The organism is Nocardia sp. NPDC051463, assembly GCF_040681975.1.
Lineage (GTDB): Bacteria > Actinomycetota > Actinomycetes > Mycobacteriales > Mycobacteriaceae > Nocardia.
This window is the reverse complement of record NZ_JBFBAB010000004.1, coordinates 1-57,671: the sequence shown is the minus strand read 5'-3', so window position 1 is coordinate 57,671 and position 57,671 is coordinate 1. Positions and strand designations below refer to the sequence as shown.

The window sequence follows — 57,671 nt, the reverse complement described above, 5'->3', positions numbered from 1 at the left end:
CGCTTGCTCCCGGCGAGCAGCATCCGTACCGCAAGGTGATCTGGTTCAGCATTTTCGCGCCGGCCAACCCGGCTCCGGCGAATCCGACCGAGGCGACCACCGCCGACTTCCACGGGACCCGTGCGCTGTTGGCCGAGCTCACCGGTGTCGACGCCGATACCAGGGCAGTGGTGGCGTCGGTGACCGATGCGGTGCTCGATGCCACCGACGGTGACCTGCACCCGGCCACCGAAGTACGCACCGAACAGCACGAATCCGGACACCCTGTGCACCGGGTGGATCTGTTCGCCGAGACCGGCGCCGCTCAGATGAGCGTGCGGCTGGTGGCCCCGGTGGACGTGTCCGCGCCTCCGACAATGCAGGTGTCCGCTCGGCTCGATGCTCGTCACCCGGAGCGTGTCGCCGCGTTGGAGCAGGCGGTCCGGCGTCTGACCCAGGATTGGGAGACATCACCGCAGGCGGCCGAGGTCGCGATGGATGCCGTCGACGGGTACCTCCTGACCGCCGCCACCGAGGTTTCCGGGCACGCGCACGTATCGGTATCAGGCGAGCCGGGCAACCGGACCATGACCATCTGGGTGCGAACTCCTCTGAGTTTCGTTGGTCTGACGGTGATCGAGGACGGAACGGTCACCGGCGCGCACCCGGTATCGGTGCCGACCGAGCTGGATCAGGCCGACCTGGATCACGTCGAGTTGGATCAGGCCGACTCCGCCCACGTCGAGCCCGATCACATCGATCCGGATCACGTCGAGACCGAAATGCCGGTCCAGACGATCCAATTCGGAACGGGCTTCGCGGAGCTCCTTGGTGCACCCGTACCCGACGTGGCGCGTCAGGGCGCGCCGGCAAGGCCTGCCAAGGTCTGCGGTCGCGAGCTGCAGCTGAAGTTCCAGCAGCTGTTGGGCGACAATGGATCTCGGATCAACCCGGCGCCGCTGACCGGTCAGCTGGCAATGGACGGAATGACCGACCGGACCTACGCAGGCGGCCTGGCCGCAGGCTGGCGGGAGCAGCTGTTCGGCCGGGCCACCCGAGGATTGGCAGCGGCGCTGGCCGCGGTGCGCGACGGTGGCCAAGGCGCGATCGCGGGCGTGATCGATCACGGCGCCATCGGCGCGCACGCCTTCGGCATCATGCGAGTCACCAACGCGCTGGCCGCGGCCAACCCGCAGCTACGCGAAGGCGAGGTCGTGGTATTCGACAGCGCCGACCCCGAAGCCGTCCGCAACGGCGGCTGGCTCGTCGGCGACGAGGCGATCGCCGCCTGGATGCAACGGGTGGCCGCCGGTGGCAACGCTGAGATCAAGGGCATCGAATTCGACGAAAACCTCGACGCGGAAGTCGATTTCGACGAGCGCCCGAGTATCGGTTTGGCCGGCGAGATCGGCGCACCGCCGGAAGCGTTGCAGGCAGCCGACGGCGACGGGTCTGCGACGCACGGCACGGATGCGTGGCAGGGCCGGGTCGCCGCGAATGGGACCCCGGTGTTCCGGCGAGGGGTGGACCAGCTTCCAGATTCTCCGGCCGAGCGGGCTGCGTTGCTGGTGGCTGTGACCAGAAGAGTGCCCAAGGTGCTTCGCCCGACAATGCCGGATTCCATCGAGGAGTTCATCAACGCGGTCGAGTCGCTCAACCCGCGCTACCAGGAGTACTGCGATCTGGCGTTCTTCCAGGGTGATCCGCCGAAGAACTCGAGTACGCTGCGAACCCGTATCCGGCAGATTCTGCTCAGACACTTCAGACCCGCCGAGGAGTACCAGGCATCAACTCGGAAGTCCGCGTTCAGTAGGACCGGAGTCTTCTCGATGGCCGATGAGGGGCTGTCCGCGAACCCGGTGTTCCGGCTCGGCGTGGACCAGCTTTCGGACCTGCGGCCGATCGAGCGCATCGCGCTGTTGGGAGCAGTCGGGTCGCGCGTCCCCGATGCGGTCCGCGATGCGATGGGGGACGATCTCCAAACACTGATCCGTGCTGTTGCGCAGCTGCCGCCCCGCCAGCGGATGTATTGCGATCTGCTGTATTTCCAGGGGCTGTCGGACAAGGATGCAGTAGCGCGGGCCTTGGGCATCAAGCCCGCCTCGGTGGATGCGCTGGGCAACCAGGCGGTGCGCGGCATCCGCGACAGCGTCGCAAACCACCGGGCCCGAGCGGGCGCGCAGGCTCCGGAAGCGCTGTGGGTCGCCCCGAGGGCCGCGGATAACGATGTTGCGGGGCATTCCTCGACCCATCGGGCTCAGTTCGTGGCACGGACGGAACGCGGTGCACGTGGTCCGGACGGTGCGGCCGCACGTGCGTGGGATTGGCTCGCCGGGCAGCTGTCCGGTTGGTCGGCGAAGCGCATTGATGACGCGGGTCTGGTCCTTGCCGAGGTGGTCGGGCACGCGCTGCGAGGAGGCGGCCTGGTCCTGCTGACGGTGGAAACATCGGGGCCGCCGCACGACCGAGTCGCGCGGGTGACGGTCGAGGGTGCCGACGGTTGGACGCTGCCCGATGGTGCGTTCGACGACCACCCTGTGGTGGCATCCGGTGTCGGCTCGACGGTAAACGGCTCGACTAGCGTCGCCTGGTTCGAGGTCCGGGAGTTGCGCGCGCTCCCGCCGCAGCTCGGCAACGCGATCGCGCCACCGCCACAGGTGCGGTGGCAACCGCCGAGTGGGGCCCCGGCCGTCGCCGATCTGGCGGAATACGAACGTCCCTCTGCCGCAGCAGATCATCTCGTGGGCACCGGGCCGAAGATCTGTGGTCCGCTGGTGCAGGGGGTAATTCACGCGGTCATCGACGGTCCCGCTGCCGACCGCATGCGTCCGGCGTCGGTGGATGACGAAACGACACGTGCCCAAGGCATGTCGGATCTGGCGTTTGTTGTTGGTCTGGATGCGGATTTCCGTAGCGAGCCGCTCGGTGCGGGTGCCGCGGGTCTGGCCAGGGCGGTGGCGCTGGTTCGTGGCGGCAAGCACGCGATCGCGGGTGTGATGAACCTTGGTCGGTTCGGTGATCACGCGTTCGCGGTGGTGCGGGTGACGCAGCAGTTGCTCGATGAGAACCCGGAGTTGCGGGGTCGGGTCGAGGTCGGCGATGTCGTGGTCCACGACAATGGCTTCCCCGGTGCGGTCGAGCGGTGGATCATCGGTGACACCGAGATCGACGCCTGGGTGCAGGCCGCGGGTGTGGGTGTCGGTGATGTAAATGTGATCGTGTTCGACGGCGCCCGCGATCCGGAGATTCCGTTGCTCGGCCGTCAGCCTGTCGGATTGGGGCAGCGCCGCATGATCGGGGCCCGCCAGGACGGCGAACTCCCCGACACCGCGGAGCAACGCAGCCCACAAGCGTGGGAGCTGGCACAACATTTGGGCAGCCGACTCGGTGTCGATGCCCGGATACTCACCCAGGATCGGCTGCGGCACGCGATGGAGGTCGTCAGTACGCAGTTGCGGCAGTTCGATCACCGAGAATGGAGCTATCTCGTCGCAGCGGGACGGCCGAACAGGCTGACATGGTGGATCGCTCGACACATCGAACACGAATATCGGATCAGCACTGAGTCTGCGGCGGGAGAAGACCACAGTTCCGAGGCTGCGGCGTTGCGGCGGGATCTGGTGGCGATACTCGGGCTCGCCGAACTGCGGCCCGAATCCGTCGAAGGGCGCGACGGTGCCTTCCACGTCGAGTTGGAGACCTTCGCGCGGCGGACGAACCGCGAGAGCGAATTCCAGCCGTTGCTGAAGCTGTCACTACAGTTCCTGGCCTTGGACCTGACGCAATTCCAGCCGCCGGTCGGTGAAGACTCGACCGGTGTCGCCGCCGCGGAGACGGTGACCTACGGTCAGGGTCGCACGAGCGGGGTCGCCCAGCGCGACATCGCGATGGTGGCCGGCGTGGATCGCAGCGCGGTCGCCAAGGTGCTGCGGCACGAGGCGGTCGAACTCGACCTGCGCAGCAGGTTGCGAGTCTGGCTGGTCGCCCAACAGCTCGGATACACCTCGGCAGCGGAGGTGGCCGACGGCCTGCGTCGCCTGGAACAGGAAGCGGGCGGCGACCTCGACGCCACCAGCGCCGTGCCACGGGCGGATGACCCGACCTACGCCGGGTTGACCCAGCACGCCCAACATGCCATCGGCCTGGCCGAAATATCCGAGGGCACTCTAGGTTTCGACGGCGCCGAGAATGCGCTGCGATACGCCGAGGGCATCTGGGGAGAGTTGTTCCGATCGCTCACCGCCGAGCAGAACAGTCAGCTCATGTCGGCCTGGACCGTGGGCAACATCGATGCCTTCAACGGGTTCTCCGTCCCCAACGCGGTGCTGTCCACCGCGGCGGACCAACGGCCCCCAGGCCATCTCGCGTTGCCGCTGATCAAGACGGTCGACGCCCTCGTCGCGGCACAGCCGCTCCAGCAAGACTTGATCCTGGTGCTGGAACTGCGTGCGGGCAATGACCTCGACGCGGTGCAGCCGTGGATGATGCGTGATGCGCACCTGTGGGAGGTCGGCTACACCACCGGCGAGATCTTGGAAGCCGCCGGGGACCGGTTGCGGGACACGAACCTACTGTTCCTGCGGGTGCCCGCAGACACCAAGGCGCTGTGGCATCCCGGACGCAAACAGTTTGTGCTGCAACGCAACCTCGACATCACCCTGACCCGGGTGCGCTACGACGGCGAGCGGTTCTTCGGCTATGGGGTCGCTGCTCCGCTGCCGGTCGAACCCGTCGTGGACGACCTGCCGGACTTCGGGACTGTGTCGCAATACGATGTGTTCCAGCCCAAGCCCCCGACCCAGCCACTGACTCGCCACCTGATGGATGCCGGCGACAAAGACTGTGCCACCCATGTGCAGCTGGCAGCCGAGATCCGGTTGAGCGCCCACGGAACCAAGATCCGGCCGGTGCTCGTGGAATCGGGCATGGACGGTCTGAGCGATGAGGAACACGCGACCGCGCTGCGCGCGGGTTGGCGCGAAAACCCCTACGGATACGGTGCCGATGGTTTGGCATTAGCGGTGCACGTGGTGCGCATCGGCCATATGAGCATGGTCGCAGGACTGCTCGAAGTCGTGCAGCCGGTCCTCGACGCTGGGATGTTGGGCTCCAGTAAGGTCGGTCATCACGCCATCGGGATCATGAGGGTCACCGAGGCTTTGGCGGCTACCTACCCGGTGTTGAACAACCGCGTGGGCGAGCTGGCGGTCTTGGACACTGCCGACTCACAGGCGGTGGACAACTGGATCGTCGGCGACGCGGCGGTGGACGCGTGGGTGCAGCGCAACGCCGCCGGTGTGGGCCGTGTGGATGGCATCGAATTCGATCGCAATGAAGAACCGGATGTGGAATGGAGTCGGCGTACCTCTCGGCTGTTCCCGAGAGGCGAAGAGCACTGGATCGCTGGGCGACCGGACCTGATCGACCGGCCTGCGGGTAGCGGCGGCCGGCACGCGGGCCCCATGGAGGTGAACGCGGCCGCAGCGCAGGCGCCATCTTCCGCGGCGGCACCGCCACTGACTGCCGAACAGGTGCGGATGCAGCAGGCGCTGGACGTGCTCGACGGCCTCGACCGATCGACCCGGACCGAGGTTGCCCGGCTGCTCGACGATGCGCTGAATATCCCCGGCGCCTGGCTCGGGTCGGTGGAGGTTCTCGGCGGGGTCCACCGGATCACCATCCATGACCGGGCTGGGACATTGCTGACCGTCCAGGTCGGTATCGGACCCAGGCCCACCGCAACTGCCGGCATGCATTTGCCGCACGTGCGTGGTCTCGATGACACGACCCGCGCCGTGATCACCGGATTGCTCACCGATGCCGCGGTGCGCCGGGTGACCGGTGTGGAGTCGACCGAATCCAGCCCGTCGCTGGTGCGGTTGCGCCGCCAGAGCGCACTGGTTTCGGCGCAACTGCGCGCCGATCCGCTGTCGGCGGAACTGTTGGCACCGGAGTCCGCTGCTCGTGCCACGTTGCTGGCGGAGCGAGCCCGAGCCCGAGCAGCCTTGCTCGACGCCGGTTTCCGGCCGGAAGACGTAGCCACCGCGCAGCAAATGCAACAGGCGGCCGCCACGGTGCGCGCCGAGCGCGGGGTGCTGGTGGCAGCGCTCGAACAGCCCTACGAGCTGATGATCCGCGTCGAGGAAATCGAGCGAAACGACAAGCTGGTGCGGCAGCTCACCGCGCTGGAAGACGAGTTGCTCGACTCCTATCGGCGACTGCGAGAGGGGACCCGCACGGTCGCGCAGTTCCGGCGGGTGGCGGCCAAGGCGGCTCGGGTCGAGGAGATCGCCGCGGCGGTCACGGCGGTCGAGGGCCGGGACCCGGTGCCGGAACCGGTCCGTGATCGCCCGGTCGAGGCGACCCTGTCCGACCACGGCCTTGTCCCCGAGCACATTCCGGCCGGCGGGGATATCGAAGCCCGGCTGCGCGGCGAGCTGACGCAGGCGCGCCTGACCTTGGAAACACTGCTGGGCCAGGACCCGATGCCGCTGAGCGATGCGTGGTTGGAGCAGCAGTGGGCGCCGACCCCGCACGAGCATCCGCTGCTCGCCGAGGTTCTGCTGGAAGCCTCGAAACCTAAAGACCCACGGCTGCACGCGATCTGGAATCAGGAGCAGGAACTCGCACGATACAAGATCTGGGACGACGCCAACCGAGCCGACCTGGCAACCAGATTCCAGGAACTGCGCAGGCTGGTTGCCCTCTTCGACGAGGTCCACGGCCGGCAGGAGCGGCTGCACGGGCTGCGCACCGAACTGAGTGCCGCACTGGACGTCGATCCCCGCCCGTCCGATGTGGAACTGCTGCAGACGGCTTCGGATGCGGTGGCCGGTGTGGAGGAGGCCACCCGGGATGCGATTGTCCGAGTATTGGACGCCGCGCTCAATATCGACGGTGCCCGGCTCGATGACGTGGCGGTGGTCGGCGATGCGCACCGTATTCAGGTCACCGCTCAGGGCGAACCACTGTTGACCGTCCAGGTCGGAATCGGCAGGCACCCGACGGTGACCGTGAAAGCGCAGCTGCGACAGGACGATCCGGCACGGGCCGACATGGCACTGCGCCTGGCGACCGAACTGGTGGACGGCGGGCCATCTTCCGAGCGAGTTGCCCGGGCGTTGTGGAAGTCGCTGGCAGGTCTCGACGGTGAGTGCACCGTGGACGTTTCCGGGCCGTACGGTGTCCGGCAACTCGACGTCGCCACCGACGACGGAAACCGAGTTCGGAATTGGTATTTCGACGAGAACGATCGGGCCACCGAGGTCCCGGCACCGGTCACTTTCCCGCGCCCGACTGCCCACGAGATCAACCGGTGCGGAACCAAGAGCCTGCAGCGGCTGAGGGACACCACGGGCAACCCGAACGTCATAGTGTTGCAGGCCGGGCTTTCCGGCATGACCATCAGCAGCTATGCCGAAGCGGCGAACACCGCTCGCCCGCAACACTTCCCGTTCTTTGTCGACCGTCCCACCCGGATCGTGGAACAGGCCTTCCGGCTCATGATTTCGCGAATGGCCCCGCAAGACCGCAACGGAGTAGCGGTACACGTGTTCCACGCCTCGAAGCTGACCGACCGGCTCGGGATCAGCGCACACGTGTTCCAGCTGGTCTGGGAATGCGACGCCGTCGGCGAAAACGGCCACATCCGGATCGAGGATGTCGGTAACGACACCACCGGGCAGTACCCCGATACGGACGCGGCGAAGCTCGATCGAGTCTGGGCGATGGCCTTCGATCGCGGCGGCAATGTCCTCGACCTGCCCGGGGAAACCCAGGGGCCCGACGTGGGGGATCGGCGGGTCGGACAGTCCGCGACCTCGGATCGCGGTCCGGAGCATCGGTCCGGAGAGGTGCGGCATGCTGAGCTGGTCAACCAGCTGACGCAGCGGCTGGGATTGAAATGGGGGCAGCTCGCGCAGGTAACACTGCGTCGGGCGGTGCAGATCATCGAGACGCAGCTGCAGCTGCTGACGCCTGGGCTCTGGCAGAACATGGTGCACAACCGGTCTGTCGATGAGGTCGCGGCGCAGGTTGCGGCCTGGCTGGGCGACCACATTCGGACGGACGCGAAGATCCAGCTGCACACGGTGACGATGAACTTGGCTGGCGAGCGGTCCATTGACGCGCGCGAGAAATTGCAGTTGTCATTGCGTGCGCTGATGGCGGCCGACGCCGACCGTCTGGACAACCGGCTGCGGCAGATTCTGGCTGTGCCGAAGCTGAGTACTGTGCTGGTGGCAGGAGCCCCTGAGCAGCCGGTGACCGCGCTGAGGAGGATGGCCGAGGACTTGGGTTCTCCCGAGTTGGCCGAGCTCGTCGAGCTCGTCGACCAGTATCTCTCGCTGAGTTGGCGCGAATTCGCTACTCCCACGGGTGATTCCGTTGTAGCGACCGATTCCGCCGAACGGACACCGCGGAAAATGTCGGGTGCCGAGGTAAGGGCTATCGCGCGTCGAGCTCAGGTGGGCGTCGCCACGGTCTACCGTTATCTGCGGGGCTTGCCGCCGGCGGATCTGGTCAAACTCACGCGGATCCGTGAGGCGATGCTGCACTTCGGTCATGCACCGCTTCCGGATGTCACCGGGGTTCGCGAGTCGCCGGTACCGGCACCGCCGAAGATCGGTGGCAGTGATGGTGTGCATCGTCCTGCTGGTTTGCCCGAGTCGGCTGTGCCCGCCGCGAGCCGCACCGAAATAGATGGTGAGACAACCGCTTTCGAACTTCCGGATGTGTTCCGGGAGGGTCCGTTCAACTGTGCGCCGGCGATGGTCGGGTTCATCAACGACTTCCAGGATCAGATCGGCGTGCGGCGCGGGCCGGGGCTGGTCGATTCGCCGGAGGCCGACGCACAGGGGGTGTACGAGGACGCGATCGCGCGCGGGGTCGGCCTCGAGTGGGAAAAGAACGGCTTCGGGCTCGGGATCGCCGGGCTGCTCGAGGTTCACCGGCTGGTAGCGGCCGGGAAGGGCCCGAATAACCGTCGGGCTGTGGCCGGTGTCATGGAATTCGGTGATGCGGGTGGACATGCGTTCGGTATGAAGATGCGCGCCGACGGCCAGATCGAGATCTTCGAGAAGGTCGCTGGGGAAGTGCACCGCTGGGTCGGCGAGGCGGAAGTTCGGCAGTGGCTGGCCGAGCGGTCCCAACTGGGAGTCGGACGGGTGCTCGGGATCGTCGTCGACAAGAACTCCGGCACGAAGGAGCGGTTCGTCGAAGGCGCTGACCGCACCAGGATGAGGGCTCGTTCTATCCCGAAGGGACGTATCCGCGGCCTGCCGGTCGGGGTGCGCAGTGCACCCGCCGCGCCGATGGTCGGTCTGGCCGAGAATCTGACCCGAACGCAGCACGCCTCGGCAATAGTGTTGGACCGGGCGGGTTTCCGGGTCGAACAGGGCCGGGATCTTCGCCTGGACGGCCGGGAGTTCGCGCACGCCGCGCCGCCGGTCTTTGGAGTTCGGGCGCTGCACTCGTGGCTCGAGCACACTGTGACGGGCAAGCAGGCCGACCGGATCGTGCTGGACCTGGTCGAGGCGGGCGTCGATGTCCAGGAGCTCGCGCAGGAGTTGAGCCGCAGGCCGATCGCTGGGCTGCGCGAGCTGATCGTGATCGATCGATACGGCACGGTCGTGCAGCTGGACCCGACGGACGCGACCGAGGGCGACGAGCCGGCCGAGGCAGATGCCGCGCCGCGGAATCCATACGAGCGCACCGGCAGTAACAACGACGGCAGCGTCGAGTCGGGCGGGCGTGGCAGTGGCGACCGGGGTGGAGATGGGTACGGTCCGCCGTCGGCGCCGTCGGAGAATGGCGATGAACCGGCCGATGGGATGTTGCCTGCTGCGCTGGTCGCATTGCGCCGCGCGGCGGAATTGCGGCTGGAGCAGGTACATGCGCAACTGTTGAATCGGCACAATTTCCGCACCGAGGACCTGGCTCACGGGGCGCTTGTTCGGGTCAGGGTGGAGCAAGAACTCGCCACCCTGACGAGGGCATTGGAGGAACTGTGGGGGTTGCCGCGTGGGACGGTGACTGATGAGGTCACTGTGCGACGGGTGCTCGGCCAGCTGCGGGAGCGGGGCGCCTCGCCCCAGCTGGTGAAGCAGATCGAGCAAATGTTCACCGATCTATATGAGCAGTTGAGGTTGCTCGAGGAGGCCGATCGCCTCTATGGCCGGATCCTGCGGATCGACACGCTGGACGCGCAGCTGCTCGAGACGCCCAGGGAAGGGGAAGGTGCCGAGAACTTCCGGTCGCTGGTAGCGGATGCCACTGCGCTGGGCAGGCTTGCGGATGACCGGCACGCGGCGCAAGACCAGCCGCTGTGGTCGCAGCAGGTGCTCGGCATTCCCGAATATGGTTGGGGTCCTGGGGAACTACGCCCGAGCGTGAAGACCGAGCAGGTCTTGCGCGACCGGTTCGTGACGGTGGGTATGCAGTTGGCCGATGCGCTACCCGGAGTGGATCTGGATGCGCCAACCGTGGAACAGGTCCCACAGCTGCCCGCCAACGATCCTGTCCGAGTGCTGGAACTGGCACTGGAATTCGAGCAGCTGCGCAATGCGATCGCCGTGATCAGTGAGGTCGATGCCAAGGCCGAGCGGCTGCGTGACCTCGATCGCCGGCTGGATGGCGATATGGGGAGATCGGTCTATTCCCGACCTCTGCCAGAAGCTCAGCCGGGCACCACGATTGGGCTCGGTGCGGAACTGCTTGCGCTGCGACTGCGGACAACGGACCGGCGCGATAGCCTGCGCGAAATACTGACTCGGCGTGGCGCACGATTCGGGGTCACCCCGGACGACTTCGGCCGTGAACAGTCACAGCAGCTCAACGGTCGGCGAGCCGCGATGGCGAAGCGGCTGGCAGGATTGCTCAGCGATGTCACGGAGGGGGATCTGACTCCCTCTCGGGTCCTGGAAATCGCGCGGAACCTGGAGCCGGGACTGGGCGGCTCTCCGGCGATCGACCTCGTGCTGGAATTGGTAGAACTCGATGAGGTACTGCGCGTCGCCTCTGATCTCATCGCTGCGGGTGGACATGTCGAACTCCAGACCGGCGTCCTCGGAGACTTGGAAACTGCTCTGGTAGAAGCACACTCGCGACAACGAGCAGCCGCGAATCAGCTCGCCGACATGCAGCGCTCGCACCAGGACAGCGAGGCAGCCGGGCAGTTGGCGGCCGCGGCCGCGCGGTTGGACCGGTCGCACGAGCGGCTGCACCGATTGCGAGCCCAGCGCGACAATGTCGTCCAGATCGCGCGGGGGCTGCGCGAGACGCGGGCACAGCGGGACGCGGCGCAGAAGAAGCTCATCGGATTGGTGAGCCAGCGCGATGTCAACGTGAACCAACTGCTGGATCTGACCACCGAGTTGCAGGGACTCCTACACAAGCAGGTTGAGCTGGAACGGCAGCTCAGCATTGCGTTGATGCAGACAATCCGGTTGCTGATGCCGCCGACAGACCCGACGTCACTTTTTGCTGGGCGCGGCATCACACCGGGTGGATTCTCGGGTTCCGCAATCGCCCGTGGGGTGGGTGGTGGGCTCGGTGCCGGTCTCGTCGGCGGCTGGACGGGTCTGTCTTCGGGTATCGGGGGCGGCTTCGTCGGCGCTGCAGGCATGACCGGGGGTCTGAAGGGGCTGGGCGAAGGCTTCATATGGACGTCGCTGACTCGCGACGGCACCGGCGAGTTCGCGACTTCGGGTACCGACTGGCGTAACCGGCTGAAGCGTGACGTGGACCGGGCACAGCACCTGGATGCGATGACCGCTGTGGTACGCAGGGTGTTCGCGACGCAGCCCGAGAACGTATCCGACATCGTCGAAGCCTTTGTGGCGCAACCGGAGCAGGCGCTCGCGGATTGCCCAGTCGACATGCCGGACGCCGATTTCGAGGCACTCGGCGAGGCGGCTCGGTATTTCGTCGAGGTCAGCCGAGTCGACGCGCGTGGCGCGCAGCGCATGCGGGACCGGGCGGATCGGGAAGCGGCTCGGATCAAGCGCGACCGCCTCGCCCGAGAAGCCGGGCAGCCGGTCGAGGACACCGGTACCCACCCGGTGGAGCCGCCGAAGAAGGACGGCCTCTGCGCGCCATTGGCCGGGCAGGCGGCCAACGACTATTACCACGATGTGCGCGCTGGTCAGCGTGCTGTCGCCATGCCTGCGGTCGCCATCGACGAGGACGGCACCCCGGGTGCCGCGCTGTCCTGGCTGGCCGGCGGGCATGCCGACCCCATCCTCGATGGTGTCGACGGCCAGACCGGCAGTGGTGAGCAGCTCGACCACGGGGTGGCCGGCCATCGGGCCATCGCAGCCAAGCTGCTCGGAGTCGATCCCGAACAGTCCCACACCGACAAGCGGCGCGAAAGTAACCACCGCCGCGGCATGTTGGTGATCGACACCTACCTCGGCGACGGTGCGTCCGAACCCCACGCTCACGCCTACTTCGTGGTCAACCACCACGGAGAACTGCTGAAGTTCGACCGCAGCGGCAATCTGGTCGGCGAGTTCCTCCCTGCCCACGCGGCGGGTCTGGTGGCCTACACGCACGGCATCGAGCTCGACGCCGAGGGCAATCCGGTCCGCCCGCTGGAGGAGACCCTGGACTCGTCGTACGACCAGTCCCCTGAAACGTACCCCGGCAAGCCGCGCCGCCGGCGCATCGGCAACATCACGGGCCGTGACTCCGGCGCCGGCTCGAGCGACGAGCCGAGCGCGGTGTCGAAACCGAATTCCGCGCTAGCCGGAATTCCCGGGATCGACGTCGCGAGCGACGGGCTCTACCGCGCCGCCGGGTTCCTGATCGAGCCGCACGGTGATGGTCTTCGCCTGCACGGCCCGAATTCGGCTTTCTACAGTGATGCCGAGATTATGTCGCTGGCGGTCGAACGCGGCGAGAAGAACCTGATGGTGCACATACGGTGCATAATGCCCGGCCAGCGGGATCACGGACCTCAGGACCTCACCAGCACCACCGATGGGAGTAGCGGTGGGATGCGGGCCGTGGACGAGACGCGGGTCATGCGGGAGCTGGATGAACGCGAACGGGCGCAGGTCCCGGTGGAGCAGCAGTTGCTCGATTGCGGCTTCGAGCCGATCGCGGATGGTGTCCTGCGCCTGAGCCACGGTGATGTGGTACTCACCGCAATGGTGCGGCCCGATGGCGGTGTCGACTTCTTGACCCCGAAACAGCGGTTCGGGATGGACGCGCTGCTTGCGCAGTCCCGGATTATCGCCGTCGATCCGGTGCCCCCCGGCCGGTCGAGGTACCGGCCCGGCCCTCCGTTGGCGTTGCGTCTGACCAACGGTTGGCTGGAGTACACGTTCGTCAGCGATAACAATGTGCTGGAACAATCCCGAGTTACCCGTACGGTCACTCCTGCGGAGGCGGGCGTGACGCCTGTGCTGTCGCATCGGGAGGACACCGGTTTCGTGGTGGCCGGCGACAACACCACCGAGCTGATCCGGCGGCTCGACACCATCAATGGCCACCCGATCGCCGACCTCCAACGCTGGATGCAACCATTCGACCTCGAACACGCCTGGGATGATGGCGGTCCAGTCGATTTCGTCGGTTCGTCCGAGGGTTTCCTCGGCCCGGACGACAGCTTGCTCGACGTGTTGGCTCGCGACAACGACCTCGTCCGCAGCCTCGGACTGAGCCATACCGATCTCGGCCAGGCTGTCCAATTGACCAGGAAACTGGCAAGCGAATACCACGTGTCCGAATACCTCGGCGAGGGGAATCACTCCTACACAATCGCGACGACCGGCACTCTGGGATTCCAGGGTTCGCCGTTCCGAGACGACAGTGCCGGCTCGAACGATTACCTGGTCACCAACACGGCGACCGGCGTCTCGACTCAGATCTCCGACCTCGGTACGCACATGATCGAGCGGTACGGCTTCTACCAGGGCCCTGGAACCAACTACCGGTCGTCACCTGAACGGATCATCGCGACCTATGGGCATCTGCTCGACCGGGTGGGCGGACTGGAACGCCTGCGCGAGGTCGTGGCCGAAGTCGATGCCCGCCACGAGCATGCGGACCTGATCGCCGCGGTGCAGACGCTCGCCGACCTGGTCGGGTCGGAATGGGTCCGCAGCCCCGACCGGCCCGGCTTCGGCAACTCACCCAACGACCTGCCCGACAGCCTCGGCGGGCGTTTGCTGCGCTACCCGGGCCACAGCTACCTGGTCCGGGAGCTGGTGCACCGGGGGCCGGGTTCCTGTGTGCTCGTGGTGGATACGGACAGCACTGGTCTGCGCCGGTATGTGCTGACGAACCTCGCCGGCACGATCATGATGATCGACCGCAGTACCGCGGTGATGCGCGAATTCGTCCCCGGCAGCGACAGATACCGGACTATCGACGCGGCCTTCTTCGGTCCGAACAGGCGACCGGTCCACTCGATCGACGGCGACTGGGATCCGGTCCCGCGGTTCGACACCAACCTGTCGCAGGAGCGTCGCGAGGAAGCCTTCCGGCTCTACGCCGCCACGTTTGCCGAACTGCGAGGGGACGGGCGCCCCGACGGCGAGCTCGGCCGGTTGCGCGACCTGGCCGGGCAACGCCTGGCGACGATGCTCGATCACCACGTCACCACGGTCGAATTCGGCGAGCTGGCAAAGAAACTCGGCCTGCAGGCGCAGACCCTGACCGTGCAGCAACTGACACAGTTGCGGCAGACGCCCGAACCGCCGCGCGAGGCGCCGAGCGGAATCGTGCGGGGTAACGAGGAAGACCTGCCCGCGCAGCCGGTGGCCGAGTTGGCCAGGCTCGCCGCCGAACTGGACCGGTTGGACGGGCAGGTGCGCGAGCTGGACCGGCAGATCGCCGCCGGTGTAGCGGATTTGCCGCGATATACCTTCGCTCCCGAAGCCCGTGACCGGTTCCGCGCGCCGGCCGCGGTGACGGTGGCCGCGGTGGTGACCGGCAACCCGGATATCCGCTTGCTCGGCTGGGATACCAGCGAACACGGCACCTCGACCTATGCGACCGCCGCTGGGCTCGGCGCATATCCGCGCACGTTCGTCGGCGGGTACGAGCAGATGCAGCGGGTGCTGTGGGCGCTCGGCGACGGCGCGTCCATCGTGGTGTGCGATGACAACCACCGCAATGCTGGTGCGCAGGCCTACACCATGGTCAATGTGCGCGACCGGATCGTGGTTGTCGACTGGGCCGGCGCGGAAATCCATGACTTCCCACCCACGGCAGGCGCGGATGTCGCGCGGGCCGAAGGCTTCGTGTGCACCGCCGAGGGCCCGTTGCACCCGATGGCCGCCGAGGTCCGCGCACAGCTGACCGAGCTGTCCGCTCGCCGCGCCGAGGCGCTGCGAGCGGAGGACCCCGACGCAGCGGACGAGGCGCACACCGCGGCATACGACCTGATCTACGGTCCCGGTCACCCCGAAGCACCGCAGTATTCGGACGGAAGCTACAGCCGGTCGATCCGGTGGCGTTTCGAGGACCTCGACACAACGGTGCTGCTCGAGGTGCTCGCCCCATTGCGGGACCGACTGCGCAATGTCGACGACCAGGGCTGGCCCGACATTCACTTCGATATCGAAGGCATGGTCTGGTCGGAAGTCGACGACTTGCGCGAACGACTGAAGGCTTTCGGCCCGGCATTGCAGCGGGTCGGCTGGGGTGGATGGCACGAGTCCGTGCTCAAAAAGCTCGCGGGCCACACAGGGGCGATGGTCCGCGTCGACCTCGACGCGCCACGCACTCTGCGGTGGACGACGCAGGGCTGGGCTGTGGTCGCCGATGTCCCGACCGTCGCATCCGACGGTGTCGTGGAAAGTAATGTCCGCGAACGAATCGCGAAGCTGGTGCGCGAGCGCGACCTTTTGCTCAGGCGGCATGGGATGACGCTGCACGGTCAGCCGACCCCGCAGGGGATCTTGCCCACGCCGCTGCAGGAGATGGTCGCGAGCCAACGGGCGTACATCGACGAGCAGCTCGAACGGTTTGCCATCAAGGTCGGGGTTGCGGAGTCACAGCTGGACCGAGCCACATTGGACGGCGACAGCCGAGTGGACGCTTACAGTCGAGACCGGCTTTCGTTGCGGCGACAGCAGGCCGAACTGGCCCGGCTCGCGGAAGTCGTTGCACTGCTGCACGATCTGCAAGGCGATCAGCCACTGCCGTCGCTCGGCCCGGACGCGTTGCGATCGGAGACCCTGCCGCCGCCGTTTGTCGACGACCGGCCACCGACGGTCCTGGACTTCGGCCTGATCGGTCTGCGGATCCGGCGACTGCGCACACTGTGCGACGAACTGATCGACCGGTTGGGGCTGCAAACTCAATCGTTGTCACCGGATTCGGCGAAACTGGCCGGTGCGCGGCGCGCGGCCGATGCCGACTGGGTGGCGTTGGCCGACGCGCTCGCCGTGGACCCGTCGGTGCTCGCCGACCTGCCGCTGGACATCTTCGGCGACCCGGCGGACCTGGCGCTGGATGATCCGTTGCGGCCGGTAGCCGAGCGGCTCCGGGAAGCGGCCGACCAGCGGGCAGACATCATGCGCAGGGCCGCCGATGTCGTCCGGCTCACCGAGGCGATTGTCGAGCTCGACGAAGCGCAGCGGCTGCTCGACGACGAGGTGTCACAGCGCTACCACCGCGACCCGCAATCGCCGTACGGCACCTGGATCGGGCCGCACATCAACCTCGTCCCGGCCACCGACGGCCATCCCGCACAGCTGTTCGTTGTCGCTATGCCCGGTCGCCACGAACAGGCGCTGCAAGTGCTGGCCGACCAAAGGCCCGAATTCGCCAATGTTGTGGCAGCGGCCTCGCCGTACGAGGTCATCGCTATCACGGTCCGGCCCGGGCACGAGGGGAGGATCGAGGCCAAGTGGCAGGGGCGCATGGAGCCTCGGGAGCCGGACAACGCGGAACTCGGTGCCCGGCTGTTGGAGGCGTATGTCAGGTACCGCAAACGAGGACTGCTGGTCGGGCCGATCGGTTTCGACACCTGGTTGCGGCCGCTCGGCGGCTTGGCTACCTTCGCGGAGCTGACGACACGGATCGCCGCGGACTCCGATATCGACCCGCTCGGACCGCGCGAGATCATCCGCATGCTGACCACCGAAGACACCACCGCCCGGCGGCGCAGGCCGCACCCGGGCCGTCCGACGTGCACCACCACGACGACGATCACCGTCGGGGTGGTCGAGGTCCAGGTTCGGATGGCTCCCGACGGTCGGGGCGGGTTCGTGATCGCCGAGTCCGATCGCACGGAAAACGACCCGGGCACCGTAATTTCGGAGGAGTTCGCGGGCGTGAGCGCGTCCAGCGAGCGGAAGCTGGTGAAGGCGATCAAGCAGGCGCTCGCGGGCGGCGAGCTGAAACTGGTCGTCGAAACCGTCGACGCGCGAGGAGCGGTCGCGCAGCAAGAATCCGACGACGACTGGCAGCAGCGTTTCGAGCGGGAGCTCGCCGAGTCCGCAGCGCTGTTGCCCGCCGACTTCCCACCCGCACATGTCGAGGAGGTTCGCCGCCGAATCCAGGCCATGGCACCGGAATTCGCCGAACGCGGCCACGCCGACTGGCACACCATCCTCTTGGCGGGCCTCGACGCTCCCGCACAACCGACCGTCGCGCCCCCGGCCGCGCCTGTGCAGCTCCCGGCCACGACGACCCCACGCGCGTCCTCGCCGTCGGAAGGTGACGGCGTCGCGCAGTGGGCGAACGTCGACGGGCACAAGCGGCAGGGCAACGCCGAACCCGGCCCGTTCAACTGCGGTCCACTGGTGCAATGGTTCGTACGCGACGCCGCTGCGGGCAATGCGGGCGTGGCGATGCACCCGAAGAATGTGAACGACCAGGCCGTCGCCATGTCCGGTATGGACAGGGTCGAGTTCGTCGCGGACATGAACATCGGCTGGGCCGCACAGCATTTCGGTATCGGCACCGCCGGTCTGGCCGCCATGGTCGAGCACGTCCGTCAACTCGGCGGCGTGCTGGTCGGCGGCGTCGACTCGGCAGGCCTCGGCCTCGGCCACGCCTTCGCCGTCGCGAGGGTCGATGAAGACTTCGCCAGGAAGATGAACGCCCTGCCCCCAGCGGTGCGCGGCGAGCCCGAGCTCGTGGTCGGCGAGGTCGTCGTCTTCGACAACGCCGCGGCCGGCCTGCTGCGCGGCGAAGCGGTCGACAAGTGGATGGTGTCCGAATGGGTCGGCTTCGCGGAAGTCCACGTGGCGGGCCTGGACGCCGATGGCGCTGTGGCACTGGTGGATACCGATGAACTGGCCGCCGAGGTCCAGGAGAAACGCGGTCCGGCGAGGAAGCTCGGTGTCGGCCCGGTAGCGCCGTCGGACACGGCCGCTCCCGGTGACGGCCGGGTGGTCGGGACTGCACAGGACGCAGACCCGACCGCGGATTATCGACGTCCGAGATTACCCGGCGCGTCGAATACGGCTGAGTTCAACGCCTCGCGTGACACCGGCGAACGCCGTGCACCACAACCCGGCGCGGCGCCTGTCACACGCGAGGCCGAGGTGGCCGCTGAGCTGTATCGGCGTTTCGGCGGCGAAGTCAGGGGCCAGTTGCCGTCCCAGGCCGGACGTGAGGTCGTGGACTCCGTTGTGCGCGATACTTTCGAGCGAGCGGCGCGGCAATTTCTGACAGGTCGCAAGCTCACGTTGCAGCGTATTTTCGCCATCGCGGCGGAACGGTTCGCCTTCGATCAGTTCCGACGCGAGTACCCGCACTTCCAACGCCGGATGGCCGACTTCCTGAGGTACTCGCCGCAGGCCGAGCGACTGGCGGACGTGGACGCGGAGCGGATGTGGAACGCGCTGGGCAACCTCCGCTCCCACGGTGCACGCACGGTGATGCTCGGCCGGTTCCGCGATGGGGAAACCCTCACGGCCCTAGCCGAGAAAACCGGCTTCAACGGGTCCGTGGTGTCCGCTCTGATCCGTTCTACCACTACGAACCTGGCGGACAGGCTCGGCGTCGCCGAATCAGAGGCGTTACGCCCCAGTGCCGATCAGCAGTCGCGTCCCGCGGGCTCACCGGTCGCCGCGATCGCCAATGAGCAGGCTCTGGAGGCGTCGCGTCCTGCGGGCCGCCCGTGGATCGTGGCGATCGCCAATGCGATGGGGCTGTCCGAGAGCACGGTGTACCGGGTCCTCAAGAAGCAGAGGGAGCCCTCCGCTGAGATCAAGCGCGTTGTGCTGCAGTGCTATACGGACCTGGGCGGCATCCTCGCCGACCTCGATGCCCCGAGCCCGCAGGCATCGCGCTCGGCGCGGCGCCCATCGATCGCCTCGATCGCACGTAAGACGGGGATGGTCGAGAACACAGTGTCCAGGGTTCTCAACAAACAGCTGGGGTCTGCGGAGACCAAGCGCGTTGTGCTGCAAGCCTATGTGGATCTGGGTGGCGACCCCGCCGACCTTGCCGGACACGCCGATGTCGCCGATGCGGAGCCCACAGGCGATGGCAAGCGCGCCACGCTCCAAGACGTGGCCAGGGCGGCCGGAGTTGTCCCGAGCACGGTCAGCCGGGTGATCAACGGCCTGCCGGTGTCCGAAGAAACGCAGGCGAAGGTGACCGCCGCGATCACCGAAACCGGCTACCAACCCCGCAAGCGTGGCCCGGTGCGTCCGGGTGTGCGGATGCGAGTCGGGCTGGCCGAAGTAGCGGACGCCGCCGGAACCGGTCTGGCGCAGGCACACCGAGCCCACCACGGCCTTCGCGTGGCCGCGCAGACCGCGCAGCGGTTGAAAACAGAAGCCGAGCGGCTCGGGTTCGACGTCGGCAACCCGCGCAGCCGGGTCACCATCGCCCAGGTCGCGGAGCGTGCGGGAACGAGTTCGGCCACGGTCGAACGGGTACTCGCGAATCATGCCGTTGACCTGTGGACGCGGGAACAGGTCCTGGAGGCAATCCGTGACCTCGGCTACCAGGTGTCCGGCGGATACGGCCGTGGCCGGGCGACCGCTGCCGACGGCAGCGTGGTGTCCTGGGAATGGGATCAGATCGGCGCGCATCTGCGGCCGGGTGAACGGATCTGCGGTGCTCTGGTGCAGGAGGAGGTCAAGGTTTTCCTCGGCCCTCAGGGCGCGGCGATCAGGCCCGTCAAGGTCGGCCAGACCCTCGCGGCAAGGGGGATGACCGGTGCCGCCTTCGCGGGAGGGCTCGGCGCGAACTGGGAGGCGTCGCCGTTCGGCCACGGCCTCGACGGCTTGAAGGCCGTGGTGGAACACGTCTGGCTGCACGGCGGCGCGATCGCAGGCGCGATGGACTTCGACGGCAAGGGCGCCCACGCGTTCGCGGTATTCAAGGTGACCGAGCAATACGCCGCCCGCAACAAGCACCTGAACCTGAAAGTCGGCGAGGTCGTGGTGTTCGACAACGCCGTGGGCGGCATCGTGCGCGGCGCCGACGTCGACACCTGGATCGCGCAGGCCGTGGCCGCCGGGGCGACCGAGATCAACGGGATCATCTTCGAAGAAGACGGTACGCCGAAAGATCCGCTCGGCCCCGACCGCAAGCCGATACCGGACCGTGGCCCGAAGGGGCGGATCGGCGCGCGACCGGACGGACCGGATCCGCAGCGGCCCGGACGGGATTCGGAAGCGGCCCGCTCACCGGAACATCTTGCGGCACAAAATATTTCGTCTCACGACTATGTGCTCGACTCCAGTTCCTCCACGTTCGCGCGGCTGCCCGACGGGTGGAATGGGGAATCAGCGCGGTTGTTCCATCCCGACCCGCGGCTGGCGGAAGCGCTGCGGCGCAAGGCTGCCCGGATCCAGGCGTCGAGCGAACGTGGCGAGGCGGCGCTGCAAGCGCTGCGTAACCGGTTCCTGCAGCAGGGGGTAGATCCGTCGGATTCGACGGCCGTGGAGCTGACGGCGTGGTATCTCTCGGCGCTGCGACCCGCGATCGTGGAGTTCTTCGAGCGGGTGGAAGCGGTCCTATCGATCGAGGCCCCGACAGTGGAGCCCCTGGGCACCGATGGTTTGGCGGATGCGCTTGGTGTGGTGGAAGCGCTGTCGCATGTGCTGGATCGTCTGCGCGGCCTTGGTGAGCAGTCGCCCGCCCGGCAAGAGGCGGAGCAGATCGCGACGCAGTTCCATGCCGACCTGAGGAGTCTGTCCGAGCAGACCGCCGAGGTGCTCGACGCCGAGGGCAGTGTGCGAGAACTGCTGCAGCAGAGCACGAGCGAGGCAGTATGGGTCGTGCGGCGGGCCGAGAGCCAGGGCAGGGGATACTGGCTACAGCCAGGGGTGTGGTCCATTCCCGGTAGTCCGCAGCGGTTGCTCGTGGTCGGTGAGCATCCGACATCCGTGGTTTCGGTCGGCGAGCTCACGCGGTGGCGCCGGGACGGGTATGCCGTCACCCTGCTGCAAGTCGGCGTCGGCGAATTGGACGGCGCGATCTGGGTACGTGAAGTCCGCCAGTCGTCATATGTCAACAATTACGCGGGCGACTCCAACTACGGAATTTGGGGGCGGATCGATCAGGATGGAGTGCTGAGTTCCGAAGTGCGGGTCGGCCCCGGCACATTGTCGGGTCAGGAGATGTTCGCCGACCTCATGCGAGCGCTCGGCGACCGGGTCGAGGCCATCGAGTCTTCCTGGACCTCCGGCGATGAATTCCGCGACCAGCTGGACAGTTTCAATGCCGGTATCCAGAACTGGCTGACTCCGCAGGAGGCAGCGCGCCAGACGTTCACCGCGAAGATAGCCGAACGGCTCGGGTTCACCGAGATTGTCTTCGGAGACCAGGAGCTGGCTCGGTTCGGTATCGAGGACAGTGGGCTGGTAGGACGTCCCGGCGAGTACATCGGTGTGAAGGTGCGATTCGTCCGACCGGAACGGGCGGTCGTTGATGCCGCCGAGGATGCTGAGGTGGAGTTGGTTTCGGCCCTGCCCGAGCACGGCGATGTCGAGCTCGCACCGGGTGAGTTGCTGGTGTCCGATCCGGACGGGACAGCGCTGGTCTTGACGAACGGGGGGGTGCTGGCAGCCGTTCCGGATGCGGTGTTCGACCGTATTGTCTTCCGGTACTTCGGATTCCAGCCGGACGTTGGATTGACAGTCGAGAACGGAGTGGCGCACGAGCTGTTCCGGGTCCTCGCGCCGGGTGGCATGGTTTGGATCGAAACCGATCTGCAACCGCGTCGCGGGGATGCGATGGTCGGGATCATTACGCGGAATATGCGTACGGCCGGTTTCGTCATCGGCCAAGCCGTTGCGGGGGACGGGCACTATACGATTACCGCGAGCCGCCCGGACGGAGGATCGGAACTTACCGGGGGCGAGGATCTACTGCGGGCCGGTAACGACGGCGTCGCCGACACCGGCGACGTCGACAACGTCACGATCGCGCACCCGTACGGCGAGGGCACGCCGTGGATTGCCAACGCCTTCGACGGCATGTTGGCTCCCGACCATCCTGTCCTGCACCGTCCGAAGTCTCAGACATTCCAGCTCCGGGTGGTCCGCGACTGGCAATTCGACGACGGGGAGCGCGGCACGGCGTTCCTCCGGCCGGATGGCACGCCCCACACCACCGAAGGGGCGGGAGGTGACCCGATCATCCTCGGGCGGAACCCCCAGGACTACTACAGCGGCGACGATAGTCACCAGGACGCGTACGCCGGCTATCTGGAGAAAGGAAACGGGCCCGGAGTCGCGGGTGTCGGGACGGCGTGGTTCGTCGAGGGCCGACTCACCGAGGTCAACTCGTTGGGCGGGCCGCCGTTGGCCAACGCGTGCGCGGACCCGAAGAACGCCGCGAACCTGCTGTTCGACCTGGTTGAGGCCGGCGTCGATTTCGATACCGCCGCATTCGATCCCGACGACTTCGCGCCGCCCGGTTTGCTGTGGCAGAACCGGTTCGCGGCGCGGTCGTTCGACGACGTGCTCGAGGGCCGCGGCCGTGACGTCGCTTGGTTGCTCGTGGGATTCGGTCACGGTTTCTCGGTGGACCTCGTCGGAATGGAAAGCTCGGGCGACGGCATCGAGGTGACGTTGAAGCTCGACCCGGTTCGCGGCAAACCTGGTCGGGTCACGGTGGTGCTGAGGCGGGTCGATGGCGTCGCGACGGTGGAGCTTCGCGATGTCGATCTGGGTGCGGAGCCGGATCGGGTAGCCGCTGTACTGCGTGAGTTGCAGGACCGACTGACCTCGTGGATGAGGGAATCGGGTGCCGTCTGGTTCGAGGTCGGCGATGTTTCGCCGACCTCGAACCAGACAGCACCCGATTTCACAGCCGCGAACACATCCACGACGGACGGATCATCGCGGCGCGCTCAGCATGTGGTGCGGACCACGGGAGCTGACGCCGCTCCGCGCGCCAAGGCAGAGGCGTTGTCCTGGTTGGCAGACCAGCTTTCCGGCTGGCCTGCGTGGCAGGTCGATCACGCCGCGGGGGCGTTCGGCGAAATGGTGGACAACGCCCTGCGGCGCAGCCCCGACAAGGTGCAGATTGTGGTGGAGACGACCGGTGATCTGGTGCGTGTCACCGTGTTCGATCAGTTCAACGTCTTCGATGCAGAAGTCGATCTTCCTCAGCTGCCGGGCCAGGTCGAAGGGGCCGATGGTCCGTGGATGCGGTCGGGTGTCGATCTGCTGCGAAACCACGACGAGGGCTGGCGGAAAGCGGTGTGGTTCGAACTTCATCGGTCGGATTGGGCCGAGTCGGATCGAGCAGGGCAATCGCGTCGGGAAGCCCCGGAGCCGCCGTCGCGTGGCCCCTCGGGGCTGGTCGGCGCCCGGCCGGACCGGATGGCTGCCGACTCACGCGCAGCCGACTCACGTCCGACCCCGAACACGCTGCGGCAGCGCGCATCCGCTGACAAGACAGCGCCGACCGATGTGGTTGCGGGACAGGCGAATTCCGTCGGTGACGGGGTGGTGGAGTACCCAGCGGCGCCGACCCGGTCGCGCCCCACTCCGAGCACGCCGCGCGCGCTCCAGGAAGGTGTCTCCGCTGAGGGGGTCTCGGATCCGAATGCGGCCGGTCCGAATTCGGCTGGTGGCGCTGACGCTTCGGTCGGTGTGAACGACTGTGTGCCAGTGGCATTCCAAGAGCTGGAGGCGGTGCACGACACCGGGTTGGTGGATTGGTCCGCGTTGGGTGAGGTGGGGCCGGAAGGGGCGTCCGGTAGCCGGATTGCTCGTGCGTTGAAGCATCGGCCGGAAGGTTTCGCCGATCGGGCCGCGGTTGTTCGTGAGCTGGTCGGGCGTGGTGAGAGCGCCGCTGCGGTGCTGTTGGAGGTGTATGACCGCACCGGTATGGGGCACGCGGTGTTCCTGGTCCACAAGGGTGACGGTCGGGTCGTGGTCCGTGCGGGTGGCGTGGAGACGGACTTCCACGAGTGGAGCAAGGATCGACCTGAACCGACCGGAGTCTGGGCAGCGGTCGTCGATGAGGACGGCCGGGTTGTCGAGGGTCTGGGCAAGCGGGAGTTGCCGCTGTTGCCGTTGGATAGGGCATTCGGGCGGAACCCTGATGGTGGGCACCCGCTTTCGGCTGAGCCGAGCGCCGAGGAGGAAGGCGCCCCGGATTCGCGGGTGACGCTCGATCAGCTGCTCGAGCGGTTCCAGGCGGTGGTGGCGCGGCGGATGGTCGTGGTGCGGAATCCGAAAGTCGCCGTTAACCTGATCGACGAGGTGTTCCGCCGTGCGAACGGTCGGATCGGTGAGCTCGCGGAGGTCGAGGATGTCGGCCGGTGGATCAACTCGCTCGCCGACGACGTGCTGTCGGACCAGGCAAAGTTCGTGCGGTTTGTCCGATTCCGCCGGGCCGTTGAGGCGGCGGCGAAGGGCGCACAGCGGAAGGCGTTGGTCGCCGCGAGCGATCACAACTTCCAAGCCGCCGTAGCCGCACTCGCCAGCGGCCGGCGTCGGGTGGTCACCCTGCTGTTCATGCGCGGCATGTCGAACGAGTCTGCAGCCAAGGTCATGGGTGTCGACGCGGATGTGGTGGCGGGTATGGTGCCCGAGATCCTGCACCGGTTGGTCGTTGAACTCGGTGCGGCGGACACGGCCGACCTGGCCGATCCGGATAAGTATCCCGCCGGAGGGGCAGCGCTGGCGGAGCTGCTCGCGGGTGGCGGTGTGGCACGTACCAAGTCAGAGGGGCGGTTCGCGCCCGCGATCGCGGTGCTTCGGGCGGCGCGCGATGAGCATCCCGATGTGTTGGGTCGTCTGGTCGAACAGTTCAGTTCTCAGCGCAGGAATATTTTTGTTCGGTGGTTCATGGGCGAACCGGTGACGAAAATCGTCAAGGCGTACAACATCGACCGATCCTTTTTCGACAGGACTGTGAACTCGGCGATTTTCACCCTTGCTGAACTGCTTCCCGCTGCGATGGAGGCGGCTCGTCTCGCTGAGGCGGCAGCCGAGCAGGGTCGCTTGGCAACACAGGCGGGAACAGAGGAGGACGTGCGTCGCGCGCAGGCGGCGGCGGAGCAGGCGCGTCGCGTGCGGATGGCGGCGGAGCAGGCGCGGCATCAGATGCGTGAGAGCCAGCTGACTCGGTGTATCGGTGAGCTCGCCGCAGCCGATCGGGAACTCGCGGAGATGTTGTTCGTGCGGTCGTTGTCGGTAGCCGAGGTCGCGGCAGAGTTGGGACGCGCCGAAGATGACCTGGCTGGTGATCAGGGGCGCCTCGCCGCGGAGTTGGAGCGGCTGCGGACTGCGGACGACTATGCGACATTGTTGCTCGTCGCCGCGGTTCACGATCGTCGCCCGGAGCTGTTGCAGCCGCATCTGGAGATATTGAACGCGATGCAGCGGGAGCTTTTCGAGCGGTTTTTCGTGCAGCGCGCGCCCATGGCCGTGATTGCGCATGAGCAGGGCACCGCTGCCGGCACTGCCGGGCATCGGCTCCGCCGGATCGCCCGCCTGTTGGCCGAACAGCTGCCGACCGAGCTGCGGGAGCAGTACGCGCGGGCCGGGGTATTGCGGTACGTGACCACGGCGGACGTGGCTCGAGAGGCCGGGGTTGGCGAGGATGCCGCGAAGCGGGTTTTGGGTAACCGGGGCGGCGTCGGTACGGATACCGCACGGCAGATCCAGGCGGTGGCCGACCGGTTGGGCTGGCGACCAGGGCGTTCGGGGGTGATGCTCGGCGATGGTGCGGTCATTGAAGGAACCCCGTTGCTACGAATTCCGGCCGTGGGCGACAGCGGGGCCCCCGACTACAGCCGCCGTGGAACGGGACTGCAGGCGGCGCACTCGGACGATGTAGCGCGGGGCATCCCGAATCCACGTGCGACGGAACATGCTGGTGTGCGGCATGGTTCGCCGGACGAACTCGCCGACGGTCAGGTGCCATCGGAGGAAAGGGATTCTGGTGAAGCCGCGTTGTGGGCGGCGGTTCGATCGGGCGATGGCAGTGCGTACGAAACGCTGTATCGACAGTATGTCGGCTACGCGCGGCGGATTGCGCGGCAGACGACGCGTAGTCCTGCGGATGCGGAGGACGTTGTCGCCCAGGCCTTTACCGGGTTGCTCGCGACTTTGCGCCGTGGCAATGGCCCGACCGAAAATTTCCGTCAGTATCTGGGCGCTACGGTGCGCAATGCCGCAGCAACGTTCTACAGACGCGAAGCTCCTGCGCTAGTCGACGACCTCGAGGCGCTGGATCGGATGCAGCTCGGCGGTCCGCAGGCGGTCGACTCCGGCGCGGACCTCGAATGGCAGGACTCCGACCTCGGGCGCGCGTTCCAGGCGCTGCCGGATCGGTTGCGTGCGGCGCTGCGGTGGGTGGATATCGAAGGGGCTTCCCCAGCGGAGGTGGCCACACACTTCGGTATGGAGGTGGGCGCCGTAGAGGAGATGCTCGACGAGGCTCGCGACCTGTTGCGTGCCATTTTGTTACGGCCACAGGCCGAGGTGCTATCGAGGGCACTCACAGCGGAGGGTGCGGATCTTGCCGCCGTATTGACCGTCGGCGGCGAGCACATGGCGCGGACGAGCGCACTTGCAGCGCTGATACCCGAGATTCGAGCGGCCAAGAGCGCGCGACCGGACGAGCTGGCGAGTCTCATCGAACGCCTCCAGCCCAGGCGACGCGAGGCTTTCATCCGGTGGTTCATGGGGCAGTCGATATCCGAAATCGCGGCTGCGGCACAACGCAGCGAATCCTGGATAACACGGCTGGTGCGAGATGCGGTCTCCACAGTGGTCAGAGGATTATCCGGGATCACTCCAGACGCCGTGACCCGCTTGGAGCCGACACCTCGAAGGGCTCTGGGTTGGTTCATCGGTGGGCTTGCCTCGGCCGATCAGGGGCTGGCGGAGATGTTGTTCGTGCGGTCGTTGCCGGCGGCTGATGTCGCGATGCTGCTGGGACGCGCCGAAGATGACGTGGCTGGTGATCAGTGGCGCCTCGCCGCGGAGTTGGAGCGGCTGCGGACTGCGGACGACTATGCGACATTGTTGCTCGTCGCCGCGGTTCACGATCGTCGCCCGGAGCTGTTGCAGCCGCATCTGGAGATATTGAACGCGATGCAGCGGGAGCTTTTCGAGCGGTTCTTCGCGCAGGGTACGCCAATCGCCGTGATTGCGAAGAAGAAGGGCAACGCTGCCGCCACTACAGGGCGTCGGCTCCGCCGGATCGCCCGCCTGTTGGCCGAACAGCTGCCGACCGAGCTGCGGGAGCAGTACGCGCGGGCCGGGGTATTGCGGTACGTGACCACGGCGGACGTGGCTCGAGAGGCCGGGGTTGGCGAGGATACCGCGAAGCGGGCTTTGGGTAACCGGGGCGGCGTCGGTACGGATACCGCACGGCAGATCCAGGCGGTGGCCGACCGGTTGGGCTGGCGACCAGGGCGTTCGGGACTGGTGCTCGGTGACGGTGTGGTCCTCGAGGGAACCCCGTTGCTACGAATTCCTGCGGTGGGCGACGGTGGGGCCCCCGACTACAGCCGTCGCGGAAAGGGACTGCAGGCGGTGCGGGCGGCGCACTCGGACGACATAGCCCGGTGCATCCCGAATCTGCGTGCGACGGAACAGGAAATGGCCACGCTCCTGTTCCAGCAGAATCTGACAGTTCCCGAGGTAGCGCCCAGACTGGGACGTAGCGAGGATACGATCCACGCATACCAGCACCGGATCGCTCTCAACTTGGCGAGCCTATTGTCCGGTGGGGTGTTGCTGACCGAACGTGCGGCAATGGCGTTGATCAAGAAACTGCACACACTTCACCCGGAAGTATTCGCGCCGCTGCTGCCCGGTCTTACTGAAACCCAACAGCGATACTTCGACCTGTTCTTCGTCCAGGACATGGACGTGCCCGAGATCGCGACGATGCTCGGGCACGCTCAACCGGCTGTGCACACGACGCTGTATCAGGCTGCGCACGCAGTGGTAGCGATGCTCGACCCCGATCTTGTCGAGCGGCACGCGGATACGAAGGTGCGCGAGTGGGTGCGCGCTGCCCAGGAGGGGGACACGGCGGCCTTCGAATCGCTTCAGCAGCGGTACGAGCAGCGAGTCTTTTCGAATGTGCTACTGGCAGTGGGGGATCGAGGGCTCGCCGAGTGGATCACCGCTGCCGCAATGCAGCGCGCCGGTTCCCGAATTCGCCAGCTGGACGAGGACCAGGATGTCGGGGCGTGGTTCGTCGCGGGCGCACTCGACCTGCTTGCCGACCGACGGGACGTCCTCACCCGATGGTTCGCGCACCAGCAGGTTTCGGAGGTGGCAACAGGCGAGTCGGAGGGCGCCGGGGACCGGCAGCGCAGTGCTGTCCTCGCCAACGCTGCCACAGTGCAGGACGGTGGCTGGGAGCTGCTGGTTGCCGAGGCGGTGCAGGCACGGGAACCTGAGCTATTGGCGCCGCTGCGTGCTTTGCTGGCGCCCGGGCAACAGAATTGTTTCGATCTGTACCTCGTGCAGGGCCTGACCGTGGCGCAGGCGATGGAAGCGACGGGTCGGAGCAAGGCGACGATCGCGTCGCGACTGCGTCGGACGGCCGAGCTGCTGGTCGAGAATCTTCCGCTCGACGTCCTCCTGGACTACACGACAACAGGCATGCTGCACCGGGCCACATTGGAGGACGTGGCGAGTGAGGCGGATGTCGCGAGGGAAACCGCCCTTCGAGTGCTGAACGAGACGAGTAACGCGGGACCGGACACCATCGAGCGGGTGCGGGCCGCGGCGGATCGGCTCGGCTGGACGCACGGACGGCGGGCCGTGGTGTCCGACGGCCACGAAGGATGGTCGCCCGTACCGGTGACTCGGGTCGCGGGTACCGGCGGATACCAGCACGGCCGCGGCACACCGTTGCAGCGGATCCACGCCGCGGACCCCGACGTCCTGATGGACGCGATCGCGCAACTCCCCGCGCAGTTCCGGTATATGGCTGTCCTGCTGTATGTGCGGAACAAGGCGCCGCATCAGGTCGCGCGGGAACTCGGTTGTCCCACAGCCGAAGTAGAGAACCACCAGGAACGGATCGCGCCTCGGTTGTCGACGCTGCTCTCCGCCGGAGTGCTATTGACGGACTCGATCGCCCTGCTGCTGGTCGAGGCGGTCTCGTCGGACCATCCGGACGCGGTGACGGTGCACCGTGGGCAACTCGCGCCCGCGGAATGGGAGTGCCTGAGCCAGTATCTGGCGGGCGAGTCGATCAGCCGGATCGCGCAGGCCCGGGAGCGCAGTAGCGACACGGTCAAGGCGCAGCTCTATCACAGTGCCCATGTGTTGACCGGTCTGCTCGAGCCGGATCTGGTGCGGAGCTATACCGATCGCGGCACGCTGCGCAGGGTCACCTTGGAGGATGTCGCCAGTGTGTCCGGGGTGAGTAGGACCACTGTGCAACGGGTGTTCAGCGGTCGAGGCAATCCGCCTCCGGACACAGTGCAGCGGGTGCGGGCAGCCGCCGAGCGGCTCGGGTGGACGGCCGAACGTCGTGGCATCGTGGTCGAGACGCCGACCGGAGTGGAACCAGTTGCGGCGCGGTCTCATACGCGCGCTAGCGGTTCGCCGACGTCTGGTGATGCGGTCGCCGAGTACCAGCGGCCGGATGCTGTGGGGCACAGTCGGGATGGCGATGCCGCTGGGAATATGGTTGCACCCCAGGCAGTTCCGATGGTCGAGCAGGTTCTGCCGCCGAAGCAGGTGGGCGTCGTGGCGCGGACGGCTGAGCTGCCCTCGGTTCCGGTCGGGGAAGGTGTCACGGCCTACGCCGTGCCGGACGATTCGACCGGCACGCGGGAGGCCGCGCATGTCGCCAACCAATGCGGGCGGCTGCTGCTGGCGCGGCTGGGCTGGGTGGCCCTGGACAAGGTGCCCACCGCCGAGGAGCTCGGCGCACAAGGCATATCAGTGAAGAACATTGTCCGCATCGCGGGCGGAAACACGGCGCTGGTCCGGCGGTTCGCGGTGGATCCGACTCGTCCACATCGGGGTGTTGTGGACGCGTTGCTGGCGCTGCCGGAGGCTCAGCGCGAGGGTGCGTCGGTATTGGTGTTCGACGGTTTCGACAAGGCCGATGAGCACGGCGTCGCCGGACATGCGTTCCGATTGGTGTACCGGGACGGTGAGATTCGTATCGAAGACCCGGGCAAGGGCGTATTCGGATCATTCGAAGACACCATGGATCCCGAGGATTTGGCGGACCTGAAGGGTGTCTGGGCGGCCGCGTTCGACCGCGACGGAAATCCGATCGACCTGCCAGGAGCGCCGGCCGACGCCGCCGACCTCGAGTTCGCGGTCGGCCTGTCCCAGGACACGATCAGCGACCAGGCGTTGTCGATGCTGGCCGAGGCCGGCGGGGAGTTCACCGCCCAGCTGTCGCGCATCGTCAAGCTTCGGCACGTGCCGAAGTTCAGGTGGGCCGTGGGTGCCTTCAACTACAACGACCTCACCAACCTCGTCTCGACACGGGGGGTGGCTCTCCCCGACCAGCTGTTAACGCTGATCCACGAAAACCAGCATGCCTTGGACTTCGACGATCACCCTTGGCCGACCCCCTACACCATGTCCTATGACGAGTACCTCCACGCAGTCTTGCACCATGAAGCCAGGGCTTTCGTCACGGAAGCAATATTGGCTCCTGCATTGAGCGCGCGTGGCTACAGCGTCGAAGACCAGGACATGCACGTCATCTACAACCGGGCTCGCAGCAAGGCCATCCAGGCAGCGCTGATGGTTGACATGAACCTGACCGAGTCGCAAAAGGCGGCGGTCGGCGACGAGGCCGCTATCCGGGCCTTGGCAGTGTTCCTCCGGTTTCCTGATTCTTTGGCGAAAGAATTTGGTGCGTCGATGTACGAGGTCGACAAATTCGTTGTATCGCCAGAGGAATTCGTAGAGCGTTTGGTGTCGGCTGGCAAGAACCTGAGCCCCGGGGAATACGTACAACAGGCCGACGAGCAATGGCTCAACGCTCGCGAACTCGCCGAGCACCTGAACAATGTGCACACTCCCACCACTCCGGAGAAAGCGACGGAAATCCGACGGGCAGTACTGGCAAGGACTGCTGCCGACCGGGATCTCGCCACGGTGGACCGCGCGATCGAGCGGGAACTCCAGCGCCAGCGCACTGCCCTGCCGGAACCGGCGTCGCGTGCCGATAGACGTCGTCGCGAACACGCCGTGTTGCTGCTGCGTGACCTGGTCGCTTGGCGTGCCGCAGCGGCGCAGTATGCGGCTGCGTGCCATGCGGCGGCCGATGCAGTGGTCGCACGCGATGTTCTGCAGGACTTGCTGCAGCAAGAGCCCGGCAGGCTGTTGACCGACCATGTCGCGGTGATCGGTGGGGCCGAGCCGCACCTCATCGTTGTGGCCGGCGAAGCTGATCACGTCCGCCTGCGCGACAACGCGATTGCCGCCCATCCCGAACTGGCCGGACTGAACTGTGTTTACCGGTCGGCTTCCAGCGATTGGAACGGGATGGTGCGGCTGGACCGTCTCGAGAATCCAGAGCTTCGACCGGAAGCTCAACCGCTTGAAGTTCCCTGGCTGGACCTGGTCGAACAAGCTTCGGCCCGGCGCATGCGCCGGGTCCGGCAGATGTTGCGCGAGACCGAGATCGGCCGGTGGGCCGACCAGCTCCTGCGTGACGCCGACATTCACGTGCTCCTGGAAGCGAACGCGGACGACAGGCTGTACCCGGCGCGGAAGGCCTTGGTGCTCGATGTCGGCCATTCCGATGCTCAACTGGCCGCCACCATGGTCATGGGCGCCGTGCACGTTCAGTATGAGCGGGATCGTGCCAGCGGCAGCGCCATCCACGATGTGATGGACCCGGATGGTTCGAAGTATGTGGCGGCGCGACTCGAGGAGGAGGCCCTAGCTCAGGGCGGCCGCGCAGAGGCTATGCGGCAACTGCGGGAAATCGGCTACGACACCGAGCCGCCCGACGCTCTGGAACTCGCCTACACGGCGGCATTCCGGGATGCTATCCAGGCGGCCGCGCGGGGTCGCGTGCCCTCAGCAGCCGAACTCGAACTCGCAACCAAAACTGGTGTCGCCGCTGTGCGACCGCTGTTGGATCGCGTCGGACCACGACTGGCCGGGACAACCTACGCCGAGTTCTATCGTTCGGTCTGGAAAGCCGCACAGGGGATGGTCGACGCTACGTCCATCGACCGGGCAGGGGACGACGCACACGGGGTCGAGTCGGATTTCGATATCGAGCTGTCGGCCGAACTCGACGTCGAGGCACGACTGACAGCGTTGGTCGGGGAACGGTACGAGGCTCAGGAGCGTCGGGCGAAGGCCCGTGCCGAACTGGCCATGGTGACAGACGAGGAACTGTCCGCACTGGGCCCGATTTCCGGTGAACTGGAATTGCTGCGCCGGGCCACCGATCCGCGCACCCGCGCCCTGGTCACACACATCGACGCGTACCGCCGGTGGGACGCGCGGGTCGGCCAACTCGACGCCGTGATCGACGCCTACCAGGAAGCTGATCGCCAGCGGGCCACGTGCGAGCGGCTCGCCTTCGAACAATCGCTCGATCCGGCGCAGGCGCGGCCGGGCTCGCCGTTGATGAGCGACCTGACCCGAGAGCGGGACGCGGCGCAGCACGCATTGGCGCAGTTCCTGGACATCGAACTGGTGCAGGTGACCGCGGACCAGGCGTACAACCTGTTGGGACAGGCGCAGCAGCAGCAGCACTCGCCGTTGCTCCCGGACGATCCGAGGAGGTTCCTGTTCGCCGACCGGATAGCCGGAATGTGCGAGCGGTTCCTGGCAGTCGACCCGGTCGTTCGAGCCGTCGGCATACTGGAGGAACGGGACGCGCAGGCCCGACGGCTCGACGAGCGGGCCAACCCCGTGGTGGCGGAGCCGGTCGCCCCCGCGACCCAGATCCGGGAAGCGCTCGCCGAGGTGCCGAACCTCGGCACCGACGGCCGCGCTGCCGTCACTGCGGTACTCGCAAAAGCCTTGGAGTGCAAGGGTGCTCAGCTCTGGCCGGTGGAACGCCTAGGCGCAGGGCGCCGCGTCCAGGTCCGTGACGCCGACGGCATCCGACTCCTGGACGTCGAGATGGCCGACGGCACGGTGATGGTGCGGGCACCCCTGCACCGGGACCGGCGGGATCATGCCTTGCTGGCGCAGGTGCTGCTGCCCGAGCTGATGACCGGCTGGGCCGATCCTGATCAGGTCGCCCGAGCGTTCGCCACCGTCCTCGAGCGGATGTCCGGCGTCGGCCCGCGCCCCACCGCGCCGCTCACCGGTGCCGACGGTGTGCTCACTATGGAGTTGTCCGGGCCGCGAGGCTCCAGGCAACTCGATCTCACCGCCGAAACCGACCGCGGCAACTTGGCGTTGTATTTCGATGAGGGGGACGATGATTCGGGAGAAAGGGGCCCTGCCCCCGATCCTGGTTCGAGCCCGAACATCGGCTCCTCCGACAGCCGCCGGCCAACCTCCACGCGGCAGGCGGCCTCCCCTCGACTCGCTGGGTCGTCGCAGGAGCGGGCAACCAACGATCCGTCGCCGGAGGCCGAGAACGCACACGGCATTGCCCCCGAGGTGGTGACTCGGCCGCGGCTCGGCGCCGCCGATAAGTCGACCGATCGTGTGGTGGCGCCGGGTTCCGGTGTCGGGTTGACGGTGGATCCGCGGCCGTTGCACGGGTTCGATGAGGAGTTGGGGCCGGATGCGTATGCGCTCGGGCGGCCGGGGCAGTTGGGGGAGTGGTTGCGGCTGGCCAGGGCTGGGGATGTGCGGGCGTGGGATCGGTTGCGGGAACGGTTCTCTGGTGAGGTGCGGCGTGCGGTGGAGGCTGTTGTCGGGCCGGGGGAGGTGGCCGATGGGCTGGTCGCTGAAGCGTTCCGGCGGGCGCGTGGGCAGCTCGATGCGGTTGCGGCCGGGCTTCCGGTGGCGGTGTGGTTCGGGCAGATCGGGACGCGGGTAGCTGCCGAATTTGTACGGTCTGGTCCGGGTTCCTCGTTGTCGGGTCGCATTGTCGAGAGTGGTTCGGCAACAAGGGATGGCACCGTCGAGCCCCAGGAGACTCCGGTCCTGCCCGCGGAACCGGTGGCCGTGGAGATCCCCCCGGAACTCGATGGGGAGATCGTGGTTCAGGATGTGGACCCGGCGGCGATCGCCGCGGTACCGCGCTACCACCGCGAGTTGATCGCGGGCCTGGTGTTCGGGGTCGGTGCGGACGGCACAACAGCCACCGTGGCCTCGGTGGCGACGACAACCGAGGGACGCCGCCGGATCACGCTGCAGCTGCACGCGGTCGAGATACGTGACGTGATGCACGAGGAGCTGCGCATAGCGCTCGGGTTCCCCACCTTCGTGTCCGTCCACATCGGTGATCGACCGCTGGAAATTCATGTGCGGTACCAGATTTCGGATTACGGTCGGATCGAGGTCATCGTCCTCTTCCGCGAAGTGCAACCGCGTGACCCGGACGTGGCGGTACTGCGCGGACTGGTCGATGCCGCGTTCGTCCGGATGTTCCCCGACCGCGCGGTCGTCATCATGGAATCGATCATGGAAGGAGAGGCGTCACGGGACTTCGCCACCCGGGAGCTGAAACCGGGTGCGGCGGTGGTGCGGTCCGGCGGATGGGTGATCGCGGATGGGGCCCGCCAGGTCTCGGGGACCGTCGATCGAACGGACCTGCCGCTGACCGAGCGTGCTACTGCCGTGGCCGAATGGGTGGAACAGCGGCTGCGCGAAGTGCAGTGGGGAACCCCCACGGAACTGGAACAGCTGTGGTTGGACATCCGCGACCAGGTCTTCGATACGCCGCACGTGGAAACCGCCGTGCTACAGCTCACCGTGACATTGCCTGACCGCGCCACCCAGCCCCGGGTGACGATCACCGCCGCCGAGCCGGCCGAGCAGGCTGCGGACCCGGGCCTGGAGCACAACGACGCCCCGGAGCTGCCGGAGCCGGAGGCATGGTCGGTCCGGCCGCTGGGAGCGGGACCGCAGCCGCCGGTCGAAAACCTCCCGCGCACCGGCGGTTACATCGCCGGAATGGTGCGCGCGGCGCAGGCGGGTGACGAACAGGCATTGGATCAGCTGCGGCAGCGCTTCGGGGCGTCGCTGTGGATGGTGATGTTCGACAAGCTGCGTGCCGCGGATGCGGCGCAGCTCGCTGTCGAGGAGGTATTCGAGCAGATCGCCGCAGCCACACTGCATGACGAGGAGGACGCCGGAGACTGGCTGGGGGACCTGGTCGATTCCGTGGTGGACAAGTGGGCACGCCTCATCGGTGTCGAGGAGTCCGGTAGGGCTGCCGACTGGGGCGATGAGGTGTCGGTCGAACCGGTCGGCGGCAGTATTCGGCAGCCTGTTCTCCAGGACGAGGAACGAGCGGCCGTACTGGCGATGTTCGAGGCGAGCTCGACCGCGGAGCTGGTGACGGCTCTGGGGGCGACTGCCACCCACCTGATGTCGCCGGCAGTGGCAGAGGCTCAGCATCGCTATCCCGACGAGTTGGCCGACTGCATCGATCGACTCACTCGACATCAGCGCCTGTGTCTATATCTGCGTTTCGGGCTGCGGCTTTTGCCCCACGAAGTGGCGGCAGTGATGCTGCGCACTCCGAATGCGGTCAAGCTGCTCCAGCGCAATGGTTTCCGAAGTTTGTACAGGCTGCTGCGTACTACAGTCGTCGCCGACCGACTGCCCTTCGGGTCCTCCCCAGCCCACAGAAGCGGTGGCCGCCCCGCCAGAGCCGAGTTGCAACCGCCGAGCATCGATGCCGCGCCGTCGGATGGAGCGCTCGCCGACGATTCCCCCGGCGGTACCGGGTACGTGGTCGTTTCCGAGCTGTTGGCGATGATGGACCTGGCCAGGGTTCAGGCGTTGTTGGCGGTTGGGCGCCCCCCGGTGCTGACCTTGGTGGCGGCACTTCGCTCGCCGATCCTCGGGTTGGCCGCGGGCAGGCGGTTGCCCGGGTCTGGGTGGTTGGCCCCTGTGTTCGGGGTTTCCACGACGACGGCGGGGGAGGTATATGCCCGACTGCGGGATGACGGGTTGGTGGTGTCGCGCAGCCGTGTCGGCACCGTGGTGGCCGATCGTGACCGCCGTCCCGCCGAAACGCAGTTGTCGGCTCCAGATGATGGTCGGCCGTTCGGTGAGAGGTATCGCGGCCTCAGCGTCGAGTTGCCTGCCTCGGTACAGGATGTTGCTCGAGCGGCCGGGGTGAGCTCGGATACGGTGGCCTGGGTCTTACACGGGCAGACCCCGGGTAACCCGCAGAAGGCGAGTCCGGCCACCCAGCATCTTGTGCAAGAGGTTGCGGGCCGAATCGGGTATCGACCGCCGCGGTGGCGCGGTGAACGCAAAGCTACTATCCGTGATCTGGCGAACCGGGCCGGGGTGGCGAAGCAGTCTGCTCATCAGCTGATATACGGCGACACGTCCACACTGAGTGACGCGGAGCTGGAGAGCCTGCTGGCGGCGGCGGAGTCGCTCGGGTTCCGAATCAGCTGGCACGGCGACAGCACGGCGGAGTATCGCCGTCCTCTCCAATCATCAAGTGCAGAAATCGATTCCGAATCCTCGGAGGACCAGTGCTGGGCATTGACCATGGGCCGGTTGCGGACCCGCACGGGCAACCGGCGTATCGAGGCGCGACCCAGCGGCATAGGAGGCACGCTGGTCCGAAAACGAGCGCGGAACGCGGGCTGGATGATGTGGCGGCTGCCGATCGATCCGGATCGTCCGCATCTGTTGCTGGAGGAGGCTTTCCGAGCCTGGGTGGACGGACTGCCTGCCGCCGAGCGCGACGGTGTCTCGTTGGTGGTGGTCGACGGCTACCGCGAAGCCCGCGGCGGGGTGGACGGTCACGCCTATCTGTGGGAATACGAGTACGACGAGGAACTCGACAGCGGCACCATCGTCATGCGAGACCTGGGTATGGGATTTTCCGGGGCACTTCGCGAGACGGTGGCCGCGGAGGGCCTGACGGGTATCTGGGCGATACCGTTCGACCGGTTCGGTGACAACACCGCCGACATGGTTCTGCCCGGTGGTGAAGTCGACCTGCCGCCTGCGGGCTTCACGGTCGGTGCGACCGAGAAGCCATCGCCCGCTGACGAACCCGATCCCGACACGATTCTGACCTTCGATCTGGACCACCGCCACGGTGTGGACGAGGCCGCGGACGCGCTGCATAACATGCTGCGGCGGGTGGGCTGGCGCGACCCGGCGCACCTGGCCGCGGTCCCGGATCTGGTGCGGCGCGCAGGGAATGAGGCCGTGGCGTTTCTGGCCCGCTATCGCCAGGCTCTGGAGAGCGGCCCGCCGATCCAGGGCACGTACGACCGGGAACGGGCCGCAGCGACTCTGCAGGTGCGACTCGCCGTTCGTATGTCGCCGACGCCCGACGGCGCGCGGTCGCTGCACGTGTCCGTCGAATGCGCCCACCACCGCCCGAGCATGGCGTGGGACTCGCCGAACGAGTGGCCGGCCACCCTGCACAGTGCCCGGGCCGTGGGGCCCGAGGTGCGTGAGCTGCTGTCCTCGGCGACCCGGTCCGGGGTGGAGCAGTGGGGGGAGGTGTGGGCCGACTTCACCGAGCCGCCCACCGGCGCGCCGCCCGCCGAAATCCCGCCGCCCGCAACGCCGTACGAGGCCAAGGCGCGGATCGTGAGGGCGATGTACGCCGACCACCACGTGCGGTTCGTCGGGTGGGAGCCCGACGACGTCCAGCCGGAGGACCTCGCGACCGTGGACCGCCAGGCCCGGGCGCGGTTCGCTGAGCAGGGTCGGCTGCATTTGCGGGGGATCCGGTTCATGCACCCCGATGCCTCCGGGGTGGTGCGGTCCGACAACGGTTGGCCGTTCACCAACGACGCGGAGACCCCTTCGTACGGCTCCGCCGACCCCGACGGCGCCAACCACTACGCCGTGATCATGGTGAACATGCACGTGATCACCAACCACGACGCGTTCGTGACGACTATCGCCGAGCGCTTGGCCGACCACCGCCTGGCACCGATGCCGGACGGCGAGTTGGCCGGGGTGTTCGACCACGAATGGGGCCATGTCGTGGACTCCTACAGCGGCTGGCGGCTGTCGCGGATGGGCGAGCCTCTGATGATGTTCGTCTACCGCACTCTGCAGGAGCGCGGCCTCATTCCGGCCCAACTCGGCTATCAACTCTGGCGCGACCAGGTGGTGGGCTATGCCTTCCACGGCGAACGCGGTGTGGGGGTGGTTGGACCGACCACCGAGGTCTTTGTCGAAGACCAGTATTTCTGGTTCGACCCGGAGGGCTTCGCGGAAGGCAGCCGCATGGCAGCGGTGGATACCTCGCTGCCGGCGACCCATCCCGCGCACCCGCTGCGCTGGCTGGCCCACCGCTACCCGGACGGCGTGGTGCCGGAGGCGGAGCAGGTGTGCGCGGACTGGCTGGCCGACCATCGTGTCATCAACCCCGATCTCCCCGAACCCCCGCATCCCGACGCGGTCGCCCTGTACCGGCGCTACCTGGACATGCGGGGCACCGGCGACCCGAGCGCCGAGACCCTCTTGGCGGAGATTCATCGGTACATCCCGACCGAGGCCGGCCGCGCGTTCGTTGAGCGCTGGGTAATCAACGAGCGCATCGGAACCGAAGGCGAGCAGGTCGACTTCGGGTCGCAGAATCAGCTACCCCCGAAAACCGTTGTGGATCCGCTGGCAGGGCGCGATATCGCTGTGTTGCCGTTGCTGCGCGAGGGGGTCGAGGCGGAGAGTGACGCCGCGGCGAGTGAAGCCGCTGTGTCGCGGATCGTGCGCTGGACCGAGACCGGGTGGGCGGAGGTCGACGCCGATCCGGTCGGCGGGGATTCCGGTCCGGTTGCTGTAACCCCGGATAATGATGTCCACCAACAGATTTCGAATCTGGAACGCGAACGCGCCCAGCTGATCAACCGGCTGGGGATGGACAGCAGCGCATCCGGTGTTTCGTTGCCTACCTTCCCGATTCGGGACGCGATCGCGACCATGACCAACCGGCTGGCCGACGATCTCACGGTATTGACCGCGTGGCTCGGCGCCGAACCGGATCGGGTCACCTTGAACTACGACTCGTTGCGCGAGTTGAACGATTTCCGCAACCGCATCCGGCGCGAGAGTGCGTGGCTGGCGCGGTTGTCGGAGGTGCTGGATGGGCTCGATCAACTCGGCGACAACGCCGAGTTGATGGTGCCGATCCCGCACCGAGCCCGCCATGAAGATGCTGCCCTCGACGTCGAGGCCGCCGAATCGCGGATCGCGGGTCTGGCGCAGGAGCGGAAAACCCTGGCCGAGCGACTGGACATCGCGGACCCGGTTCGGTTGACACCGACCTCGACGCAGCTGGTGCAACGGCGTCGGGCGGCCGAGGCCGACTGGGTAACGTTGGCCGAGACGCTGCACGGCGATCTGGCGGATCTCGCCGACCTGCCGCTGGATATCTTCGGCAATCCCGCCGACCTTCCGCCCGGTGATCCGCTTGTGCCGCTCGCACAATTCTTCTGGGAAGCGGACGAGAAACGGACCGAGATCTCGAGCCGCGCAGCGGATATCGTCCGGCTCATCGATGTCGTCGCTGAACTCGACCAGGTGGCCCGGGTGCTCGATGTGGACCTGACCGCCGGCACCGAAGCTCTCGCCGACCCGGAGCGGGCCGGATCCGATGAACAACAGCAGCGGCTCGAGCAGGAGAGTGAGCGCGGCCGAACCTGGATCGCCCCCGAGACGCCGAAGTCACTGGTTCGTGTCATCCGCAGGCGAGTCATCGACCACGAAAAGGAATTCCGCCGGCGTCGCCACCTGGCGTGGTGCGTCGCTGTGGTCGATCACCTGGCCGAGATCGTGCTCAACGCCGCCGACGAGCCGGACGGTGACACGATCGATCGGCAGCGGCTGGTGCGCATGCTCACCTGGAATATGGCGGCGGCTCACCACTCGCGGTCGTTCAAGGCGCTCGACTACAGCGCCGTCGATCTACCGGGTTTCGCCGAAAAGTTGAGGTGGCTCGACGCCGACGTCGCCTGCTTGCAGGAGTCGGAGATCGGTCCGGACGGTTCGACCGCGCGGCGACTGGCCGACATGGCCGGCTACCCGTACGTCCATGAGATGGAGATGTGCCAGTCGCACATGGACACGACCAAGATGCTGGGCATTGCGGTGATCAGCAGGCTACCCATCGAGGAAGTCCGCGAGATAGAGCTGCCGACTCCGAGGCTCGAGCTGAAACTCTGGGGCCAGGTGTTGGTCCCGTACAAGCGGAGCGCGCTGGCGGTCAAAATCGGCGGTATCTGGTTCGTGAATATGCACCCGACGCCGCTGGGATTCTTCGGTCGCAGCTACGAAGAGCGCGAAGATGCCGAAGGAGCGGCGCATGGCAGGGAGATCATCGAGCACCTGCTGCGCTCTATTCCGGATGGTCCGGTCGTGTTCGGCGCCGACTTCAACACCGATGATGTGCGCCTGGTGTACCAGTCGGTCATCGACCGATTGGGGCTCCGTGTCGCGCTCGATCCGGAGACCTGGACCGTGCCCGGGTGGGACGGTGCGCCGGATCAGGTGATGGCCTCCGCGGAACTCCAGACGATCGACAGTGGCATCGAAGTCACCGACACCGACCACTATCCAGTGACGGCCGACCTGTGGATTACCGACGAGGGATTGGCCCGATCGTGGATCGCGGCGCGGTCTGCTGTCGATCAGCCGAACCGCGACGGTGTGGATGACGAGGGTGACAACAGCGACCGCGCTGTGGGGATGTCCGGCCCGCCGGACACCAGTGCGCCGATAGATGCACCGGTCGGCCGCGCGGCTGTTCCCCCGTCCGCCGCCGACAGCGCCACGCGGCCTCCGACCGTAAGCAGCGCAGCCAGCGTCGAGGATCGCGATGATTCGGTGAACCTCCCCGAGGTTGTGCAAGACCAGGCGACGGCGAGCCTCCCGGAGGAGGCTCAGCTGGGGTCGGACGCCTTTGAGGCGAATTTCAGCACCGAGGTGGCGGCGATTCGTCGCGACATCACGCGGCTGCGGTTGGTGTCGGAAGGATATGAGCAGGTCGGTGCTGCACTGGACCCGGCTCAGGTGCGGTCCAGGGTCGACAAGCTGGACGAGGAGGTCAACCGTCGGCAGCGACAGACGCGGGCCTGGGGTATCGACGAAGCGGACCGGTTTGTCGATCGTCTGCTCGAACTCCAGCCGCTGCGACGTGGTCTGAACGGATTGACGAGCCCGGGGCCAGAGGTCGCCAGGCCCGACGATTCCCCCGCGCTGTCCGCGAAGCGTCGGATCATCAAGGAACTGACCGCGGTTCATGGTGCCGGTGGTCCGGAGGACGCCGATTACGTCGAGGTTCAAGGCTTGTTGCGAGACGACATCTCGCAGCAGACCGCTGAATATATCGTGTACGCGATCGACTATGTGCTGAAAATGGCTCCACATTTGCGTCTTTCGGGTATACGGTTCGCACCGCTGGTAGGGGCGTTCGCCGAAATATCCTCCGGACGTAATCTGACGATTGATCTTCGTTGCGCTACTCACCCGGATGAATTCGCCGCGAAGTGGGCCAAGAGAGTTCGCAAGGGATGGTTTTCATCCGGCACTGGTGATCCGTGGATCGACCTGTTCCTCCATGAAATTCTCGGTCACGGAAGCGACTGGGCCGGTGGGAGCGTCGGGTTTGCGAAACTGTCGTATGCACGGGTCGATCGGCATATCGATGCCGCTTTCGCTGCGTTGACCTCGTCCGGCGAGATCGCGGTGCGTAAGTGGCGATGGCTGTCGAATCTCTCCACCTACAGCCTCCGGCGCCCGGTCCGAATCCCGTTTCTGGTTCCTACCCTCGACAAGGGGGAAGCGCTGGCCGAAGCGGTCGTCCATATCCGCGGGAATCCGAACTCCGATTGGCGCTCCCCGCAATATGCGTTGTATCGCGCGCTATACGACATGCCGATCTTGGATATCGCGGAGATCGAGCGTTTCCGGTTGGCGGAACGACAGGGAGTGGCGCGACCGCATCTGTCAGATGAGCAGGCGCTGCCGACCCCGACGACCGATGGCGCTGCTGGATATGTGCGGCCCGGTGCACCGAGCGCGCACACGTCGGGTGATGGCACGCAGGTCGGCAAATCGGCCGACCTTGTCGTGGGTCCGGATGTGGACGAGGCCCAGCTGGATTCGGACGCCCTCGTGGATAAGTCGACCGATCGTGTGGTGGGACCGGGTTCCGGTGTCGGGCTGACCGTGGATCCGCGGCCGTTGCACGGGTTCGATGAGGAACTGGGGCCGGATGCGCATGCGCTCGGGCGGCCGGGGCAGCTGGGGGAGTGGTTGCGGCTGGCCAGGGCCGGGGATGTGTCGGCGTGGGATCGGTTGCGGGAACGGTTCTCCGGTCAGGTGCGGCGTGCGGTGGAGGCTGTTGTCGGGCCAGGGGAGGTGGCCGATGGGCTGGTCGCTGAAGCGTTCCGGCGGGCGCGTGGGCAGCTCGATGCGGTTCCGGCCGGGCTTCCGGTGGCGGTGTGGTTCGGGCAGATCGGGACGCGGGTAGCCGCCGAATTTGCATGGCCTGGTCCGGGTTCCCCATTGTCGGGTCGCATTGTCGAGAGTGGTCCGGCAACAAGGGAAACGGATAGCGACGGTCAGAAGCGGGAACCGGCGGGGTCGGATCCGACGCCGACCGACGCCGACAGCGAAAACCCTTCGGAGTACATCCCACTGGAGGACCGAGTTGTCGCATCGAGCGAGGCGACGATCACTCGGGAGGACTGGGAGCTGGGCGACCGAGACGTCACCGGGTTGCTCCCCGGGTATTGGTCTTCCGCGGCCCATCGGCCCCTGGCGGAGTCGTTGGTCACGGCGTTGCTGGACGACGCGTTTCAGCACAGTGGTACTGCACGGGTGACGCTCTGGGTATCCGGAGTCGGCGTCTTGCACTGCACGGTCGTCGCCGACGGCCGGGAGTTGCCGACGCCCGCGCTGCCGGGGCCGCAGCACCAGTGGGTGCCGAAGTTGGACCGGGCGGCCACGTCGTGGGGTTTCGCGCTGCGTCGCGATCCGGCGGGCCGGGAGGTCGGTTTCGTCCTGTCATCGTCGGACTACACCCCGCAGTACACGCCGGACCCGTGGGCCACCTCCGATGCCACTGGTGAGCTGGGGCCGGTGGACTTGACCGCAGGTGTGCGGATCAGCCGGGATCAGCGTGAGCTGCTCGCACAGGTCCGCGCCGAGGTTGTCCAGCTCGCGGGTGTGGGCCGGAGTCAGACCCTGTTTCCGGAGCAGGCGCTGATGAACTTGGTCGAGAACGTGTTCCAGCACACCAACGGGGATGCGGTCGTGACGGCGACGGTGACCGACGGCGTCTTGCGGGTCGAGGTCACCGACAACAGTCGTGAGCTGCCGGTGCTGGACCCCGGAGATCGTCCGGGCCGGGGTATAGCCATGGTGGACCACACTGCCGACGGATGGGGCGTCGAACGGCACCGACGCGGCAAGACGACGTGGTTCGAGTACAAGCTCACCCCGACCGCAGCGGATCCCGAGTCCGACCATCGGGCCGACACGGTGGCAGGCCTCCTGGACGAGTCGCGCGATTGGCTCGACGAGGTGGCGCTGAGCAGCGGAACCGTTGTCGAGCTCGTCCAGTGGTCGCGCCGGACTTGGCACGTCGAGTTGGTCGGCTTCGAGGACGCCGAGCCGGCGGCGACCCGGCACCTGGTTCGGGGCTTGAACCACATGCTGGACCGATATCGGCGGCAAATTGCGGTGCGCAATGGCATCGCCATCACCATCGGTAAAGTCGCCAACGGTAACGGCGTCGACATCGTGGCGAGCCGATCCGAACGTGGCCACGTCACCATCGAGTCGATTACGGTCGATCCGGGCTGTCTGTTCGGCCCACTCGAGCCCACCGACCAAAGGCTCTATGCCATGGCTGTCGGCGCGGTCGGCGGCGTCCTCGCCAAAGCGGGGGTCGGCCTGAAAAAAGCCTGGTTCCAGTATCTCTGGCAGCACTTCACCGGGTCGCGGCCCGAGCTGGGTAACGATGCCGAAGCGGCGTTCGAGATCTGGGTTCGTGAGCAGCTCAGCGCGTCCGCGTTGCCATCCACCACCCGGATCGATCGACTCAGGCGACGTGCGGCCGCGTCGAAACGATTCGATGCGGAGCAGGCCGCGCGCGCGGCCGTGATCCGGGTGGAGATCGACGGGTGGGAGACCGCCTCCGATGCGGCACGGGCGTTCTATCGACTGCTGCTCGCGCAGGTGCGCATCGACCCGGAGTCGCGCGGGCTCATCGACGCGGCGGTGCCGGATGATGGCTTGGGGGTGCTGTCGCGATGGGGCGAGGCCGACCACCCCCTGCCGGAACTCGCCGAAGCCTTCACGAAGGACCACCACATCCCCGTGTCGGTGGCCGATGCCTCGGGTATCGATGTGCACAGGTTCAACGGCTTCCTCAGAGGGCTTCACATCATGCTTGCCGTGTACCCCGACGTCGAAATCTCCGAAACCGGTATCCGAAGGATGAATCTGGAGCACAAGACCGAGGTCGAGGGGAACAAGATCTTCGTCAACCCGACGTATCTCCGCGAGAAATTTCCCACTGATTATGTCAATGGCTTCAGGTACCACACCGGCGCATTTATCGATGACGCCTATTTCCAATTCGCCAAGATCATGGTCGCCAATGCGGGCAGCGCCGTTATCGATGATGTCTTGCCCGCACTGCTCTCGCGTTGGCTGCACGGGCGAGCCAACGGTCACTACGGTTACGGGGAATACTTCTCCCGGTGGTTGAGGTCGCAGTTCGCCGAGTCCAGCTTCAGGTTTACTCGGGTCGATGATCCGGACGCTCAGCTGGACGCGGCCGATGCCATTGCCGAGTCGGTCGTCAGCATCCTGCACGGTGGAGAGAAGGTCACAGACGGGCACAAGATTCTCTTCGCGGTGCTCGAGAAATACCGCCCTGCATCATGGAGCAGCCCGAACATTGTGTCGGCCTGGGGCCGCGACGTGCGAATCCCCTACGCGCTGCCGGACGCTTTCCGGAATCAACTGCGGGAGAAACTCGCGACTACGCGGGAGCACGAGGTCCGCGCTGCCGATGTTCTGCACCAGATGGAGCGGCGTGCCCGCGGTGTCGGTATCAACCCGGGGTGGATGGGTCCGCAGTGGTTGGCGGCGCAACTCCAGGCGACGGACGCGAGCACTGCTGCCGCCGCGGATCTGGCGGAATACAAGAAGGCGACGAGCGCGTCGGAACACATCCGCGCCAGCGTGGCCCTGGACGCTGGCGATCACTATCTGGAGCTGGAGAACGCACAAAACCTGCCGGAACTGCCTGCACACCGGCATGTTGGGCTGGTCGGCGAGAACACCGTCCTCGTCGTAGCTCCTGAGCCCGACGATGTGCTCGACGCGCCGACTCTCGCGGGCTTGCGGCGGCAAGGCAGGGATGTCGTTCATGTGCGGATCCATGTGGACAAGGACGGCCACCTATTCATCACGAAGTACCGCAAGTTCGACGACGAGGGCGACGATCCGAATGGCGGAGTGGCCACGGATCCGCCCGACGGACCCTCGCCCGGATCGAGTCCGAACGATGCTCCCGCCACCGGCCACGCGCAGACAGAGGTCCGCCCTGGCAAAGGTGCGACGTCAGATCCTGCCCGCGACGACACATCTGCCGGCGATGTCGGCAACCGGGCTCGCAATTCTCCGCCCCCGGTCGGCGAAGCACTCGATCTCCACCGTCGCCCGAAGCGGTGGCGCGGACCGCGTGGTCTTGATGTGTGGTACGCCGCCGATCCGGACATCCTCCCGGAGCTGGGTGCGCACGCCTTCGGGCCGCAGAATCAGCTGCGCGCCACGCAGTTGTCCGACTCCGATCGAAGCCTGATTGCCTCCCCATTGCGCAGCGCACCCCCCGACATCAGGTCGGACGGGGCAGCGGACTTCCAGTGTGGTCCGAGGGTTGTCGCGGATGTGGCCGAGGTGTTCGGTCGTACCGATATTCGGTTGTTGGGTCGGGCTGGTTTGCGTGGGGTGTTGGTTAGTGAGGTCGAGGGTGCGTTGGGGGGTCGGTCGCAGCATGTGGCGGGGTTGGCTGATGCGTTGGAGCGGTTGAAGGCCCGGGGTCGGGTGTTGGATATGGATGGGGCGGGGCGGGGTAATGGGATCGGGGTGGTGGTTTTCGAGCCTGCTGTGTCGGGTGCGAAAGGTGATCTCGGGCATGCTCGTTGGTTGGTGCGTCGGGTAGAGGATGGGGTGGAGCGGTTCGAGTTGCGGGATCCGGGTCGGGGGGAGGTTGTTCCGGATTTTGCTGCGCCGGAAGGGCTGCCTGCTGATGGTGTGTTGGCGTTGTTCCTGGATGAGCGGGGTTATCCGGTTGTCGAGGGTGTTCCGGACACGGATGCGGATGTGCGGTGGCGGGGGGCCGAAGACAACTTTGCTGTCGGAATGTTTATCGACAACAGTTTTCCGATTGCCTTGGGAGGCGGCGTCCAGCAACCGGAAGCCGCCTACATCGCGCTGCATCAATACGAAGATTGGGCGCGGGTCGAGGCCGCCATAGCGGAGCTGACTGCACTCGCCCCGGAGGCCTACTGGTATCTGAAGGATCTGCCGAGGCCCAAGCCCGGGGAGCAGTTCGGTGCTGACTGGGTCAGTAATCGGGGGGCGTGGTTCGATGCGCTGTTCTCGGGCAGCAGCGAGCGCATGCACAACGTCGAGCTGACCGAAAAAGACTTCCTCGAGCTGCGCCGGATCATGAGACGTGCGCCCGTCTACGCGACGCTCGCCTTGATCGTCGCGGCCGGGTTGTCGATCGATGAGCTGGTGCACCTGCGCAAGGTCGGCTGGGAAACTCTATTCATCAGGCAGGAGAAGATCGCCGGCGACGGCGAGAAGGTCATCGTCTGGAAATTCCGGACCCTGCCGTTGAACGAGCCACAGCAGGCCAGCACCCGGGACCTCAAGAAACGGATCAGCAGGCTCAAGGGGATCCTGCGCGACACATCGCTCGATGAGCTGCCGCAGCTGCTGGCGATCCTGTTCGGCAATATGCAGTTCTTCGAGGGCAGACCGCTGCTGGACGACGACCACGCCAAGATGCGCAGCGAACACTTGCCGCCCGAGGAGCCGAAGATCCTCACCGACCAGGAGTACGCGTTCTGGGTTCAGTTCAAGAAGAACGACCTGTGGTCGGCGCTGCATTTCCCGGGCTGTCGAGGGCTCGAAGCCCAAGGGCGCGACTACCTGCGGGCGCGGTATCTCAGCGCGTTCATCTGGTCGAGGATCGGTAGTCGAGCCGCCGAAGAATACATGATGAAGGTCGTCGACAAATACCTGCTCAGCACCGTCGTCCGGGAAATCCCAGAGCTGCTGTTGGGCAGCGTGAGAGACCTCAACGAGGGCGTCGGCAGCCTGCTGTCGGAGGCAGCCGAGCACAGGATGCGCAACATTACCGAGCCCATCTTCGGTGTCACCGCGTGGCCGCCACGGATGATACGAGCTGGGGCAGACTGGGTGGCAAGCGCCTTGTACCCGGCGCCAGGGAAGATCCCCGTCGCCGCCACTGATGAGGGCATCGTCGAGAAGCCCGGCACTGCAACGGCTCCCGCCGCCGACAGTGATGTGCTCGCATCCGGTGTCTTCGACCACCCGGCGGATGGCCGGAAAATCTGTGGCCCGTTGGTGCAGCGGCAGGTCAAGGATTTTCTGGGTGCGGCGGGTACGGCGATTCGGCCGACCAGGTACATCGGTGCGCGGGGGATCACCGCTCGTGCGTTCGCGAAGGGGTTGGGCGCGGACTGGCACGCCGACACCTTCGGTGTCGGCGCCTACGGATTGGCGGCCGTGCTCGCCCAGGTGCGGGCTGATGGTGGTGTGTTCGCCGGGGCGATGGAGTTCGGCACCGCCGGTGCTCACGCGTTCGCGGTATTCAAGGTCACCGAGGAGTACGCGACGAAGCATCGGGATCGGTATCCGGATCTGCGGGTGGGTGAGGTCGTGGTATTCGACAATGCCGCGGGGGGTCTGTTGCGTGGTGCGGAGGTGGCCGGTTGGTTGCGTCGCGCGGATGAGCAGAACGTCGGCACCGTGCACGGCATTGTCTTCGGGGAGGACGGCCGGGCGGAGTTCCCACTCGATGGCGGCAAGCCGTCGGGCCGCGGGCCGCGGAGGCCGATCGCGGGTGGGCCCAACACGGAGGGGACCGAGGATCCGCCCGCATCTGCGGCATCGCCGGGTACCCCGCAATGACCTCCGAGCGCTGCTGACGGCTCCGTGGAAAGTGCGCCCGAGTCTGCGGGCACGGTGGGACAGCAACAGCACAATGCGCTCGAGCCTTCGGCGGAATCCCCGGATGCTCCGGAGCCATCCACCGCGTCGAATAATTCCAAGGTAGAACCGACAGCAGGTGAGAAGAAGCGGGAGTACCGGATCTCCCGACCACAGTCCGAAAGAACACTATTCGGGAAGAACTGCGCGATTCGATCGTCGGCGGCGCGCGTACTATCTACGACCATTCCCTGCTGCGAAGTATCAACAACAGCCAAGCTCTGAACAATCTCTACCTGGGAATGCAGTCGATGCACAAAGGCTTACGTCGCCGAACTCACCATCGACGACGACAATCTCACCAGCCTCCACCCCACCCGACCCGACCAACAAACCCCACGCAAAGACGGCAAAATCACAGACTGACCCGACAACAACAAAAGGGGTTCGCAACCGAATTCGGTGGACTGCCACGGGCAGGGGGTTGCCGTGCGCTGTCGGGCCTATCGCCGTTCGTCCCTGATGGCCTTCACCACTTCGGCGATACCGGAGTTCAGCAGTGTGGTGAGCCGTTTGGTGTCGGCAGGCACCGCGACCGGAGGGATCGCGGTGGTGATCGCGTAGCGCCCGTCGCCTTCCAGGTCGCGCCAGCACAGGCGTCTGCGGGTTATCCCGCGCGGGCCGAACCGCGAGATTCCTTGCTCGATATTGATGATTCCCTCGCCGGTGCTCGGAGCGCGGACGAATTGGTCGGCCTGCCGTTCGACGGTGTCGTCGAAGGAGTCGTTGATGAACGACCGGCCGTAGGAGTAGTCGAGGTCGGCGCCTTTGGTCTGCTCGGCGAGCACGATGTCTCCGAGCTGGCCCGCTGCTACCTCGGGCAGCTCGGCCAGCAGCACATCGGCGAGCTCCAGCGGCGCGCATTCGGTGATCGTGTAACCGCCACTGTGCCAGGCAGTTTCGCCAGGAAGCTGTTCGAGCAGGTATCCGTCGCCCGCATGGCGGACCGCCAGCAGCCGGATTTGGCTCTCGGCGTCCTCGCTGTCGGCACCCCAACCGTGCAGTTCGACTCGGATGTCCGGCCGCGCGACTACATCCATCACCCGCGCGAGATTATCGTCGAGCGTAGTGCCCAGTTGTGCTCGGAGCTCCCGTTTCTCACGCTGGTAGTCGTCGTACAGCGGAGTCCGGCTCGTGAATACGAACGGGGCCGGAAGGATGTCGGCCTGGTAAGTCTCCCAGGCGACGACGAACTCGAGGTCGGTGAATTTCCAGGTTCGGGTCATTTCTCCACAACGGCCCTCACCACTGTCGGCGCGTCACCCAGCGCCTCCTCCAGGTGCTTGTCGGAATTGAGGTAGTTGGGGCGCTTGTTTTCCTTACCCTGTCCTTGGCCCTGACCCGCTCCGGCCGCACCGGGTGATCCCGGCGAACCGGCCGCGGGCATACCGGCCGCAGACATTCCGCCCATGCGCCCGAGGGCGGACGCGGGTGCCGGTCCGGCGGCGTTCGCTCGCGGGAACAACCGTGCCGCATCGGCTTCCTTCTGCAGGGCGGCCGCCGCGGCGCCGCCACCCAGTCCGCCGCCGCCGCCAATTTTTGCGGCACCGATCCCGCTACCACTACCGCCGGGCGTGCCGAGGCCACTGGGTAGTCCGGCCCTGGCTGCGTTCAGCCCGGACCCCGCCGCCGCGGCTTGCTGCGCGGCCTGCGCCGCAGCCTGGATCGCGCTCTCGGCGCCGCCCATGCCCTGCTGCGCGAGGTTGGCCGCTTGGCTCAGGCCGTCGGACCGGGGGACCGACGTTTCCGGACTGCGACCCGTGTCCGATGGGCTGGTCGGCGCGGATCGGTCGGTGCTGTCGACGGACCGCGAGGATGTGTAGTCGTTGCCCGCGCCCGATGGAACCAGGGGTGGGCTGGTCGGGTTGTAGTTGGTGGGGCTCGTGAGGCTGGGGCCGCCGCCGTTGGGGCCGTTCAGGCCGGGGCCGCCACCACCGTTGGGGCCGGCGTTGTTCATCCCACCGCCGTTCCCGTCACCGTTCCCGTTTCCGTCCCCGTTGGCGGGATCCTGTGGGTCGGCGGGTTTTTCCACTGCGGTCACCGGCAACTCGTTCAATGTTGGAATGAACACTGAAGACGCTTGGACTCCGCGAACATAGTTATTTTCCATGTTCTGCCGATATATCGCAAGATTTCGGTTGGTGTCGGCCGAGGTATCGTCGGGCATGGCATACGAGCCGTTCTCATCTGAATAATAAGAAACGCTCGGCTTCGGTGGATTCCGCTCTGTTGGCATACCTTTTTTAGTGTGCGCCAGCCATTCTGAGGTGTAAGTAAGAATGGAGCTGATGGTATTCATGCGCTTGGTCAGGTCGTCGGCTTTCCCGTGGTAGTTCGTCACCGCGTCTCTTGCTGCGTTAGCAGCGTCGCCTCTCCAGAGGTCCGGGTCTATGTTCGTCAGGTTCTTGGCGAAGGCGCCGATCGTGTCGTCCAGTTCGCCTGCCATCGACTTCCATATCCCGGCGACCTGGCTCACCGGTTTGACCGCCTGCTCGGCCGCCACGCCGAGGTCGTACAGGTCTTGCCACGTTTGTATGCCCGGGTTCTCGGCGTGGGCGCCGGCTTCCAGCCGGGTCAGATGCAGTGATTCCGGCTGGCTCTGGGTGGTGCTCACGAAGTCCAAGGCCTGGCTCGGGAGCTGGGCCGGTTTGACGAAATCGGACGGATTGATACCGGCGGCCTGTAGTTTGTCGATTTGCGACATTGAGTCTTTTATATAGTCTCTGCTGCCGATCGGGATTATTTTTGTTTTGTCGCCGTCGTCCATCTGGTCCACTTTCGGCGCTTTCCACGATTCCGCCGGTTTGACGTCGAATTTTTCCGAATTGGTAGGGGGTTTGATACCGTCCAAATATGTCGTCATTCGCTGTCTGGTCGACTGGTCGAAGCCGTCCGCGGAATCCAAGTCGGTATCGATATATTTCTTGCCCGCGGCTTTGAACGTGGCCAGCATTTCGGTCAACACCGACTTGTGCGTGGCCAATACGTCGTTCAGCCCTCTGGCGGTGTTGTTGAACTGGTTCGCTAGCAGGCCGCCGGACATCAAGTGGCTGACCCGGCCGAGGGTCATCCCGGGGATCGCATTCTGGATGCCGATAATTCTGCCGATCGCTTTAGCGCATTCCTCGGCTGACGTCTGAGCGACGTTGGGCTCGAACCGGATATCCCCGGCTGCCGCCTTGGCTGCGACGTCCGTCCATGGGTCCTTGGCGGTTGTCGTCGCGACGGGGCCGACGTCGAGGCTCGGCTGGCCGGGATAACTCATCTGTGCCTCCGAGTCCGTGTCCCCGACCGCAGCAAGGCCTTGGTGTCACCCATAGGTGGCGCTCCTGACTATTCCGACAATCCGATCCAGTCTGGCACGGACGCACGGGTTCGCACGATGGGCGCCCTTCCCATTGGTGGCAATGTGTCAGCTACTCCATGGCCTGCGATAGCAGTACACTCTTGCCCCGAAATCCCTTGGGGCGTCGGGTTGATCCGAGGTATCACGACTGTTGCTATCCAGGTCCCGGGCGTATCCTCAGCGTGTGGCACGAGTTGATGGGGATGCTATGTGGACAATCGCGTCCAAGAGTGGCTCGATCTCGGTCGAGACCACTGAGCAGGGATTGCCGATCGGTATCAAGGTCGAGCGTGATGAGTTGCGCCGCCCACCAGCGGAGTTGGCCGCCGAGATCGTCAGATTGTGCAGACAGTCGGCGAATCGGGCCGGGCTCGCCCGCCGGGCGGAGCTGGAAAAGGCGGGATTGACCGCCGATGTCCTGGCGCTGACCGGGCTACCCAAACCGGAAGACGTTGCCCGCCAGGAGCTGGTCGAAGAAGCCGAATACGAAGTCGAGCCACAGAGTTGGTTGAGGTCGGTATGAGTCAAGCGATGGACGAACTCGAGGCGCGAGCGCACCGCAGGCTGAATCGGATGCGCGACCTCGCCGACGAGATGACCGCCGTTCGGGCCCGGGAGACCTCACCCGATGGCGTGGTCACCGTGGTGGTCGACGGCAGCGGTGCGCTGCGAGAGCTGGAATTGTCCACGGGGATAACGAAATTGTCGCCTGCCGAGTTCGAGCGGGTCCTGGTCAGCACTGCGGGCCAGGCGGCGCTGCGCGCCTTCGCGGAACGCGCCGAGCTGGTCACCGCCTTCAACGAAGAGGCCGCAGAGTAACGGAAGCGCCCGGTTGTGGCGACTCACCAGTGCTGGGTAGTTCGTGTCGAGCCAGGGCGCGCACAATCCGGTACATTTGGCAACGACGGAGCAATCATCTTCCGGCAGCTAGGGTTTGCGATGAATGAAATAGTAGTAGCATCCGACGCCATCCGCCGGTACGGCGACACATCTGCGACCATGGCGGCCGATGTGGTGTGCGCTGGAGCGACGAGCCAGGCGGCGACCATCGCCGCCGCGATCCCGATCTTCGGGCTGATCGGCCAAGATTTCCTGGCCTCCTTCGCCGTTGCTCAAGGCAATAATCTGACATCGGTGTGCGAATTGGGGCATGTGTACGGGATGTCCGCGGTTGCCGCGTACGAGAGCGCGGCACTGTACGACACCACCGAAGCCGCCTCGGCCACCGACTTCGGGACGATCAGCAGACAACTATGAACGCACCGCTCGATCAGTCGGTTCTCGATCTCTTGCGGCACAGCGCCATCGGGCAAGCGGTGGACAGGCCGGTGAACGATGTCCTGAAGGACATGGGTCTGCCTCCGCTGCCGGAGATTTCGGGCCTACCGCCGCTGCCGGAGTTCCCGCCGCTGCCTGTCATCGACCTGTCTCTGCTCGCCAAGCCCATTACCGATCTGGCCAACAGCTTCGGCACCGGCCGTCTCCCGGCTATCGGCACCGGCCAGTACCCGGCAGCCGGCGGCGCCGGTGTGGAACCGGCTGCCGGTGGCGCCGGTGTCGTACCGGCCGTCGGGCATGGCTTGCCTCAGATCGACCCGGCACAGGCGCTGTCTCAGGTGTCGATGGTGGTGCAGACGGCTATGTCGCTCGGCTCCTCCGCACTACAGATAGCGTCGATGCTGTGGCAGGGACAGGGCGCTTCGGCCGCGGCCAAGAAATCGCAGCAGGCCGCCTCGGACGCCACGGCCGTCTCCGCGCAGAGTGCCCACACTTCGGTCGGTGTCACCGCTGCGGCGGGTAGCGTGTTCCAGGGCGCCACAGCGATGTCGGCGGTCATCGCGAAGTTCATGACCTCGCTCGCGGCATCGGTGCCGTTCCTGCCCACTCCGCCGGGCCAGATGTTCCTGGTCGCGCTGACGACCGAGACGCTCGCCGAGGCAACCGCGGTCATCGCCAAAACGCGCGGTGAACTCACCGTGCACAGCGGAGCCATGACCAAGACCGGAGCCAAGGTGCCGGTGACCGGCGCGCCGAAGAATGTCGATCCGACACAGGCGATCCAACAGCTGATGCAGTTGGTACAGCCGCTGACCCAGCTGGCGACCTCGGGTGGGCAGGCGTTGCAAGCCGCGCAGACCGCGCTGTATCCGGCGCGGGCGATCGCCGACAAGGAAACCGACGAAGAGAAGGCACGTCGCGAGGCCGAGCTGGGTGGCGCCGGTGGCGGTTCATTCGGCGCGGGTGGTGGCGGCGGTGGTGCGGTCAGCGTGGGAGGCCAAGCGCGCCAGTTGACTCCGTGGAACGGTCCTCGTGCGGGCACCGCTTTCGGAGCTGCGGGCACGAGCACGCCCGCAGTCGAAACAGCAACCGCCACACAGGCCGCGGCGGTGCGCGGCATGGGTTCTTCCTCGCCGAGCATGATGCCGATGGGTGGCGCCGCGGGTGCGGCAGGGATGGCTCGTTCCGAAGAACAATCGACCGACGGACTGCGTGGACTGTTGGTCACCGAGCAACACGGCAACGAGGTCGTCGGCGACGTCGAAGGCGTGTCGATGCCGGTCGTCGGCGCGGCAGAACATGTCTCGGGACCACTGGATTCCGATTCGCCGGACAAGTCGCTGACCCTCTGACAGGAGGACACCATGGAATTCGATTCGGCGCAGGCAATCAAGTCGGCGACCGCGCTGGACACGCTCGCGGCACGGCTGGAGACCGATCTGCGACAGCGGCTGCCCGCGCTGGCTGTCGAACCCGCAGGAGTGGACGAGGTATCGGTTCGCGCCGCGGAATCGCTGCGCGGTGTCGCCTCGTCCTATGACGAGGCTGCCACCGCGGGCATCTTGGAGGTCCGGAAGTTGGCCGCTGCTCTACGTTCCCACACCGATGTGCTTGTTCGGATGGACGACGAGAATGCGGTCGACTTCGGGGCCGCGAGATAGCAACGGGGTGCGGGTATGGTCGAACCACCAATAATCGGGTTCACCGGTGTGGTCTGGCCGGCCAGGCAGACCGAGCAGTTGGCCCGTGATCTGACAACGGGCCCCGGTGCGACACCGATGGCCGATGCCAGTACGGCATGGGCGCAGCTGGCCACGAGCTTCGGGGCGGCGGTCGTCGAGTACGACCAGATTGTGGCCGCGATTCGCGAATCTTGGCGCTCCTCCGAGAGCGACGTCGTGCTGGAGCGGATCACCAAACTGCGTGATTGGCTCGTCGACGCGGCGGCGGCCGCCGGGCAGAATGCGACACGGACGGCCGGCCAAGCCATAGCCTACGAAGTGGCCAGGCTCGCGATGCCGCACGTCGCAGAGATCGCGGCGCTGGAAGCGGCGAAGAAGGGGATCGAACAGGCAGGTGCCGCGCTCGGAGCGCCACTTGTCGCGGCGGCGGCGCAGGTCGACGGCGAGCAGGATCTCGCGAAGGCGAACGCCGCACGGGTGATGCAGAGCTACGAGTCGGCGACCACACCATTGGCCGCCCCGTGGCCGCAGACGCATCCACCGGTGATCGCCACGAGTGTCGCGCTGGAGGCCGAGCAGAGTGCCGCGTCCGCGGCGCCAACCGCGGCGAATCCGGCCATGCCACGCGGGGGTTTCGTGCCCAACTTCGCGGGGCTCACCTCGATGCCGCGTGTGCAAACGGCGTACCAGGCGCAGACCTTCACCCAGGCGGTGTCCACCGCGGAAACTGTCGCGGTGCAACCAGCTATGGTCGCGACCGACAGTGGTGCGGGCCAGATGGTGCCCGGCAGTATGGCTCCGGCCGGTGGTATGGGCGAAGCCGAACGCACCGTTCGCGCCGGAGTGGGCGCACAATCACGTCCCGGCGAGGGGCTGAACATCGAGGCGGGTTTCGACGCGGCGCCACCGGTGCTCGGTGCCGCTGCCGAACAGGGCGCTCGTGCGCCCGCCTCCGCCGAGCCGGTGCCCGCCCAGGTTCAGGCGCAGCCGTGACACCGCCGAGGTGTAGGAGGCCGATGTGCCGACGTTGACGAACGATGGTCTGCTCGCTGTGTCCGGCCTGCTCGGCGTGCAGACTCTGCCGCTGGTGCTCGGCGTTGGTCCGCAACAGGATTCGGTCGACGCGTGGCAGGCCGCGCAGCAGGAGGCATTGTCCGACCTGCGCGGCGCCGGCCTGGTCGACCGCTACGACGAGGTGGACAACGACCTCGCCAGCGCGCTGCGGGTGCTTGCGCAGCCGGATCGCGAGTTGGTGGCGCGTATCTACACCGAGGCCGGGCCGATCCGAGTCTGCCTGGCGCGCAGGGGCGCCGAACATGCGCTGGCAACCCGAACCGGCAACGGCTTCGACGTCCGCACGACCTGGGCCGACGGTGGCGCAGCCGCATTGGCTCGCCCGATACTTGCCGCTCTCGGCGCGTGTGTGCCCGCGCCGATCGCCAGTTTCAGCGCGCTTGCCGATGACCTGCGCGCGCGGTTCGACGGCGCCTCGACCTCGAGCGACTTCACCCAGGCGCTGTACACGCTCGGTGTCGCCGACCAGCATGATGCGATCGAATTCGGGCTCGCCATGTCGACTTGCTTCGCGCACGCCGAAATCGTCGCCTACGCCAATACCGACGGAGCGACAACCCGATCATCCGGAGCAGTCGCGGTGTACGACACCGCGCGTGGTCGCATCGTCGCCAGCCCCGGAGCAGCCCAAGACCTCCGGGTCTGGTCCACCTTCACCCCGGGCTCCGATCATCGGGTCGCGCAAGCGGTTTCCGCACTGATCGACTCGTTGCCCGGAGGAAGGTGGATGCCCTAGCTTCCGCGTCGTCGAGGGCTGACTGCGCGAAGTATGGGCAACATCAACTGAATACACCATGAACAAGGCAGACGAAGAAGGGTCAGAATATGAGCAAGGTAAGTCTCGACGATGCCGCCGCCGCCCAGGTCGTGAACGATTTCATGACAGCAGTCGGTGAGATCAAGAAGACGATCAACAACATCGGCCACGACATCGACGCCGCCAAGCCCGGCTGGCAGGGCGATGCCAACACCGCGTGTGGCAAAGCCGCCGTGGAGTGGCAGAAAGAAGGGGATCGTTTGCGGGCCAAGCTGGACGATATGACCTCCTTGATCTTCGAGGGTGGCGACGTCAAGAGCAAAGTCGACGCCAGCAACGTCGACAACTTCACCAATCTGGTCTAGCGCCGCGCCGACCAGCACATTCTAGAAAGGACTCGACATGCTCTACGACCCCAAATTCCTGGTCCCGCTGATGGATCAGCTCGACGACCACTACAAGGCGCTGCGCACCCAGATCGGGCACCTCGAGACGGCGGCCGACAAGTTGATCAACGTCGCCTGGGAAGACAACGAATCGGCCACATCCTTCAAAGACGCGCACACAAGGTGGGAGGGCGAGTTCTCGGACACTGCCACGCAGCTCGAGAACCTGCGTGACGCTGTCGACCGGGCGCTCGGCAATGCCCAACATGCCGACAAGAAGGTGTACGACAGCTTCGCCGGGATGTAGCTCGAACCGGTTCCGAACGGCCCGTTCACCATTCGGCGGGTTCACGCGATCGTCGCAACACTCTCGATTTGAGAGGTTGCGGCGATCGTGTCGTTTCAGGAGGATTTGGCCCGGTTCGGTGATCAGCT

General features: G+C 66.4%; 13 protein-coding genes (1 of these 13 running past the window's edge). 10 read left to right on the top strand and 3 right to left on the bottom strand.

Annotation, left to right across the window (positions count from 1 at the left end; all coding sequences use genetic code 11):
* On the top strand, positions 1–48,635 hold the 3' portion of the coding sequence (locus AB0M74_RS09060; RefSeq protein ID WP_364903733.1) for a sigma-70 family RNA polymerase sigma factor. It extends 54,268 nt beyond the left edge of the window; only the last 48,635 of its 102,903 coding nucleotides appear in the window; the start codon falls outside the window, past its left edge; it ends in the stop codon at positions 48,633–48,635.
* Between the two features lie 521 nt (positions 48,636–49,156).
* On the opposite strand, the gene AB0M74_RS09055 is transcribed toward AB0M74_RS09060, so the two are convergent.
* Together AB0M74_RS09055 and AB0M74_RS09050 are read right to left on the bottom strand one after the other, a co-directional pair.
* Entirely contained in the window at positions 49,157–49,939 is a 783-nt protein-coding gene (locus AB0M74_RS09055) for an ESX secretion-associated protein EspG (protein WP_364903730.1), read from the bottom strand.
* Positions 49,936–51,978, bottom strand: a complete 2,043-nt coding sequence (locus tag AB0M74_RS09050) for a hypothetical protein (protein ID WP_364903727.1) — start codon at positions 51,976–51,978, stop codon at positions 49,936–49,938. The genes AB0M74_RS09055 and AB0M74_RS09050 overlap by 4 nt, the downstream gene beginning before the upstream one ends.
* Before the next feature lie 289 nt (positions 51,979–52,267).
* On the opposite strand from AB0M74_RS09050, the gene AB0M74_RS09045 reads away from it, so the two are divergent.
* The 3 genes from AB0M74_RS09045 (at position 52,268) to AB0M74_RS09035 (ending at position 53,316) form a co-directional block, all read left to right on the top strand.
* Positions 52,268–52,582, top strand: coding sequence for a hypothetical protein (locus tag AB0M74_RS09045; RefSeq protein WP_364903724.1), 315 nt, complete (start codon positions 52,268–52,270; stop codon positions 52,580–52,582).
* Positions 52,579–52,878, top strand: coding sequence for a YbaB/EbfC family nucleoid-associated protein (locus AB0M74_RS09040; protein ID WP_364903721.1), 300 nt, complete (start codon positions 52,579–52,581; stop codon positions 52,876–52,878). The genes AB0M74_RS09045 and AB0M74_RS09040 overlap by 4 nt, the downstream gene beginning before the upstream one ends.
* Before the next feature lie 120 nt (positions 52,879–52,998).
* Positions 52,999–53,316 carry a hypothetical protein gene (locus tag AB0M74_RS09035; protein ID WP_364903718.1) on the top strand — a complete coding sequence of 106 codons (318 nt, stop codon included), beginning with the start codon at positions 52,999–53,001 and terminating at the stop codon, positions 53,314–53,316.
* Positions 53,317–53,441: 125 nt separating this feature from the next.
* On the opposite strand, the gene AB0M74_RS09030 is transcribed toward AB0M74_RS09035, so the two are convergent.
* The gene (locus tag AB0M74_RS09030; RefSeq protein ID WP_364903715.1) at positions 53,442–53,636 is read right to left on the bottom strand and encodes a hypothetical protein; all 195 of its coding nucleotides are present in this window, start codon (positions 53,634–53,636) and stop codon (positions 53,442–53,444) included.
* A gap of 45 nt (positions 53,637–53,681) precedes the next feature.
* Between AB0M74_RS09030 and AB0M74_RS09025 the strand changes: the two genes are divergently transcribed.
* The 6 genes from AB0M74_RS09025 (at position 53,682) to AB0M74_RS09000 (ending at position 57,543) form a co-directional block, all read left to right on the top strand.
* Complete coding sequence (locus tag AB0M74_RS09025; protein WP_364903712.1) at positions 53,682–54,689, top strand: hypothetical protein; 1,008 nt, start codon at positions 53,682–53,684, stop codon at positions 54,687–54,689.
* A gap of 12 nt (positions 54,690–54,701) precedes the next feature.
* Entirely contained in the window at positions 54,702–54,998 is a 297-nt protein-coding gene (locus AB0M74_RS09020; protein WP_364903709.1) for a PE domain-containing protein, read from the top strand.
* 15 nt (positions 54,999–55,013) lie between these two features.
* The gene (locus AB0M74_RS09015) at positions 55,014–56,012 is read left to right on the top strand and encodes a PPE domain-containing protein (protein WP_364903706.1); all 999 of its coding nucleotides are present in this window, start codon (positions 55,014–55,016) and stop codon (positions 56,010–56,012) included.
* 25 nt (positions 56,013–56,037) lie between these two features.
* The gene (locus tag AB0M74_RS09010; protein WP_364903703.1) at positions 56,038–56,829 is read left to right on the top strand and encodes an ESX secretion-associated protein EspG; all 792 of its coding nucleotides are present in this window, start codon (positions 56,038–56,040) and stop codon (positions 56,827–56,829) included.
* A gap of 89 nt (positions 56,830–56,918) precedes the next feature.
* Complete coding sequence (locus tag AB0M74_RS09005) at positions 56,919–57,215, top strand: WXG100 family type VII secretion target (RefSeq protein ID WP_364903700.1); 297 nt, start codon at positions 56,919–56,921, stop codon at positions 57,213–57,215.
* Positions 57,216–57,252: 37 nt separating this feature from the next.
* Positions 57,253–57,543 (top strand): hypothetical protein, encoded by a 291-nt coding sequence (locus AB0M74_RS09000; protein WP_364903697.1) that lies wholly within the window; start codon positions 57,253–57,255, stop codon positions 57,541–57,543.
* Positions 57,544–57,671: the final 128 nt, after the last annotated feature.

Excerpts from the sequence above, each read along its gene's own strand:
- AB0M74_RS09055 (WP_364903730.1), bottom strand. The coding sequence starts at position 49,939 with ATGACCCGAACCTGGAAATTCACCGACCTCGAGTTCGTCGTCGCCTGG.
- AB0M74_RS09040 (WP_364903721.1), top strand. The coding sequence starts at position 52,579 with ATGAGTCAAGCGATGGACGAACTCGAGGCGCGAGCGCACCGCAGGCTG.
- AB0M74_RS09030 (WP_364903715.1), bottom strand. The coding sequence starts at position 53,636 with ATGCCCGACGGCCGGTACGACACCGGCGCCACCGGCAGCCGGTTCCAC.
- AB0M74_RS09050 (WP_364903727.1), bottom strand. The coding sequence starts at position 51,978 with ATGAGTTATCCCGGCCAGCCGAGCCTCGACGTCGGCCCCGTCGCGACG.
- AB0M74_RS09015 (WP_364903706.1), top strand. The coding sequence starts at position 55,014 with ATGGTCGAACCACCAATAATCGGGTTCACCGGTGTGGTCTGGCCGGCC.
- AB0M74_RS09045 (WP_364903724.1), top strand. The coding sequence starts at position 52,268 with ATGTGGACAATCGCGTCCAAGAGTGGCTCGATCTCGGTCGAGACCACT.
- AB0M74_RS09025 (WP_364903712.1), top strand. The coding sequence starts at position 53,682 with ATGGTGGTGCAGACGGCTATGTCGCTCGGCTCCTCCGCACTACAGATA.
- AB0M74_RS09005 (WP_364903700.1), top strand. The coding sequence starts at position 56,919 with ATGAGCAAGGTAAGTCTCGACGATGCCGCCGCCGCCCAGGTCGTGAAC.
- AB0M74_RS09000 (WP_364903697.1), top strand. The coding sequence starts at position 57,253 with ATGCTCTACGACCCCAAATTCCTGGTCCCGCTGATGGATCAGCTCGAC.
- AB0M74_RS09020 (WP_364903709.1), top strand. The coding sequence starts at position 54,702 with ATGGAATTCGATTCGGCGCAGGCAATCAAGTCGGCGACCGCGCTGGAC.
- AB0M74_RS09035 (WP_364903718.1), top strand. The coding sequence starts at position 52,999 with ATGAATGAAATAGTAGTAGCATCCGACGCCATCCGCCGGTACGGCGAC.